This is a genomic window from Bradyrhizobium sp. BR13661 (assembly GCF_029892425.1).
Lineage (GTDB): Bacteria > Pseudomonadota > Alphaproteobacteria > Rhizobiales > Xanthobacteraceae > Bradyrhizobium.
Window position 1 is genome coordinate 1 of the sequence record NZ_JARXWB010000027.1, and the last position, 57,492, is coordinate 57,492.

Here is a 57,492-nt window from a genome sequence, read left to right on the forward strand (position 1 = left end):
CCATGCCGGCCTCCCATCCAGCCAGCACGGTGAATCAGAAACAGGCTGATTTGGGAATCCCAAATCGATTCAGACTAACCCCATCCCGCTTTAGCTGATCGGAGTCGCGAGCTAGCACGTCTTTTTTGTTCGCCTTCGCTATTCGTATAGAAGCTTAACCCCCGAAAATGCGGTCAGTGTTTGGTGAGCGCGCTGGGGCTCAAAACCAAGGACCGCCCGGGTGTGGAAAAGCTCCGTGGAGCGGCGGCCCCTACATGGAGGGACTACTGAGGGATCCGCAAGGCTGACGAGTGAGCACGTGCTCGCGCAAGTCTTCGAGCACGTTCCCGTTCCAGCATTGATGGTGCTTTTGGGAGTAGGCAAGCAACACCATGACGCCCAAAGCGACCACAGTGCATCCGGTTACAAAGTTCTGCATCATGCACTCCAGAGCAGACTCTGAGTGGCTACCCGGGGGGCATCTTACCGCAGGCAACAGAAACGCGAAATCCACCACGTGAAGGATTCACGTGTCCTGAGGCAGTGGGGCATATTTCGGCCGAGGCCGGTACCGGGGCCTCGCATTCGATACGCGGGAGCGTGTCCTCACGAGGCTCTTGATCCGAGCCCACACGGGCCGTTTTTGTTCAGCTGCTGATTTCGCTTAAGGCATTGATTTAGCTTGGTGAGCGCGCTGGGGCTCGAACCCAGGACCCCGTGATCAAAAGAAAGGTGCTCTTGCCATTTTCTCCAACGATTCCAGCGGGCAGAGTTTACAATCTCAACCGGTTTTAGAGCTCGAACAGGCGCCAAAGCGACGGGATTGCAAATCGCTGTTCGGCCTTCTTGGCGGCGCTCTGAATCTGCACGCGCCGCTCCGTCTGGCCGTCGTCGAGCAGCTTGATCGCGCCGCGCGCGAGGCGGAATTTCGAAACCTTTATGGCTGATCGACCATCTGCTCGGACATACCGACGATCGCGCTGACCATCTGCGTTGCGCAGCCGACCTCCAGCAGCATGCAGACGACAGAGTTTCTTCCGGAGACCGTGGAATATGCGATGTGGAATGATCGAGGCACAGCAGCCTTGCTTTCGCGCTGCAGCAAAGTCTCCGTCGGGCCCTTTGCTTCGATTGCATTGAAAATCGGGGGCCGTTGGGTTTCACTCAGCAGCAACCGAAGCCTCGAGCCCTTGGTCTGTCGGATGCAGGCGACGTCGAATTTTGGGGTGCAGGAGACGCACGGGATCCTGGACCGCTTCCAGGCCGAATTCCGTGGCTCGAGCGAAGGGCTCGGCTGGTCGTCGGCCTACGCTTCGGTGCAGCGTGAACGGCCGTTTGACGGGCACTTCCACGCACTGTCAGACAATCTGATGGTGTTGCATCGGGGTGGCCCGGTCGACATCACCTACGTGATGGAGGGCAAGTCGGTCGCCCGGCACATCCCGCGCGGCGGCGTGTTCTTCTTGCCCGCAGGCCATGCCTGCAACGTGGTGCTGCGCGAGGCACTGGAATCCACCCACATCTATCTGCGCTCCGACCTGTTCGCGGGCCGCGACGGAGGCTCGAGCTTCATCGGCGGGCTGGCGCCGATGCTCGGCGATCAGGATGCCGTGCTCGAGCATCTGGCCGCTGCGATCGGCGACACCATCACCGGCGGTCTACCGGCCTCGTCGCTGTTCGTCGATCCGATCGCGCAGGCGATCGCCAACCGCTTCGTCGCGATCAATTTCCACAAGCCGAGCGTGGAGGCCGGCAAGCATCCAAACCTGCTCAGCGTCAAGCAGATGGCGCGAATCCGCGAATTCGTCGATGCCAATCTCGATACCGATGTCCGGCTCGACCAGTTGGCGGAGCTGTCCGGTCGCAGCACCGAATACTTCGTGCGCCTGTTCAAGGCGACCAGCGGCGTCTCACCCTATCAATACGTGCTCAATTTGCGCATCGAACGCGCCAGGGTATTGCTTGCCGACGAGACGCAGAGCCTCGCCGACATCGCGCTGGCCTGCGGCTTCTCCCATCAGGAGCACTTTACGCGGATGTTCCGTCGCTTCACCGGGCTGACGCCGGGGCGATATCGGCGTAGCCACTAGTCCCGGCGGCAGGCGCGGGTGCGGCCCGGCTGCTACGCATTATTTTTCCGGTTTTGTGCAGATTTTCTCCGGTTTCGTGCAGGCCGCCACGGCCGCTCGCCGCTAGCTTTCTCCCAACAAGACGAGACTGCCGGTCCGCCGGCTTGGGAGAAATGCCATGAGTACGGCGATGCCGGATGCCGGAAGCGCATCCATCGCACGTGTAGCGGCGACCGGTGATGCCAGCCTGGGCACCTTTTTCTATTGCTCGCAGCGATATCGCGTGGTGTTCGGCGCCGGCACCTCGACGCGGCTCGGCGAGGAGAGCGAGCGCCTTGGCATCAAGCGGGCGCTGGTGCTCACCACCAATGCGCAACAGGATCTCGGACGCCGGCTCGGCGCGGGCCTCGGCGACCGGCTCGCGGGTCTCTATGCCGGCGCGCGCATGCATACGCCAGTCGAGGTGACTAACGAGGCGCTTGGCATTGTCGAATCCCGCGACGTCGACGGGCTGGTTGCGATCGGCGGCGGCTCGACGGTCGGGCTCGGAAAGGCGCTGTCGCTGCGCACCGGGCTGCCGCATATCGCTGTCCCGACCACCTATGCCGGATCGGAGATGACGCCGATCCTTGGCGAAACCGCCAACGGCATCAAGACCACGCAGCAGTCCCAGGATCTGGTGCCGGACACCGTCATCTACGACGTCGATCTCACCGTCAGCCTGCCGCCGCACATCTCCGCCGCCAGCGGCCTCAACGCGATCGCCCACGCCGTCGAGGCGCTTTATGCGCCCGACGCCAATCCTCTGACCTCGCTGATGGCGGAGGATGGCATCGCCGCGCTCGCCCGCGCGCTGCCGCGCATCGTGGTGGCGCCCGCCGATCCCAGCGCCCGTCGCGATGCGCTCTATGGCGCCTGGTTGTGCGGCGTCTGCCTCGGCGCGGTCGGCATGTCGCTGCACCACAAGCTCTGCCACGTGCTGGGCGGGATGTTCGATCTGCCGCATGCCGAAACCCACGCGATCGTTCTGCCGCATGCAGCCGCCTACAACGCTGCGGCTGCGCCCGACGCGATGACCCGAATTGCGCGGGCCTTGCGCGCGACGGATGCGCCGCAAGGGCTGTTCGACCTCGCGCGCCGCCTCGCACTGCCGCGCCGGCTGGCCGACATCGGCATGCCCGAGGGCGGCATTGCGCGCGCCGCCGAGATGGTCGTGCGCAGCCCCTATGCCAATCCAAGACCCGTGGAGCGTGTCGCGATCCAAGACCTGATCGCGGCGGCTTGGCGTGGCGACGCGCCTGCGCGGAACTGACATCCGAGCTCAAAGGACGACACGATGGCCAATTTCAACGAGCATGATCTCACCGACGAAGTGCTCCGCAGCTTCGCCAACACGCCGAACAAGCGGCTGAAGTTCCTCGTCGAGGAGACGGTCAAGTCGCTGCACGATCTGGTACGCCGCACCGATCTCACCTTCGCCGAATGGAATCAGGCGATCGAATTCCTGACCCGCACCGGCCAGACCTGCACGCTGCTGCGTCAGGAGTTCATCCTGCTCTCCGACGTGCTCGGCGTCTCGATGCTGGTCGACGCCGTCAATCACCGCGAGCGCGAGGGCGCGACCGAGACCACGGTGCTTGGCCCGTTCTATGTCGGCGAGCACCGCGTCATGCCGCACGGTGCCAATATCTCCGAGGGCATCGACGGTGAGGTGATGTTCGTGCAGAGCCGCGTCACCGACCTCGCCGGCAAGCCGCTCGCCGGTGCCGAGATCGACGTCTGGCATGCCGACGACGACGGCTTCTACGATTCGCAGAAGGCCGATTACGCGACCCACGGTCCGTCGCTGCGCGCGCGTTTCGTCACCGATGCCGACGGCCGCATTTCCTTCCGAACCATCCTGCCGTGCAGCTATCCGATCCCGACCGATGGCCCGGTCGGCGATCTCATCACGACGACGAAGCGCCATCCGATGCGGCCGGCGCACGTCCACTTCCTGGTCAAGGCCGAGGGCTACGAGCCACTGATCACCCACGTATTCCTCGATGGCGACCAATATCTGCGCAGCGACGTGGTGTTCGGCGTCAAGGACGAGCTCATCGCGCGCGTCGAGCCGCGCAACGAAGCAGCGCTGCCGAACGGCGAGCGGGTCTCCGGCCCGTGGCACCTGATGACCTACGACTTCCAGATGAAGTCCGGCGCCGGCCTGGTGCCGAAGCCGATGATGGCCGCGGAATAACGATCACAGCCAACAATACGACCAAGGAGAGGAACATGACCAGCAAACCTGTTGAGACCGACGTGCTTGTCGTCGGCAGCGGCCCGGCCGGCGCGACTGCGGCGGCGCTGCTCGGCATGTACGGCGTCAAGCACATCTTGGTGACGAAATATGGCTGGCTGGCTGACACGCCGCGCGCCCACATCACCAACCAGCGCGCGATGGAGGTGCTGCGCGATCTCGGCCTCGAGGACAAGGCGGTGGCGCAGGCGGTGCCGCAGCATCTGATGGCCAACAACGTGTTCTGCGAAAGCCTCGCCGGCGAGGAGTTCGGCCGGCTCTATTCCTGGGGCAATCATCCCTGGCGCAAGGCGGATTACGATCTCGCCAGCCCGACCCGGATTTGCGACCTGCCGCAGAATTTGCTCGAGCCGATCCTGATCGAGGCCGCCGGCCAGCGCGGCACTTCGCTCTGCTTCAACACCGAGTTCGTCGACCTGGTGCAGGATGCCGACGGCGTCACGGCAACGGTGAAGGATCGGCTATCCGGCGAGACCTACCAGATCCGCGCGAAGTATTTGATCGGCGCCGATGGCGGCCGCAGCCGGGTTGCCGAGGTGATCGGGCTGCCGATGGAGGGTCAGATGGGCCGCGCCGGCAGCATGAACATCATCGTGCAGGCGGACTTGAGCAAGTACGTCGCGCACCGGCCGAGCGTGCTGTACTGGGTGCTGCAACCCGGCGCGGAGATCGGCGGCATCGGTGCTGGCCTGATCCGCATGGTGCGGCCATGGAACGAATGGCTGATCATCTGGGGCTATGACATCGAGCAGGGCGAGCGCAAGCTCAGCAATGACGAGGCGATCTCGATCGTGCGCAATCTCGTCGGCGACGAGACGCTGGAGGTCAAGGTCCGCTCCACCTCGACCTGGACCGTGAACGAGATGTATGCCGGCCACTATTCGTCCGACCGTGTGTTCTGCGTCGGCGACGCCGTGCACCGCCATCCGCCGACCAACGGCCTCGGCTCCAACACCTCGATCCAGGATTCCTTCAACCTGTGCTGGAAGCTGAAGCTCGTGCTCGAGGGCCATGCCGCACCGTCGCTGCTCGAGAGCTATTCGGCGGAGCGCCAGCCGGTCGGCAAGCAGATCGTGACCCGCGCCAACAAGAGCATCGGCGACTTCCCGCCGATCTTCGAGGCGGTGGGGCTGGTCGCCTCGACCGATCCAGCCGAGGCCCGCAAGGCGATCGCCGCGCGCAAGGCGCCGACCGCCGAGGGCAAGGCGCGCCGCAAGAAGCTCTATGAGGCCATCGCCAACAAGAGCTACGAGTTCAACTGCCACGGCGTCGAGATGAACCAGCGCTATGGCTCGACCGCCGTGGTGTCCGACGGCACGCCGATGCCGGCCTTCAGCCGCGATCACGAACTTTATTATCAGGCCACCACCTGGCCCGGCGCGCATCTGCCGCATGTCTGGGTCGAGCATCATGGCCAGCGCAAATCGACGCTCGATCTTGTCGGCAAGGGCCGTTTCACGCTGCTCACCGGGATCGGGGGTGATGGCTGGAAGGCGGCGGCTGCCGCAATCGAGAAGGCCTACGGCCTGCCGGTCGATGTCGTCACCATCGGCCCGCAAGGCTGCGACGCACTCGACATCTACGCCGACTGGTATCGCCAGAGCGAGGTGGACGAGGACGGCTGCGTTTTGGTGCGCCCCGATATGTACGTCGCCTGGCGCGCCAAAGAGGCGGCGGCGAATGCCTCCGAGGTGCTGCTCGACGTATTCGGCCAGATCCTCGGCCGCAGCGCGCAAGCGAAGTCCGTCGCCGCCGCGTGATGCGGCGCGACGCCGGCAATTGTGTTCAGAACGAAATGAAACGGCAGCCGGCATGCAACCGGCCTGCCTCAAGGAGGGGAAAATGAGCAAGGATCAATTGAGCGTCATATCTTTCGATCGCCGCCGCGTGCTGCAGGGCATCGCCGGTGGCCTCGCCGCTGCCGGCAGTACGACGTTGTTCGCGCCTTCCGTGCGCGCGGCCAACAAGCCGATCAAGATCGGCTATGTCTCGCCGAAGAGCGGACCGCTCGCTGCCTTCGCCGAAGCCGACGATTTTGTGCTCGGTGAATTCCGAAAGTTCATCAAGGACGGCGTCAAGGTCGGATCGCAGACCTATCCGGTCGAGGTGGTGACAAAAGACAGCCAGTCGAATCCGAACCGCGCCGCCGAGGTCGCCAAGGAGCTAATCACCCGCGACAATGTCAGCCTGATCGTGGTCGGCGCCACGCCCGAGACCAACAACCCTGTGGCGACGCAGTGCGAGCTCGAGCAGGTGCCATGCATCTCCTCCGTCGCGCCTTGGCAGACCAACTTCATCGGCCGCCAGGCCAATCCCGGCGATCCCAAGAGTTGGAAGCCGTTCGACTATACTTTCCATTACTTCTGGGGGCTGGAAGACGTGATCGGCGTCTTCACCAGCATGTGGAGCCAGGTCGCGACCAACAAATCGGTCGGCGCACTGTTTCCGAACGATGCCGACGGCAACGCCTGGGGCGACACCACGATCGGCTTCCCGCCGGTGCTGGCCAAGCAGGGCTTCAAGCTCACCGACCCCGGCCGCTTCCAGAACCTGACCGACGATTTCAGCTCGCAGATCGCGGCATTTCGTGGCGCCGATGCCGAGATCATCACCGGCGTGATCATCCCGCCCGATTTCACCACGTTCTGGAACCAGTCGCGACAGAAAGGGCTCAAGCCGAAAGTCGTGTCGGTCGCCAAGGCGTTGCTGTTCCCCGCATCGGTGCAGGCGCTCGGCAAGGGCGGCAACAACATCTCGACGGAGGTGTGGTGGACGCCGACCCATCCTTACAAGTCGAGCCTCAGCGGCGTCAGCGCCGCCGATCTCGCCAAGCGATATGAGCAGGCTTCCGGCAAGCAATGGACCCAGCCGATCGGCTTCGTGCATTCGCTGTTCGAGGTCGCGATCGACGCCATCAAGCGCTCCGGCGATCCAGCGGATGGCGCGGCGCTGGCGAAGGCGATCGGCGCCACCAAGCTCGATACGATCGTGGGCCAGATCGAGTTCGGCTCTAGCGCCGTGCCGCCGTTCGCCGCGAAGAACATCGCCAAGACGCCGCTGGTCGGCGGGCAATGGCGGCTCAACGGCGACAAATACGACATGGTGATCACCGACAACAAGCTGGCGCCGCAGATTCCGCTCGGCGGCGACATGCAGGCGCTGAGCTAGCGCGCCAGCTTCGGGCGTTGTTGATCGGAGATGCGCGGCACGTCCGCGCATCTCTTCAGACCATTTTGAGAGCGAACATGCTCGAACTCCATTCCGTCTCGAAAAGGTTCGGCGCCATCGTGGTCGCCGATGCCATCGAGCTGACGCTTGCGTCCGGCGAGGCGTTGGGCGTGATCGGGCCGAACGGCGCCGGCAAGTCGACGCTGTTCAATCTCGTCACCGGGCTGTTGCGGCCGGACGCCGGTCGCATCGCACTCGATGGCGTCGACATCACGGGCCTTTCTCCGGAAGCACGCTGCCGCGCCGGCATCGGGCGCTCATTTCAGATTCCGCAACCGTTCGACCACCTTTCTGTGTTCGAGAACCTCGCGGTCGCCGCCTTGTTCGGCGGCGGCCTCTCCGAGGCCGACGCCGTCCAGCATTGCGGCCGCATGCTTGCTCTCACCGGCCTCGAAGCCAAGGCCAACCGGCTTGCCGGCAGCCTGCCGCTGCTCGATCGCAAGCGGCTCGAGCTGGCCCGCGCACTCGCCACCAAGCCGCGCACGCTGCTGCTCGACGAGATCGCGGGCGGCCTCACCGATGCCGAGTGCCACGAACTGGTCGAGACCATCCGCACCATCCATGCCGAAGGCGTCGGCATCATCTGGATCGAGCACGTGGTGCATGCGCTGCTCGCGGTGGTGCAGCGGCTGGTCGTCTTGAACTTTGGCAAGATCGTCGCCCAGGGCGCGCCAGTCGACGTGATGCGCTCGCGCGAGGTCGAGACGATTTATATGGGCGTGCCGGCATGACCGCGCTGCTCAATGTCACGGCGCTCGATGCGTTCTACGGCGACTTCCAGGCGCTGTTCGGCATCGACTTCGAGCTGAACGAGGGCGAGGCGGTCGCAGTGATCGGCGCCAACGGCGCCGGCAAGTCCACCATGCTGAAGTCGCTGGCCGGTCTCGTCCGCAATCGCCCCGATGCGATCCGCCTGCGCGGGCGGGCGATCGGCGATATATCCGCCGCCAGCATCGTCCGGCTCGGCCTCGCGCTGGTGCCGGAGGGTCGCCAGCTGTTTCCCTCGCTCAGCGTCGAGGAGAACCTCTTGATTGGCGCATATGGCGGCAAACGCAGCGCGCCTTGGGATCTCGCCGCGGTCTACCGCATGTTCCCGGTGCTGAAGGAGCGGCGGCGCGGCGCCGTCACCGCGCTGTCGGGCGGGCAGCAGCAGATGGTGGCGATCGGCCGCGCGCTGATGTCCAACCCCTCGGTGCTGCTGTGCGACGAGATCAGCCTCGGCCTCGCGCCGATCGTGGTGGAGGACATCTATCGCATGCTGCCGCAGATCCGCTCTGGCGGTACCGCCGTCGTGCTGGTCGAGCAGGACATCGCCCGCGCATTGCGCGCTTCGGATCGCTTCTACTGTTTGCAGGAGGGACGAGTGACGCTGAGCGGACGGCCAAGGGATGTCGATCAGGACACCATCCGCGCGGCCTATTTCGGAGCATGAGGGAGCGATGAGCGGGTTCGATACCATCATCGAAGGCGTGCTGCTCGGCGGCGTCTATGCGCTGTTCGCGCTTGGCCTGTCGCTGATCTTCGGCATCATGCGCCTGGTCAATCTGGCGCATGGCGATCTGATCCTGCTTGCCGCCTATCTGGTGCTCAACGCCACCGCCGCGTTCGGTCTGTCGCTTGCGGCCGCATCCCTGCTGGTCGTCATCACGATGTTCGTGCTCGGCTTCGTGCTGCAACGGCTGGTGCTAGAGCGGGTGCTCGGCGACGACATCCTGCCGCCGCTGCTCGTCACCTTCGGCCTGTCGATCGTGATCCAGAACGGACTGCTGCTCGGCTACGGCGCCGACAGCCGCCGTCTGCAGGCAGGCGCGTTCGAATCCTCGTCGGTGGCGCTCGCCCCCGGCCTGAGCGTCGGGCTGGCGCCGCTGACCGCGCTGGTAACGGCGGTTGCCGCCGTCACGCTGCTCCAGCTCATCTTCTATCGCACCTCGCTCGGCCGCGCCTTCCGCGCCACTGCGGATAATCCCGCGATCGCGCAGTTGATGGGCATCAACGAGCGCAATGTCTACGCCATCGCGGTCGGACTGTCGCTCGCAGTGTCGGTGATCGCCGCTGTTGTGCTCGGTATCCGCGCCAGCTTCGATCCGTCGATTGGACCGGCGCGGCTACTCTATGCGTTCGAAGCCGTGATCATCGGCGGGCTCGGCAGCCTGTGGGGGACGCTGGCGGGCGGCATCGTGCTCGGGTTGGCGCAGGCGATCGGAGGGCGGATCAATCCGGAATGGCAGATCCTGGCCGGCCATCTCGCCTTCCTTGTTGTGCTGATGGTGCGGCCGCGCGGCCTGTTCCCGGCGAGGCGGGCATGAGCGTTGAAAGCATCCATATCCCGGCAAGCCGCGAGCAGCGCCCGGCGGACGCGCCGGTGTGGCAGGTTCGGGTCGGCACGCGGCTGTCGCGCGTTGCGGCCGTGGCCGGCATCGCGTTGATCGTGGCGCTGGCCGCGCTGCCCGCGATCGCCTCGCGCAACCTGATCCAGGATCTGATCTTCGTCTTCACCATGCTGACCTTGGCACAGCTCTGGAACGTGCTGGCCGGGTGGGGCGGGCTGATATCGGTCGGGCAGCAGGCGTTTGTCGGGCTCGGCGCCTATGCGCTGTTTGCCGGCATCGTGATGGCCGGGCTCGATCCGGTCGCGGCGATCCCGCTGGCCGGACTGTTCGCGGCGGTGGTCGCGGCGGTGCTCGGGCCGCTGCTCTTCCGGCTGGACGGGCCATATTTCGCGATCGGCAGCTGGGTCGCCGCCGAAGCGCTGCGGCTGATCTGCGCCCAGTTCAAGTCGCTCGGCGGCGGCACCGGGATGTCGATCTCGCCGAGCGAACTGTCGCAGATGGTCGGGCTGAAGGCGGTGCAGGCGCTGCTTGGCCTGCGCCCGGCGGCCGCGCGTGACGTGCTGGTTTACTGGCTGGCGCTGTTGCTCGCCGTGCTGGTCACGCTCGGCATCTACGGCTTCATGCGCTCGCACCACGGTCTTGCGCTGGCCGCAAGCCGTGACAACGCAGCGGCCGCGCGCAGCGTCGGCGTCCGCACCGCGCGGACTCGCTACGTGCTGTGGATCGTGGTCGCGTTCGCCACCGGCATGGTCGGCGCCGTGGTTTATTTGCAGAAGGCGCGTATTTCGCCTGATGCGGCCTTCAGCGTCACCGACTGGACCGCCTATGTCATCTTCATCGTCGTGATCGGCGGGGTGCGTACCATCGAAGGCCCGATGGTCGGCGTGCTGCTGCTGTGGGGGCTCGTCACCTATCTCGCCCAGTATGGCAGTCTCTATCTGGTCGTGCTCGGTACGCTCGCCATCCTGATTATGTTGTTCATGCCGGGGGGCATGTGGGGTGCGGCAGCCCGGCGCTGGCAATTACAGCTGTTCCCGACACAACGCCGGCTCGGCCGCAGCTGCTAGGCCAGTCCAATGCCGTTACGACTAACCTCGTGCTGGGCATCCTCCTCCGGATTGCGATTGCAGGAGTCGTCGGCTGGCAGGCCTCTAGCTTATCCCAATGGAAAGATGGGCTTTAATTTCAAGAGCTTCGTGGTGAGCGCGCTGGGGCTCGAACCCAGGACCCTGTCCAACCAAACTGCGTGCGCATATTCGTAGCCGTGAAGGAAAGGTGAGTCCGCCGGAACTTCTTGAAAGCCTCTCAAAGATTCTCGCAAGTAAGCCAGTATTTCTTCCACTTTGTTCTCCTGCATGGGACCGCCAATTTGCGTCCTTCACGAGCGTCCTGTGCGGCGGGTGATTGAGCCATTCTGATCTATTGATGAGAATTAAATCGAGATAGCGAATTTCTCGCGAACGATGGGTGCAAAAAAGCAACGACTTCAGTTGGAGCGGGGACATTCGACGGGGGACATCAAGGGGACAAAGGGGACATCGGGGACATTTCCGTGGGCGAGAACGCACCGACAAAAAACGGTTGGTCTGGGTTTCGCCTTCAAAAAATTCTGAACCCCACCCCCAACAGGAGTTCAGCCGCGCAAGCACAGTCGTTCCAATGATGGATTGGAGCGAGAGTTTAAGTTTTTCAATTGGTTAGGGAGCGGCGTGTGCACGACGTGTGCACCGGGAGATCAAGAAAAATCTCGCCTCAGCCAATGTGAGCAGGGCAGGCGAGATGGTTGGACAGACCGACACTGCCGAGAGCAACGACTTATTGCTCGCCGCAGAGGGACGCGAGTTGAAAATTCCATGGCGTCTGTTTGCGGTGGATGATGTCTATCGGTACGCCTCCGATGGCCATTTCGTGCCCTTATGCGCGTCAAGATATCAGCTCTGCCGGCAGCTACGTCTTGATGTCACCTGACGTGAGCCGAGGGAGTTCCAATAGCTGCAAGCAGATCAAGATCGGCATCGTGTTTGATTTCAACGTAATTGGCATTCCAGTAGACGAGGTTCGCATTGAGGGTTCCTCCCGGAATGTTCCGAATATGTCGAGCGGCTGTAACGACCTCTCGTCATGTTTTGCGCGCGGGGATGTGGCGACCAACGACAGCGAGCGCGAGGGTAAGACCGATCATGGCGACGCCTAGCATCAGGAGATAGCCGTCCTTTCCGCCGATCGTGATCACCGTTGCACCGGCAAAGGCACTGAGGATGGCTCCAAGCCGGCCAAAGGCGAGGGCGGAGGCCGTGCCCGTGGCCCGGACTGAGGTGGGATAGACGTAGGCGCACACGGCATACATGGTCGACTGCACGGCATTGGCGAAGAAGCCCTGCACACCGAACCCTGCTATCAGAATGCTCGCCTCCAGTGCGATGTTCACGCGGGTCAGGTAAAGCGCGGTGGCGGCGCCGAGGAAGCTGCACAGCAGGAGCGGCCAGCGGGAGCCGTACCGGGTGATGGCCATGGCGCAGGTCAAAGCGCCGAGCACGCCTCCGAAGTTGTAGGCCGTCAAACCGGACCCTGCGATCGCGACGTCCAGCCCCTCGGACGTCAGCATCGTCGGCAACCATGTGAAGGCGCTATAGACGGCAAGCAGGTTTAGAAAGAAGGCGCACCAGAGCGCGATCGTGTCGCGGGCCCGGCCCTTCTCGAACAATGCAGGAAAACCCTCGCGCTTCTCAATTCTTTGCTCGCCTAAATCTGTGAAGACGATGTCGGCTGCGACCGGACGCGAGATTCGTCCGACGAGCCGGCGCAGCTCGGCCCAACGGGCGGGCCGGCGCGTCAGAAAACGGGGCGTCTCCGGAAGTATGAACAACAGAATGAATCCGAGGAGCACGGCCAGAGCTCCGCCAAGAAAGAATAGGGCCCTCCAACCGAGAGTCGGCAGGACCAGGCCGGCGAACAGACCGGCGAGCATGCCTCCAAGCGGGACGCAGACGATGGTCGCGGTAATGGCGAGCGTCCGCCGACGCTCGGGTGTGAATTCCGCCGCAACGGTGGTGGAGCTCGGCAAGGCTCCGCCAATGCCGAGTCCCGCAATAAATCGCAGTGTGCCAATCTGCCAGAGGTTGGCTGCAAAGCCGATGCAGAAGGTTGCCAGCCCGAAAACCATCACGCTGACGATCACGGCGCCACGTCGTCCGAACCGGTCAGCGAGGAGGCCCGCGAAGGCGCTTCCTATTCCCATTCCGACCAGCCCGGCCGCAAGTGCGGGAGCAAAGTCGCCACGGGTAACGCCCCACTCCTTGATCAGAACGGGCACGGCGAAGCCAATCAGCTGTCCATCGAACCCGTCCATGATGATCGACAGGGCGGCGATGAAGACGACCATTTTCTGCAGGACGGTCCAGGGACCATTATCAAGGAGCTGCCCGATGTCCAGGGAAGGATATGCGCTGCCGCGGCTGCTCACCTCACCGGGAAGGCGAGTTGGATTGGAGCCGGTTGCCGCGATATGCGGAGCGGACAAGGGGCCCATGGGGTACGACTCTGTCACAACTTCCCTCCTTTTTGTTTTGCATAGATGTGTCGGATCAGGGTGACGTCCGATCGGCTTTCCAGGACGAGCTTCGCCGTGCCTCCCCTGTAATGCTGAGGGGGCGACGTCACTTCATTGGAGATTGAGATCGGGCTCGCGCCTGATCAGAACGGGTAATGTCGTTCGCTTGTCTGAATGGTCATCCAGCGGGTGTCTGTGAACTCGGCGATTCCAGACTTGCCGCCAAATCGTCCGTACCCGCTGTCCTTGACCCCTCCGAACGGCATCTGAGCCTCGTCATGCACGGTGGGGCCATTGATGTGGCAGATCCCGGATTGAATGCGTGAGGCGACGCGCATGCCTCTCGACGTATCCCTGGTGAACACGGCGGACGACAAGCCGTAGGCATTGTCGTTTGCGCAGGCGATCGCAGCGTCCTCGCCCTTGACCCGAACGATCGGCTTGATCGGTCCGAAGGACTCCTCGCTGTAGATCCGCATATCGGATGTGACACCGTCGATCAGCGTGGCCGGCATCAGCGTGGAATCGGACCTTCCGCCGCAAAGCAGCTTTGCGCCTTTCGCGAGTGCGTCATCGATGAGTTCGTTGCAGCGCTTGACAGTGGTCATGTCGACGACGGAGCCGAGAACGACAGGTCCCTTTCTCGGATCGCCGAGCGGCAGCTTGGACGCCTTGTCGGCAAGGCGACGCACGAATTCGTCGGCGATGGCCTCGTCAACAATGATTCGTTCGGTCGACATGCAGATCTGCCCCGAATTCGCAAAGGCACCAAATGCCGCTGCGTTCACGGCGGCGTCGATGTCGGCATCATCAAGAACGACGAGTGGCGCCTTGCCTCCGAGTTCGAGGACTGCCGGCTTGAGATACTTCGCGCATGTGGCGGCGATGATCTTTCCGACGCGCGTCGATCCCGTGAAATTGACCCGGCGGACCGCGGGATGCGCGATCATTGCTTCGACAACAGGTCCTGCGTCCAACGGAGCGTTGGTCACGTAATTGACGACGCCCTTGGGGAAGCCGGCTTCCTTGAACGCCTCGACGATCAGCCCGTGTGTCGCGGGGCACAGCTCGGACCCCTTCAGAACGACGGTGTTTCCGCAAGCCAGGGGCAGCGCGATCGCTCGCACGCCAAGGATCACAGGCGCATTCCAGGGCGCCATGCCCAGAACCACCCCTGCGGGTTGCCGCACCGCCATCGCGAAGCTGCCGGGCACATCGGAGGGAATGATCTCGCCGCTGATCTGCGTCGTCATCGCCGCGGCTTCAAGCAGCATGCCGGCCGCGAGATGGACGTTGAACCCGGCCCAGATCCCCGAGCCGCCCGTCTCTGCAGCGATGGACGCGGCGAATGCAGGGGCCTTGGCTTCCAGCGCGTGCGCAGCCTTGGTCAGAAGGGCACGGCGCACCGAGGGACCTGTGGCAGACCAGCTCGGGAAGGCCCCTGCGGCTGCTTCCACGGCTGCAATCGCATCGTGCGCTGTGGCTGCCGGTGCTCGCGTTGCAATCTGGCCATCGAGCGGATTGAGGCGCTCGAACGTGGCGTTACCGGTGGCTGCTCGTTGCTCGCCGCCGATCAACATCGAAATCGTGTTCATATCTACTCCCTCGGTTCTGTTTTATTTATGCAGGTCTCTGTCCTCGACCTCGACTTCGATAAGTGTTGGTCGCTCGGACGAAAATGCCTTGGCCAAAGCGTCGTGGAGGCTCTTGGCACCCCCGACATGGACTGCAGAGCAGCCCAGGCCCCTCGCAATCGAGACGAAATCGAGCCCGGGAAGGTCGGTGCCCTGGACGTGCTCTTGCGAACTGAAGCCGAACACGGGCGCGAAGTCCTGGAGCGCGGCGTAGCGTCCGTTCTTGAGGATGACGAAGGTGACGGGCAGACGAAGTTGTGCGGCGCTCCAGATGGCCTGGATCGAGTAGAGGCTTGAGCCATCGCCCATCAGGGCAATCACACGGCGGCCGGGTTTTCCGAGGGCCACGCCGACAGCCGCCGGCATGCCGTAACCGAGGCCGCCGCTGTCCATCGTGTAGAAGGCTTCGCTCTGCGTGATGGGCAAGTGCGCCTGCATCACAGGCCTGGCGCCCGGCGCTTCCTCGACGATGATCCCAGCGGTGGGCTTCATGTCCGCAATGGTTTGCATCACGAAGGCCGTTGAGAGCGGCGCCGTCGGCTCCACTCGCCGCGCGATGGTGCGGGCAGGAGGAGTAGCGCGTGTCGGTGGCGTCGCACGCGCAAGAAGATCCAGGAGGCCGAGCCGCAAGCTGCCGATCGCAGCCATTCCCTCCGGCGTCCATGCGGCAGTCTGGGGATCGTCGGTCAACTGGAAGAGCTCGGCTCCATCTGGCAGATGCGGACCGAACCCCTCAACATGATACGAGAACGCCGGCGCGCCGATCGCGAAGACAAGATCGTGTCCGTCGAGCAGGCGCACGATCTTCTCGCGGATCGCCGGCAGGAACCCGGCGAACAATCGGTGGTCCTCGGGGAAGCTGCAGCGGCCGGACATCGGCGCAGTGAAGACTCGCGCATTATGCGCTTCGGCGAGCTGCCGGACCTCGTTGAAGGCCCCGTCGCGATCAGCGGCCGCTCCGACGACGAAGGCCGGCCGCTTCGAACGATCGAGCGCGCTGCCGATCTGGTCGAGAATGGCTGGATCGGGGCGGACCTGCTGGCTGACCACGCGTGTTGGCAGATACTCGGCCGGACGATCCCAATCGTCCACCGGCACCGAGACCAGGACGGGCCCGCACGGTTGCGTCATCGCGATGTAGTAGGCGCGCGCGATGGCATGCGGCACATCCTCGGCACGTGCCGGTTCGATGCTCCATTTCACATAGGGCTTCGGAAGCTCGGTGGCCTCGCGGGAGGCAAGAAACGGATCAAAAGGCAGGATGGAGCGGGCCTGCTGACCAGCCGTAATGACGAGGGGCGTCCGGTTCTTGAACGCGGTGAAGATGTTTCCCATCGCGTTGCCGACGCCGGCCGCCGAATGCAGGTTGACGAAGGCCGCGTTGCGCGTTGCCTGCGCAAAGCCGTCGGCCATGCCGACCACCACGGCCTCCTGGAGTCCGAGGACGTAGCGGAAATCGTCGGGGAAGTGCCGGAATAACGGCAATTCCGTCGATCCTGGGTTGGCGAAGACGGACGTCATCTTGAGACGACGCAGCAGATTGACGACGGCATCGCGCACGGTCGGCGCGGTCACGCGTCGTTGCTCGAACGTATCCGTCCCAGTGGCCATATCGTTCCCATCCCGGTTTTTTGTCGTTCGGACACTAGGGGAGGGACGCCGTTGCAAAGAATTGAAAAAAAGCGGAAAAGCCATTACACTTGGTTATGGCCCTGAGCATCGAACAGCTGACGACCTTCACCACGATCGTCAAGGCGGGGAGCCTTGGTCGGGCGGCTGCCGTGTTGAACATGACACAGCCCGCGCTGAGCCGGGCAATCAAACGGCTGGAGCAGCAACTCGGCGCGGAGCTCTTCGAGCGCCATTCCAAGGGCATGCAACTGACAGATATTGGAAGGGCCTTCTTACCCCACGCGACTTCGCTGCATGTCGAGGCGACGCAGGCGCTCGAGGAAATTCAGGCGCTACGCGGCGCGGCGAAGGGGACCGTTCGAGTCGGGGCGGTGGCGAGCATCGCGAGTTCGATCCTGCCGCCCGCGATCGAGCGTACCTTGACCAAATGGCCCGGGCTTCATTTCGAAGTCTTTGAAGGCGTCTGGGACTTATTGGCAGCGAGTTTGTCGAAGCACGAGATCGATCTCGCCTTGGGCGCGGATGCGCCGGACACGGACGAAATCGTTGCCATTCGAGATTGCTGCTGGGAGGACACGAGCCACGTGATCGTATCGTCCGGGCACCCTCTCAGGCGACGCCGGAAGTTGATGCTCGCCGATACGCTTCACGAGAAGTGGACGATCCCGCCGCCCGCCACCGGTCCGCATCAGCACGTCGAACGTGTGTTCGCCGAACAAGGCCTCGGCATGCCCGACGTGATCGTCAGAACGCGCTCGATCACAGTGCTCAAGAGTCTCGTCGTCGATTCCGGGTTTCTGAGCTGGATGGCTGAGCCGATGTTCGAGCCCGAGCGGCGTGCCGGCCTCATTGCTCCGCTTTCGATCGCCGGGGTCGATGGGAGACGGAGGCTGGTGGCGTTTCGCCGCCGGCGGGGTCTGCTGGCCGTTCCGGCAGTGAAGCTGCTGGACGAGTTGAGGCGGCTGACGTCGGCAGGAAGCCGCAAACGCTGACTGCACATCCGGCGATGTTGGCCGGACCCGTTCTAGGAATGCGTTGCCTGCCCATTCCGATAGTCGCGCGGCGCCACGCCGAACTTGATCCGGAAGGCCTTGCTGAAATGGCTGAGATCGTTGAACCCGTTGTCCATCGCGATCTGTGACACGCCGCGCGCGCGCAAAGCAGGATCCTTCAGCTGTTCGGCGCAACGATCGAGCCGCCTCGACCATATGTAGCGCGACAACGAGGTGCCTTCGGCTTCGAGCAACTGGTTGATATATCGTGCCGACAGCTTGAGCTCGGTTGCGATCGTCGCCGGTGTCAGGTCGGGATCGTGAACGTTGCGCTCGACCGTCTCCTTGACCCTCATCAGGGCCAGGCTCCGGTACTCCGTCAGTGTAGGGGGAAGGGATTCGGCCAATTCCGCCAGCATGGCAAGGAGAAGATCCTTGAAGTTCTGCGATATCTTGAGACCTGCAGCAGGGCTGGTCAGGTTTGGCGCGCGCTCGACGAGATGGGAGAGATAGCCGAAGACCATCGGCGCCAGCTCTCCTCGTTCGCTGAAGTTGCACGCGGACAGGCGATGCAAGTGCGGAATTCTTCCAAGGCACTGCTCGCGTGGCAGGCGAACGGAGGCGAGCTCGAATGCTTCGTTTGATTGAAGCTTATAGGGTCTCGTAGCGTCACACAGTGCTCCATCGCCGACCTTGAGGTAGGCCAAGCGCCCATCCTGCTCGGCAATCAACGAGCCCGACGCGACGAAGTTGAAGACCAGCATCGAGTGGTCTGCGCGGGAGATGCCTTCGGCGCTTCGCTGAGCCACATGGGGAGAAGCCTTGATGCGGCACAGATCGAGACCATTGATCGGTGTCGAGTGGAAGCTCGCATCGAACTGACCGTCGCCGACCAGCCGGTAATCAAGGTCGACGAGATTGCGGCTCACCACGTCGTGCCAATAGTCGAAGCGCTCTCGCGGTGGAAGGCTCGCCGTCGAGGCGAAGCACGGCCGCATCGAAGCAGCCTTTGTGGCTTCCAGAAGCATCTCTTGATTCCCCTCGGTCCGTTACGATGGGGGTCTTGGGCGCCCCTTCGGCGGTCGATCACTGACAGGATGATCCGCCAGTATGAAGTTTATTGCTCAATTTCGGAGCCGATCAAGCACGAAATATGCCAATTCCCCGGGGTGGCCCGGATTGCTTTGCGGTGGTGCGGGGACTCGTCCAGCCGTCTCAGACAAGTTTCTGTTCCGTCCGAACCAAGCCGCCTTCGACAGAGCTGACCAATGTGGGCCCGTCAATTCGGTCAGCATCTTTGCATCGGAGAGCATTCATGGTTTCGAAGATTAACCCCAGTCTTGTCCCCGAGACCGGTATTGCCGACCCCGCGCGACGCGATTTTCTCAAGGCCGCAGCGGCGTTGACGGCGGGGGCGACGCTCGGCTCGACCGGTCGCGCGTGGGCTGCCGCCGACAAGAAAATCCGCATCGGGTACATCAGTCCGAAGACCGGGCCATTCGCGCCGTTTGCCGAGGCGGACGATTTCATTCTCGATCAGGTCAGAAAGTCGCTCGCCGGCGGATTGACGGTGGGAGGCTCGAAATATGAGGTCGAGATCATCGCGCGCGACGATCAGAGCAGCCCGGACCGTCAGTCCAATCTCGCCGCCGAGCTCATCAACAAGGAGAACATCGACCTGATGCTTGCACAGGTCTCGATTGGTCCGGCCGTATCGCAGCAATGCGAACTCAACGGCGTTCCCTGCATTTCGACGATGGGTCCGTGGCAGGCGTGGATGTTCCCGATGAAGGGCGATCCGGCCAAGGGATTCAAGAACGTGTTTCATTTCTTCTGGGGGATCGAGGACATCGCCGCCGTCTACCTCGACGTCTGGAAGGACGCGGGCACGAACAAGGTGGTCGGCTCCGTCTTTTCGAACGACGTTCCCGGCAACGCCATGGGCGACGCGAAGCTCGGCATGCCCGGCGCTTTCGCCAAGGCCGGCTACAAGATCATCGATGTCGGGCGCTTCCCGATCGGAGCGGACGACTTCTCGACCCACATCCAGGCCTTCAAGAAGGAAGGCGTGGAGATCGTCACCGGTCTGTTCAATCCGCCGGAATGGGCAACCTTCCTGAATCAATCTGCCCAAATGGGGTTCAAGCCGAAGGTTTGCACCATCGCGAAGGCGTTGCTCTTCCCGGGCGGTGTGGCGGCTCTCGGACCGCGCGCGGAGGGCATGTCGACGGAAATCTGGTGGTTGCCGAGCTATCCGTTCCGCTCGAGCCTGACCGGGCAAACTGCAGCCGAGCTTGCAGCCTCCTACCAGGAAACGACGAAGCGGGGATGGACGCAACCGATCGGCGTCGCGCACGCCTTGTTCGAGGCCGGCGTTCAAGCCTTGAAGGCAAGCGGCGATCCGAAATCTCCGGGCAAGGTCGTCGAGAGCCTGCGCAAGCTAAAGACCGATACGGTCATCGGAGGTCTCGACTTCGGTGGCAGCGGAATCGCCAACGTCTCGAAGATCCGGGTGGTCGGAGGACAGTGGCATGTCGAGGACGGCGGCAAGCCGCACCTCTACATCACGAGCAACAGCATGGCGCCCGAAATCAAGGCCGAGCGCAAGCTCGAGCTTCTGAAGAGCTGACGGCCATGACTGCATTGCTCGAACTGCGGGACGTCAGCAAGCGCTATCGCGACATGGTCGTGATTCCCGGCCTGACGCTTCAAGTCCGGGCAGGCGAATTCGTCGGCGTCATTGGGCCGAACGGAGCGGGTAAGACCACTCTGTTCGGTCTGATCTCCGGCAACCTGCGCTGCGATTTCGGAGCGGTTTATCTCGATGGCGAAGACGTCACCGCGCTTGGCGCCGATGCGCGCTGCCGCGCCGGTGTTGGCAGGACATTCCAGATCCCCCAACCGTTCCAGGGCATGACCGTGTTTGAGAACGCGCTCGTGGCGGCCACCTTCGGCGCCGCTCTGCACGGCAAACCAGCTGAGCAGAAAGCACGCGAAGCACTCGTTCGTTGCGGCCTCGAGCGTCTCGGCGACACGGCAGCCGGCCGCCTGACCTTGCTCCAGCGCAAGCGGCTAGAACTGTCCCGGGCGCTGGCCACCGAACCCCGGTTGCTGTTGCTCGACGAAGTCGCGGGTGGGTTGACGGATGCCGAAGTCGGCGAGCTCCTCGAGCTCGTCACCGCGATCCATAGTGCCGGCGTGACCGTGATTTGGATCGAGCATCTGGTCCATGCGCTGGTCTCATCCGCCGATCGCCTGCTTGTGCTGTCGGAAGGAAGATTGCTCGGCGACGGGGCGCCCGGCGCAGTCATGAGCAGTCGCGAAGTTCGCGACGTATATCTCGGATCCGATCTCGATGAGCAGGCGTCCCATGCTGCGCACTGAGCACCTGGATGCCAACTACGGCATGTTTCAGGCCCTGTTCGGCATCAATTTCGCGATCGAACGCGGCGAGGTCGTTTCGCTGATTGGCGCGAACGGCGCCGGAAAATCGACGCTGCTTCGCGCCATCGTCGGCTCTGTCCCGGTTAACGCTCCGAGCGTGCTGCTCGACGGAAAGCCGGTCGGCGGCTCCGCCGAGATCAATCAGCTGAGTCGTGGAATCGCGCTGGTGCCGGAAGGTCGCCGGCTGTTTCCGAGCTTGACCGTCGAGGAGAATCTGCTCCTCGCCGCGAAAAATGGACGTCGAGGCCCATGGACGCCAGATCGTCTCTATAGGGAATTGCCGGCTCTCCAGCAATTGCGTGCTCGTCCCGCCACGGCGCTTTCCGGCGGTCAGCAGCAACTGGCGGCGGTCGGCCGGGCGCTCGTCACGAATCCCGACTTCCTGCTCTGCGACGAGATATCGCTCGGCCTTTCGCCTGTGGCGGTCGAGACGGTCTACGAACTGCTCGGCACCGTCATCGGGGAGGGCATGGCCGTGGTTCTTGTCGAGCAGAACGTGCGCCGCGCGCTCTCCAAATCGTCCAGGTACTACTGCATGCTGAAGGGAAAATTCGTGCTCGAAGGCATCTCGAAGACGGCCGATTACGCGCGCGTGTCGGCTGCGTATTTCGGAGATTGATGATGCAGATCGCCGCGGAAACGTTGTTGAACGGGTTGATGCTGGGGGCGCTCTATGCGCTGTTCGGACTTGGCCTCAGTCTGAGCGTCGGGGTCATGCGCATGATCAACATCGCCCATGGCGATCTGATCGTCGTCGGCGCCTATCTGACCAGTGTCGTCATGAGCGGAGCGGGCGTCGGTGCCTTTACTGCGTTGCTCGTGGTCATTCCGGTGATGTTCGCGCTCGGTTGGATCCTTCAGATCATCCTGCTCAACCGTGTCGTCGGAAAAGATGCCCTGGCTCCGCTTCTTCTGACGTTCGGCCTCTCCATCGTCCTGCAGAACGTCCTTCAGGAGATCTTCACCGCGGATACGCGTAGCCTGCAGGCCGGGGATATCGCGGGTCTCGGATTCAACGTGCTCGGCGTTTCCATCGGAGTTCTTCCCCTTGTCTCTGCGCTCGCGAGCATCGCACTGCTCGGTGCAGCGCATTGGCTGGTCGGTCACACCCATTTCGGGCGTCAGGCGCGGGCCGTATCGGATGACCCCGGCACCGCACGGCTGGTGGGTGTGAATGATCGCCGTCTCTTCGGGATCGTGACCGGGGTCATCTTTTCAATGATCGGCGTGGCAGCCGTGCTCTACGCCCTCAGGACACCCTTCTCCCCAACGGCGGGGCCCGAACGGCTACTCTATTCGTTCGAAGCGGTGGTGCTTGGTGGGCTCGGCAATATCTGGGGCACGTTGTTCGGCGGACTGGTGATCGGCGTCGCACAGCTTTTCGGTGCGAAGATCGCCTCTGGTCTCGGTCCCTTCTTCGGTCACCTTGCGTTCCTCGTGGCGTTGCTCGCTCGTCCCCAGGGCTTGTTTGGAAAGGCGTCGTCATGACCACCGTCACCATGTCGCGCGCGAATTCCAGGACGGCGTTGGCGCGGATCTCCGTCAGCGCGGGGCTCCTCATTGTTGCTGGAATTGCAGTTTCGATTCCCTGGGTGTCGACGTTCGCCGTCCAGCGGCTGCTCGTTGAAGTCTTCACGCTCTTTGCGGTCGCACTCGCCTGGAATCTGCTGGCAGGCTACGGCGGCTTGGTCGCCATCGGCTTGCACGTCTTTGTCGGCGTAGGCTCCTATTCACTCTTCGCGCTCTCGAACCAGCTGCACCTCAACCCGTTTTTGCTGCTGCCTGCCGCAGCCGTCTTCGCGGCCGTCTTCGCGGCCCTTTCTGCCTGGCCAATGTTCCGTCTGAGCGGCGCTTACTTCGCGGTTGGCACGTGGGTCCTTGCCGAGATGATGCGGATACTGACCTTGAATTCGCCATGGCTGGGCGCCGGAGGCGGCATGCCGCTGGAAGCGATGAGCGACATCGATCGGTGGACGCGCAATGCGGGAGTCTACTGGGCGGCGCTGTTCGTCGGTGTCGGATCGCTGGTCGCAAGCAGACAAGTGCTGCGCGGCTCGCTGGGGCTTGCGTTGATGAGCGTGCGTGACTCCGAACCCGCCGCCTTGGCGAGTGGGGTTCCGGTGGCCCGCGCCAAGATCGCGCTCTGGGTGCTGTGCGCCGTCATCTCAGGGCTCGCCGGCGCTGTTTCGTATATGAATACGCTTCAAGTCACACCGGATGCGTCGTTCTCACTGAACTGGACCGCGGCGGCAATCTTCATCGCCGTTCTCGGGGGCATCGGAACGCTGGAGGGCCCGATCGTCGGCACGATCGTCTATTTCGTGCTCCGCGAGACCTTTGCTGGCTATGGCGCCTGGTACTTCATCGGGGTCGGGCTGCTTGCAATCTTGACCATGGTGGCAGCTCCGGGCGGCGCGGTTTCCCTCATTCCGGAAAAGTGGCGCCTTGATCCGTTCCGGATACGCCGGCGCATGGCGGAGCGTGATCCAGACCTATTCGCGTCAATCCTTACAACCTGAAACTTGGCTCGGAGATATCGCATGCAGGACACGAAGTTTAAAGTCGCAGTCGTTCAGGCCGCGCCGGTATTCATGGATGCGCGAGCCTCGGTGGCCAAGGCGATTGGTTTCATCAAAGAGGCTGGTGCAGCAGGGGCGAAGCTGCTGGCGTTCCCGGAGGTCTGGATTCCCGGCTATCCTTGGTGGCTTTGGCTCGGGACGCCGGCTTGGGGAATGCAGTTTGTGCCCCGCTATCACGCCAATTCGCTGCGCGCTGATGGACCTGAAATCCTCGATCTCTGTGCTGCCGCCGCCGAAGCGAAAATCAATGTTGTGATGGGCTTCTCCGAAATCGACGGCGGAACGCTCTACCTAAGTCAGGTTTTCATCAGCGATGCGGGAAAGATCATCTTCAAGCGTCGAAAGCTCAAGCCGACCCACGTCGAACGTACGCTATTTGGTGAAGGAGATGGGTCTGATTTCCGCGTCGTTGAAAGCAGCGTCGGACGCCTCGGAGCCCTGTGCTGTGCCGAGCACATTCAGCCGTTGTCGAAATACGCCATGTACTCGATGAACGAGCAAATTCACGTGGCGTCGTGGCCATCTTTCACGCTGTATCGCGGCAAAGCCTACGCGCTGGGGCATGAGGTGAATCTTGCCGCCAGCCAGATCTACGCGCTGGAGGGAGGTTGCTTCGTCCTGCATGCCACGGCAATTACCGGTCAGGATATGTTCGACATGCTTTGCGATACTCCGGAAAAGGCCGATTTGCTGAACGCGGAGGGCGCAAAACCAGGCGGTGGCTATTCGATGATTTTCGGTCCCGATGGTCAGCCGATGTGCGAGCATCTGCCGCAGGACAAGGAAGGCATACTCTATGCCGACGTAGACCTGTCAATGATTGCGATTGCCAAAACGGCCTTCGACCCCGCGGGGCACTACGCTCGTGGTGACGTCGTCCGACTCATGGTCAACCGCAGCCCGCGTCGCACGAGCGTCAGCTTCAGCGAAGACGAGAACGCGGCGGTCACTTTCACCGAGACTTGAACGGTCTACTGATACTGATACAGATCTCGAAGGCAGTCATAGTTGGCGAGCGAATTCGACGAGCTGACTTCGACGGCCTGGTCGGATGTGCTTGCTGAGAACCGTGTGGGGTTGCCTTGATGATAAGAACGGTATGGCTTGAGGGCTTGCGGTGACCGCGGTTAGCGTAGACGACTATCGAAGCCAGGCTCGGCGTCGGCTTCCACGAATGGTGTTCGACTATCTTGATGGGGGAGCCGAAAGCGAACGTGGTTTGCACCGAAATCTCAAAGCTTTTGCGTCGATCAATTTTGCTCCTCGGCGGCTTGTCGATGTCAGTCAGCGCAGTTCGTCCGTATCTCTATTCGGACGGACGCTTCCAGCGCCCTTTGTGGTCGCACCGACGGGCCTGAACGGCGCTCTGTGGCCTGATGGCGATGTAGCGTTAGCCCGGGCTGCCCGCAGCGCAGGGATCCCGTTTGTACTTTCGACCGCATCAAACGCGACAATTGAGGATGTCGCGGAGCGGGCGGGCGGTGATCTTTGGTTTCAGCTTACGTCGTGCAGCGAGATCTGGCGCAGCAGCTTGTCGGCAGAGCCAAAGAAGCGGGTTACCGTGTGCTGGTCCTCACCGTTGATGTTGCGGTGAATGGCAAAAGGGAACGTGATCTGCGAAATGGCTTTGCGATTCCGTTCCGCCAGACTCCCCGATCGGTTCTGGACGCCGTGACTCATCCAAGGTGGGCGCTCAGCCAGATCCGCCATGGGCTGCCCCAGCTCGCAAATTTTGCCAGCCCCAACGCAACCGACGTGAACGCACAAGCCGCCTTGATGCGTCGGCAGATGGATGCCAGCTTCTGCTGGGAGGATCTTCAAGCGCTCCGCGACGCCTGGCCGGGTATCCTCATCGTAAAGGGCATCGTGACTCCGGCCGACGCAAGTCGATGCCGCGAACTTGGCATTGATGCCGTCGTTCTGTCCAATCATGGCGGAAGGCAGATCGAGGACGTTCCTGCACCCATAGACTTATTAGCGGAAATCTCGAACCAGAACGCCATGCCGCCGCTCCTCGTCGATGGCGGCATACGCCGCGGAGCAGATGCGGCAAAGGCGTTGGCGCTCGGTGCCAAAGCGGTGTTGTTGGGACGTGCCATCCTCTATGGGCTCGCCGCTGCGGGCGAGGAAGGGGCCAGTCACGTGCTTGAAATACTCGCGGCCGAGGTCGACACGACGCTGGCACTTATTGGCTGTCCGGAGGCCGCACGTCTTGATCGCCAATTCATTCAATCGTGAGGAGCCAGACACCGTTGCGCTCCGTCAAAGGAGGCGCGCCGCTGGCCGAGCGCCCCGAGCAACGCGGTCGACCCCGGCGGGTCAGGGATGGGCGGCGGCGGCAAACTTTGGAGCTTCGTTGCACGGTGAACAAGCGCAGCAGATTCGTCCAATGCGAGCAGGCCGTTCACCTACTGTTGATGTGTTGGATGATCTAGGCTTAGGCAGTACGACGCCGCTCTCGCTTGCAGTATTAGTGATCGAGGATGCTCACACTTGCTGGCTTTGATCATCGAACCGATTGCTCCGGAAGCTCATCCTTGTAGATGATGTGACGAAGCGCTAGGAGTTACGGCCAACGGGTCCAGCAGGAGGCCGTCTTTGCACGGCTAATTATTTGAAATTTCAGAACTATCGCTTTTCCGTCGCCCCCATGATGGATTGGAGCGAAAGTTCAAGTTTTTGAACTGGTTAGAAGGCGGCGTGTGCACGACGTGTGCACCGGGAGATCAAGAAAAATCTTCCGAAAGCCAAAGTAAGCAAGCCCTTTGAAGTAGGACGGGAACGCGCAGGTCCGCTGGCATAGGTCGATTACGCGCGCATTTTTGTCGCCTTTGGTCGTTCAATTCGACCCGCTAGCGTCATGCGGGCGCAGCAGATTGTCTGTCCAAACCTCGGCAATGTGGGGCAGCGAGAGAGCTGGCTTTTGGTCGAGGAGGAGCTCAAGCACTCGCGGCGGAGTTAGTGGAAGCTCCTGGATCGGCTTGCCGGTTGCGTTGGCGACGGCACAAGCGACGGCGGCTGCGACATTCAGGATCGGAACTTCGCCGGCCCCCTTCGTCCCGAGCGGACCGACCGACGGCGCACCTTCGTACAGATTGATCTCGACCGGCACGACATCAAGCGCAAGCGGCACGCGGTAGGTTTCGAAGCCATTTTGGCGGACGCGGCCATTGCTGCCGATCGTTACTTCCTCGTGCAGCGCATAGCCCAATCCTTGCACAACGCCGCCCTGGATCTGGCCATAGATCGCACGCGGGTTCAGGGCGCGGCCAACGTCCTGGACGACGCGATAGCACAACACCTCGACGTGTCCTGTCTCAGTGTCGACGGCCACCTCGCAATCATGGACGGCGAAGACGGGGATGTCGATCGCGTCGATGAAATGGCCGGCGACGCAGCCGGGCATCGCAGGCACACCGGCTCCTGTGAAGGCGCCGGTGCCGGAGATCGGGCCGATCTGCGCCTGCGCGCGGGCCGCAACCTCGGAGATCAGCCGGCCGGAGCCGGGCGCTCCGGCAATTTCAATTCGCCCGGAGCGCATGACCAGATCCTCGGGCGCGGCCTCGATCATCACGGAGGCGACCTTCAGCAGCTTCGTGCGCACCTCATGCGCCGCTGACAGGCTGGCTGCACCGAGCGAGACAGTGGTTCGCCCGCCTCCGACGCCGACATCGTAGCCGGCGGCATCCGTGTCGGCTGCGCGGACGATCACGTCGTCAGGCTTGATGCCGAGCGTGCCGGCCACGATCTGAGGCAGGGCTTGCATCATGGAGCCTGATCCGATCTCGACGCCCGATGTCACCAGCGTTGCCGTGCCGTCGGCGTTCATGTTCACGGTCGCGGCTGAAGGCCCGACAAAGACGAACCATGTGCCGACAACGGTCGCACGCCCATGAAGTCGGCCGTCGGCACGCGCCGCTGGCCTTGCGGCGGCATCGCGCATCGTATCCATCCGGTCGAGCATCGGGCCAAGCACGTCGCCTTGGAACACCTGGCCGGTGGCGCCGAGGTCGCCGTCGCCGAGCACGTTGCGGCGGCGGAAGGCGAGGGGATCCATGCCGATCCTGCAGGCGATTTCATCGGTGTGCCGCTCGAGCGCAAAGGTGTTGTAGACGCCGTTGCATGCGCGGAAAGCGCCGTTCGGGGCGGTATTGGTGTAAACCGCGCGCGAGACCAGCCGCACCGCGCCAAGGGAATAGTTTCCGCCGAGCGTGTGAGCGGTCATCGTGGTGAGAAAAATCTGTTCGCCACCATACGCGCCGCAATCCATCAGGACGACGGCTTCCCGTCCGATGATCTCGCCATCGCGCGTCACCGCCGACCGCATGCGGATTTCGGCGTTTTCGCGAAAGAGGCAGGTGAGCATCTCTTCCTCGCGCGAATTGATCAACCGAACCGGCCGTCCACTCGCCCGCGCGAGCAAGGCGGCAAAGGGCTCGATCGCGAGATCGAATTTGAGGCCGAAACCGCCGCCGACGGGTGGCACGGTGACGCGAACCTGGGAGGCCGGCACGCCCAGCAGGCGCGCGGTTGCATTTCGGATGGTCCAGGGCACTTGGGTGGATGTCTCGATGTGGAAGCGCCCGTCTTCATAACTTGCGACCACTGCGCGCGGTTCGAAGGCGACATGGTTCTGGCGACCGACCCGGAAGCTGCTTTCGATGATCTCGACATCGGGCCGGGCAAAAGCCGCATCGACGTCGCCGCGCACGACGGTCGCCTCCCAGGCGACGTTGCCTCCGCGCGCACCGCCTTCGAGCAGAACCTCGTAGTTGCGCCAGTCGGGATGCACGAGCGGAGCGCCCGGGGCAAGCGCATCTGCCATGGTGAGAACCACGGGCAGCGGTTCAATCTCGACGTCAACTGCCGCAAGCGCGGCCTGAGCCTGCATCAGCGTGTCCGCCGCGATCGCGGCGATCGGCTCGCCGTCGTAGCGGATCACGTCGCGGGCAAAGAGCGGGTGGTCGGCGATGCCGATTCCGATCATGCCGGGTGCATCGGCAGCGGTCACGACGGCGCGCACACCCGGCATGCGGGCAGCCTTGGCGGTGTCGACGCGCAAGATCCGGCCTGACGGCACGCCGGCGCGCAAAATCGCCGCATGCAGCATGCCGGGCAGGTAGCGATCGATGGTGTAGCGTGTGCGGCCGCGCAGCTTGTCCGCCGCGTCGCGTCGTCCAAAATTCATGGTTGCGGAAGCGTCAGACACTCGGCCTCTCCCGTGATGTCGTCGCAAGCGCCAGCAGTGCGGCCTCGATGATGCGCTCATATCCGGTGCAACGACAAATGTTGCCCGTGAGAGCGGCGCGAATATCGTCGCGCGTGGCGTCGGGGCGGGTGGTCAGGAGATGCGTCAGGCTCACCACCATGCCGGGAAAGCACATGCCGCATTGAACCGCGTCGCAGGCCTCGAGTGCGGCCTGGATCGGGTTCAATCCACCATGAACGGCAAGGCCCTCGACGGTACGGATGTCGCAGCCCTCGACGAGCGCGGCCGGCATCAGGCACGACGGGGCGGGATCGCCGTCGATCAACACCATGCAGGCGCCGCAAAAGCCCTCGCGACACACCGGCTTTGCGCCTGTCAGATGAAATTCCTCACGCAGCACGTCGACGAGAGGCGAGACCGGATCGGCGGTGGAGGTGAGGTGGTCGCCGTTGACGCTCAGGTTAAGGCCCATGTTCATTCCCGACGGTTCAAGAGCCAAGCGCGGCGACAGCACGGCGGACGAGGCCAGGCAGGACGCGCACCCGGTACCAGGCAGGCACGTCGGCACTGTCGCGACCCGTAAATTCGTCGGCCAGTCCGGCCGCCGCGTCCGCAGCCTTCGCCGCATTGAGCGGATGTCCGACAAGAGCGTCCTCAAGGCGCTCCCATCGGCGCGCCACCGGCTCGACTGAACCGACGGCGACACGCGCCCTCCGAACGTGACCGGCTTCGTCGAGGCTCACGGCCAGACTGACGATGGCGCTCGGATAATCGCCGGCCTGTCGCAGCGGCAGGCGGGCGTGAACCGTCCTGCGACCGCGCCGGGGCACGATGATCCGGTGAAGCAATCGCCCCGGCGCCAGTGTCGATCTCATCATCAGGAACCGCTCCAGGCTGATTCGCTCCGGGCCGGCTCGGCTCGCGATTTCGACTTCGGCATCGAGGCAGAGCAGCGCGGGCACGCAATCAGCCGCTGCAAATGCCGTCGTTGCGAGGTTGCCGCCGATGGTTGCGATGCCGCGGATAGCCGGATTGGCGGAGCGGCTGGCCGCCGCCGTCAGCACATCGAATTCCGAAAACTCCGTCAGCGCCGCGGCCAGCGCGGCGTGCGTCACCGCCGCACCGATCTCGACTCCATCGGCATCGACCTTGATCGCGTGGAGCTCCGCAATTCTTCCAATTGCGACGTAACGCGACTTGAGGGGTTCGTGCCGGATGGGGGCGCGCATGATCCAGGTGCCGCCGGCGAAGGGCGCAGCTGCGGCGCCGCTTTCATCGAGCGCGTCGAGCGCCGCCGCCAACGAGGGGGCGACATAGATCGATCTCGAGGTGGGCGTGTCCATGGCGTCGAAACTCCAGCTTCGATCAATCAGTCTGTGCTCCATTTCGCCACTGAGCGTCGCTCGAACACCTCGCGGAACTGGCTCGTGGATTTTGGAAGCAGGGCGCCGGTGCCCCAGTCGAGGATCACGGCATGCTGGCGGATCACGTCGAGGGCGTTGATCGCACCGCTGCGATAGTTTTTTGCCACAATCTCGGGATCGAGCCGCACGTTGGCGACACGCTCGGCCCTGATTTTTGTACGAAGCGCCGAGGTCGCGGCCGTGTCGACCTCGTATTCGCACAGCTCCGCGTCAACCGTGCGCACGACAACGCCGTAATCCTTCGCGGCGCGCTCGACCGAGACATAGTCGTCCTTGATGTCTTCAACGACGAGCTTCGGGTCGCGCTCGAGCGGATCGCCGAACCCCCCGCCGCCGGCTGTCGGGCGCGAGAAGATATCGCCTTCGCCGATCGGGACATCCGAGAAGATCGAGCCGAGCCGCTCTTCGGCCTGGCCGCCGGCACGCGTCAATGTCAGGCCGTGCGGCATGGATGGTAACCCGCCTTCGATGCCCCACACTACGGCGCGCTCGCGGTCGCAGATGTAGGAAATCACGGTTTTCTCCGCCTGGAGCATGCGCGAGGTCTTCACGACCCCGGCGCCGCCGCGCCATTTGCCGGGACCAGGCGAGTCCTTGAGGATTTCGCATTCCGTGGTCAGGATCGGATTGGCGCGCTCCTGACCTTCGACCGGTTGCGACATCAGGCCGGTGCCGAAGCAAGCCGTCGTGACATTGCTGCCGTCCTTGCCGTTACGTCCGCCCCAGCCGCCGGGGAGCCAGTCGTAGAACATGAAGATGGGCTTGTCCGGGCTGCGGGCGTCGAGCCCGCCGGTGAGCAGATATTCGAGATTGAAGGCGCAGGCGAGCGCGCGCTCCGGCATTAGCTTCGACCACATCTCGTAGATCGAGTTCATGATCTTCTCGAACGGCATCAGGAAGCCGGTGACTGCGATCGGCCATTTAGCGTCGATGATCGAGCCTTCCGGCGCGATGATTTCAAAGCAGCGGTAGAATCCGGAATTGAGCGGGAGATCCGGGAAGAAAGTTTTCATACCGGCTGCGACGGCTGAGAAGGTCGTGCCGAAGGCCGAATTGTAGATCGAGCCGATGGTCGGATGGCTGCCGGTGAAGTCGTAGATGGCGCGGTCGCCCTTGATCGTCAGCTTGATACGGATCGGGATCATGCCTTCGCCGCCGGCGGGATCGCGGTCGATGAAGTCGACCGTCTCCCATTCGCCATCGGGCAGCGCCGCGATGCGCTGCCGCACCGAGCGTTCGACATAGTCCTGCACGGCAGCAAGGCCGGTCTCGACGGTGTCGCGACCATATTTGTTGACGAGACGCAGGATCTCGCGCTCGCAGACCTGGGTGGCCTGGGACTGCGCCTGGATATCGCCGATGATCGACGTTGGATCGCGGGTGTTGGAGGCGACCAGATGCGCAACGTCCTTGCAGAAGCGCCCTCTGTCGAACAGGCGGATCGGCGTGATGCGCAGGCCCTCGCGGAACATTTCGCGTGCGGCGACGTCGAACGATCCTGGCACGCTGCCGCCAACATCCGACCAATGCCCGTTCGACTGGCTGAAGGCGATCATCTTGCCGTCTGCGAAGATCGGCCGGATCAGGCGCACATCCGGGAAGTGTGTGCCGCCGGCATAAGGGTCGTTGATGGCGAAGACGTCACCCTCATGCATATCGTCGCCGAAAAAGTGCATGACGTCCTTGCAGGTGAAATGCAGCGTGCCGACATGGACGGCAATGTCCTGATTACCCTGCGCGGCGCATTCGCCGTGGGCGTCATGCAGGGCACTTGAGAAATCGCGATTGTAGATGACGAAGGAGTAACAGGTCCGAAGCACCTGCTCGCCCATCTGGTCGACACTGGTGATGAAGGAGTTCTTGAGAACCTCGAAGGTCACGGGGTCGAGCGGGAGATCTCCGGCCATGGGTTCATTCCTTCACGCGGATGATGATGTTGAGATATTTGTCGACCTCGGCACTGGCGCCCGGCGGCACGACGGTGGTCGCGTCGACCTGCTCGATGATCGCAGGGCCTTGAAAGGAGAAGCCGCTGGGCAGGTCGTCGCGCTCGTAGACAGGCGTGTCCAACCCGTTGCCTTCGAACCATACCCTGCGGCGGCCAACCGGCTCAGGGATCGCACCGGTCGGTTCGTGGATGGCGAACTCCGCCTTGGGAACGACGCCCACCGCCTTGAGATTGAGACGGAAGAAACTGACCGGGGCGCTGTCGCGGCGGAAATTGTACTCACGCTGGTGCTCGGAATGGAAGCTCTGGACGAGGTCGGCGATCGCGCCGATGGGGCTCGGCGCATGGACCGCGAGCGAGCGCCATTGGCCGCGATACATCATGTCGATCGATCGCTGAAGCACGATGTCCTGTGGCGCGACGCCTTCGCGGGTAAGCCGGGTGAGTGCGTCCTCCTCAAGCGCCGCGAACTGCGCCTCGATGTCGGCGGCATCGGCCTCGTCGGCGCCGACCATGCAGCTCTGTGAAAAATCGTGCTGCATGTCGACCAGGAGACAGCCAAGTGCCGAGGTCACGCCGGGATTGGGCGGCACGATCACGACCGGGATCGCCAGCTCGCGTGCGACATCGACCCCGTGCAGTGCACCGGCTCCGCCAAAGGCCACCAGGGCGAAGTCGCGCGGATCGTAACCACGGCTGATCGAGATCAGTCGCACTGCGTCCGACATGTTGGCGTTGGCGACCTTGACGATCGCGTCGGCAGCCTCGTGCAATCCGAGGCCGAACGGCTTTGCAACGCCGTCCTCGACGGCCTGACGTGCCAGCGCGGGGTCAAGCTTCACTTTGCCGCCGGCAAGATTGGTGCCGAGTCGGCCCAGCGTGACGTTGGCGTCCGTATTTGTCGGCTGCGTGTTGCCATTGCTGTAGCAGGCGGGGCCCGGAAAGGCCCCGGCCGATTGTGGGCCGTTGCGCAGCGAGCCGGCCGAGTCGGTCCAAGCCAGCGATCCACCGCCAGCACCGATGGTGAGCACCTCGATGGACGCAAAGCGGATTGGATAGCCGAACTCGATGTGCCAGTCCTTGGTGATGCGCGACTGCCCTTCATAGGCCAGCGAGACGTCGGTCGAGGTGCCCCCCATGTCGAGGCCGATCGAGTTGGGAAAGCCGCAGAGGCCGGCGATGTAGCGGCTGGCGATGGCACCGGCGGCGATTCCGGAACCAGCCAGACGCGCGGCAAAATCCTTGACGCTGGCCGGCGTCATGACGCCGCCGCCGGTGTGCAGCAGCAGAAGATCGCGGGTATAGCCCTCATCGGCAAGCCGTTCGCCGAGCCGACTCGTGTAACTGACCACGACGGGGCTGACGACGGCATTCGCGACCGTGGTCGAGAACCGTTCGTGCTCGAAGATTTCGGGGAGTACCTGCGAGGAAATCGAGACGGGGATGTCGGGCATTTCCTCGACGAGGATGTCGCGCATGGCGCGCTCGTTCGCTCCGTTGAGATAGGCGTTCATGAAGCAGACCGCTATCGCGGCAACGCCGCGGCGCTTGAGAATGCGCGCGACGTCGCGTGCGGCCTCGACATCGAGCGGCTCGATCACGACACCGCCGGCGTCGACGCGTTCCGGGACGGTCAGGCGGTCACGTCGCGGGACGTAAGGTTTGACGACATCCTTGTACGTATCCCAGAGGTCTTCCTTATTGGCGCGCCGAATCTCGATGACGTCGCGAAATCCCTTGGTTGTGACCACGGCCGTGCGCGGCAGGCGGCGCGTGATCAGCGCGTTGGTCGCAACGGTGGTGCCGTGGGAGAACAGCGCCACATCGGCAAGATCGACGCCAGCCTTGGACACACCGCCCATGATCCCGTCGATGGGATCTGGGGTCGAGGCCGTCTTCTCGATGCGGATGCGGCCGGTTGTTTCGTCCATGATGCAGACGTCGGTAAAGGTGCCGCCGACGTCGACGGCTACACGAAGGTTCTGCACCATGCGACTTCCTCATCGAATTGCGACCGCCAATCATATGCAGATCGGAGGCAACAATTCTTGACGCTAAGCGCAGGAAGATTTGTGCGAGAGAGCACCGACGACCACCGCACCGGCGCGCCGGAGCTTTCAGGGAAGGGCGGTGCGCGCCGCAGCGCGAGCCTCGCTCGGGGTGCAGCCGAATCGGCTGCGGTAATTCCGGCTGAACTGCGCCTGGTCACCGAAGCCCCATTGATAGGCGATTTCCGAGATGCTCTTGCGGCATGCGGGATCACGCAACATGGCGTCGGACATCGAAAGGCGTTGGTTCCGGATATAGGCGCAAACGGTGATGCCTTCCCCCTCAAAAACCTGATGCAGATATCTGAGCGAGATGCCACAGCCGTCTGCGACCATTTGCGGCGTAAGCCGCATATCGTCGAGGCGGGTGCGAATGAACTGCTCGCAGCGATGAAGGTGGCCGTTGCGAACGGACGAGGAATGGCCCAACAGCACGCGGTCGTCCGACTCGATCACCATCGCCAGGAGCTCGATGAGGTGCTTGCCCATCAAGGTACGAGCCGCGTCGTCCATGTCCGCGATGCGTTCGCCGGCAAGCCGCAGCGTGTCGACGAAAAGTGCCCCTCCGCTGCGGCTGGCGTCGAATTGCAACGTCGCAAGACGTTCGGGCCGGGATATCCGGGCGCGCAGGACGGCGCTCGGGATCTTCAGCACCCAGAGCGCCGTCGGATCGTCGTGGCTGAATTCATAGGGCAGATGGCTTCTCTCGATCACGAATGCGCCGGGCCGGCACCGGACATCCTTGCCGTCCTGCTCGAAACGGATTTCGGCGAGCTCCGGGACCGTGATGAGGAAACATTCTTCACGCTCGTTGACGAGGTGCCGTTCGCGGCGCCTGTAGAGCAAGCCATTCGAGACATTGCGGGATACTGAGAGCGGACCCATCGACCAGGCGCCAAGGCTCGCGTGGAAATCGCGACCGCCGGGAAAGACGAGATCGAGCGGGAAGTAGGTCTTCGAGACAACGTCCTGCCAGAAGTGCCGCCGACTTTGCGAGGGAACATCGCTGGTCGCATAAGTGGCCTGCATGCCGCACTCCGTCCCTGCCTTCGCCTGTTCGGGCCTTGCGCTCGTTCATCGTGCCGGCCGCCGTGATCGACCGAAGCTTGGCGAGGAGGACCTGACGGCGTCAAATCGAAATAAGCGGGCGTCGATATCTCAGATTTCGATGGCCTCGTCCGATCGTTGTCGGTGGTCGGTGCCGACAGGAGGACGTGCCGGACCGACGCCTGCCACGGCAAAGCGCATGAAGTCGCGATACGCCTTCACAGCCTCGGAAAATTCAGTGTCACGGCGCCAGGCCAGTCCGACGTCCATGCTGGGCACTTCGTTCTCGATGACGCGAGTCTCGATCCGCTGGCCCTCGAGCGACCAGGGCCGGTAGACGAGATCGGACAGGATGGTGATGCCCATTCCGCCCGCGACCATGGATCGGACCGCTTCGACGGAGGAGGTGCGGAAGATCGTTCGCGGTTCGAGCGACAAGGCGTTCCAGTAGCGCATCGACGTGTGCTTGGCTTCGTCGACGGTGAGCATGACGTAAGGGTAGGTCGCGATCTCAGCGAGATGGACGCGCTCGGCACGTGTCAGTGGATGATCGGGAGAAAGCCACAACCGGCGTGGCGACCGCAACAACGTCTCGCTCGCAAGCATGGCGTTGTTGTGCAGGTTCGAGACCAGCATGACGGCAAGATCGAGCGCACCGTCAACGACCGCGCGTTCGAGCACGTCGCGCGGCATCTCGAACAGCTCGACCGTGATCCCGGGAAAGCTCGCCTGGAAACGCATCTGATGCCGCGGCAGAAAATAGCCGGAAACGGTATAGGTGACGCCGATGCGCACCGTTCCGAACAGCGGACCGGCGGACATATGCGTCCCGTGGACGGCTTCGGCGACTGACGCAAGGATCTGGCGTCCTTGCGACAGGAACCGGTTGCCCTCCATGGTGACGGTCACGCCGGTCGGGGTGCGCTCCAGCAGGCGGGCACAGACGATGGCTTCGAGTTGCTGGATCGCGGCGGTGACCGCGGATTGCGAGACATTCAGGTCGATGGCTGCCTGGCTGATACGCCCAGTCTCAGCGGCGGCGACGAAATAGCGGATTTGTTTCAAAGAAACGGACATCACGGTCGATCCGATATTTTGATTTTACCTAACTCACGATCGGTTGAGCGCTGCTTTTGGGCGTAAGGGATTTCAATGCAACTCCCGTGCCTAGTCTGCGCGCGGGTACCTGGAGGAACACAATAGTGGAGCAGCGGACGGTCAGAGCGACCAAGCGCCGTATCGGAGCTTGGTCGCCCGGGGGCGGCCGGATACTGTACGGCCCTTCAGCGCCTACGCCAATAAAGCACTGCGAAGCTTGCCCAGCAACCCGGCCCGGCTCTTGCGCGCCGCAAGGGCCTCTTCCATTCCGACCTTGACGAACTTCACCGGAGTGTTGGGCTGGAGCTGGCCGATCAAATCCATGTCCGCCGCGATGACCGTGCCGACCATGAAATAGCCGCCGCCCGAGACGGCGTCACGATGCAGCACGATCGGCTCGGTGCCCCCGGGAACCTGGATCGATCCGTAGGGGTAGCAGGCATCGGTGATGTTGGACGGATCCGAACCTGCTCCGAAGGGGGGCTCGCGCGGCACGAATTCGAGCGGCTTGCCACCCTTGAAGCGGTAACCGATCCGATCAGCTTCCGGTGCGACCTTCCAGGTGTCGCCGAAAAAGCCAACGCCGGCCGTCTCGGTGATGCGATGCCAGTAGAGCCCGGGCATCACGCGCAATTCCGTCGGCATCCCCGCCGGCAGGCCGCGCAGATCCTTCGCGATTGTGCGGCCATCCTTGAAGGATGCGCTGGCCCCGCCGATGGGAAGTTCGTCACCGGCCTCGAGCTTTCGGCCCTTGAAGCCGCCCAGCGCGCCGAGCGCGTAGGTGGAACGCGAGCCAAGGACAAGCGGCACGTCGATGCCGCCAGCGATCGCAATATAGCCGCGCGCGCCCTGCTTGAGGAAATCGAAGGAGAGCTTCTGGCCGCGCTTCACCTTGAAGCTCGTCCAGGTTTCGCGCGGTTCGCCATCGAGCCTCGGCGGCAGCTCGGCGCCAGTGATCGCGACCAGGGCGTCATCGGTGAACTCGAGCTCCGGCCCCATGAACACGGCCTCGAGGACTGCAGCGCCTTCCTCGTTGCCCACGAGCAGGTTTGCAGCGGCAAGGGCGTGACGATCCATGCCGCCGGAGAGCGGGATGCCGATGTGATAGTAGCCGGGACGCCCCAAGTCCTGCACGGTTGTGGCAAGGCCGGGCTTCAAGACTTTAATTGCCATGGAGAACCCCCTCGAGCTTGCGATTATAGGCGTCGATGTCGTGGTTGAACTCGGTCAGCGAAAACGAGACGTCGCGGATGATTGGCGCGAAACGGCCGGCATCGACATCGGCCACGGCAGCGTCATAGGCCGCTCGGTCGATCGGCTTCCACTTCACGATGTCGCCCGGCTTGAACAGGCACATGAAGTCGCGCAGATAGCTGATCTTCTGGTTGGGGTCGTAGATCGGCATCGGCGTGATGCCGAACATCTGGTAGCCGCCGGCGCCGCGTACCGAATAGATGCAGCTGAAGCATCCGCCGTGCCCGACGGTGAGTTTTGGCGTGTCCGTGCGCGGGCGCAGATATTTCGGCGCCTGGATCTGCCGCTGGCGTTCCACCATCTGGTAGAGGAACGGCAGGCCCGCGACGAAACCGACCATCGAGACGAACCATGGCGCGCTTGAGTGGGCTTTGATGAAGGCGTCGACACCATCTAGTCCGTTGATGCGCGCGGCATATTCGAGATCGGTGCCGTTCGGGTCCTGATGGCGCTCTCGGAAGCGCATCAAGGTCTCGTGCGTCCAGGGGTCATTGTAGAGCACGGGGATTTCGATGATCCGCGTCTTGATGACGGGAGCGGATTTCTCGGATGCGGAATCCAGCTTTTTCAGCTCTGCAAGCAGGTCGTCGGGCTTGATCTGATCCGGATCGAACTTGACCTGATAGGACGCGTTGGCCGGGCAGATCTCGGTCACGCCGTTGATCTTGGCCTCGCGCACCGCATTGGTGATGAAGAGGCCTTTGAAGAACGCCTCAAGTGACATGGCCTCAGCGACCTCGGCGAAGATGTGCTCATCGCCGCCGTAGGAAAATCGAGTTTGCATGACTAGCGGCCTCCTGTTGCTGACGGGGCGGGTTCTCTCGCGGTCATTGCGCGACCTTGGCGGTCGGTGACGGCGCTGTGGTGCCGAGCGACGCCGCATGGGTTTCCAGCCATGGTTCGAGCCAGGCTGTATGAAAGCGCGCGGCCTGAACGTCGGGATCGCGCGCGAGCGCCTGATGCAGCGGCTTGGTCGTCGCCAGGCCCTCGACGCTGAGCTCCGCAAGCGCACGCTCGAGCCGCCGGATCGCACTCGGTCTGTCCTTGTCGTGCACGATCAGCTTGCCGAGCAGGCTGTCGTAGAACGGCGGTACGGTGTAGCCCTGATAGAGCATGCTATCGAAGCGCACGCCGTCTCCTTCGGGTACGCTGAGGCCGCTGATTGTGCCGGGGCTTGGGAGAAAGCCTTTCGCGGGATCCTCGGCGTTGATGCGGACTTCGATCGAATGACCGTGGACGCGAACCTGATCTTGGCGGAAGCGCAGCGGCTCGCCGCCGGCAATCCGGATCATCTCGCCCACGAGGTCGATGCCAGTGACCATCTCCGTCACGGGGTGTTCGACCTGGATTCGCGTGTTCATCTCCAGGAAGTAGAACTCGTGGCTGCGGTCGTCATAGAGATATTCCAGCGTTCCGGCGCCGCGATAGTCGACGGCCTTGGCCAGCGCAACGGCCGACGAACACAGTCTGTCGCGAACGGCCGGCGTCAGCGAAGGCGAGGGGGCTTCTTCCCAGACCTTCTGACGGCGCCGTTGCAGCGAGCACTCGCGCTCGAAACAATGGATGATGTCGCGCCCATCGCCGAGGATCTGCACCTCGATGTGCCGCGCACCTTCAATCAGCTTCTCGACATAGAGCCCGCCATCGCCGAAGGCCGCGAGCGCCTCCGCCTGTGCCTGTGGCATCAGATGATGGAATTCCTCGGCGGAACGTGCGATGCGGATGCCGCGTCCGCCACCACCGGCCGCGGCCTTGATCATCACGGGAAAGCCGGTCTTCTCGACCAGCGCGAACGCTGCGTCGGCAGATTCCAGGCGTCCGGCGCTGCCGGGAACGGTCGGCACGCCGGCCGCGGCCGCAGCCTCCCGGGCCGCGACCTTGTCGCCCATCAGCCGGATCGATTGCGCCGTCGGACCGACAAAGATCAGTCCCGTCGCCTCGACGGCGGCCGCGAACTCGGCGTTCTCGGCCAGGAAGCCGTAACCGGGATGGATGGCGTCGGCGCCGGTCGTCTTGGCGGCGGCGAGGATCGTCGCCTGGTTGAGATAGGACTTGGAGGCTTGCGGCGGACCGATCTCGATCGACTCGTCCGCGAGCTTCACGGCAAGCGAATCCTTGTCGGCCTTGCTGTAGACCTGCACGGTCGCGATGCCGAGTTCGCACGCCGCACGAATGATACGGACGGCGATCTCGCCCCGATTGGCGATGAGGAGCTTTTGGATCGTCATGGCTGGTCTGGCGGTCTCAAACATCAATCTCGGCAATTGGTTGTCCCGCCATTATGGCTTCCTCATTCTCGGCCAGGAAGCGCAAGATCTTTCCCGACGCGCCGGCCTTCACCTCGTTGAATGATTTCATCACCTCGATGAGACCGATCGTGTCGTTCTCCGTGATCGTGTCGCCGTCCGACTTGTAGTCCGGCTTGTCGGGTGCGGGCTTGCGATAGAATATGCCGGGTAGGGGCGAGAATATCTGCTGTGTTGCCATGAGGTCCTCCTGGTTGTACGTTTCTTCGGCAGTTCTCATCGCGCGGTGAGATAGGGGCGGACGGCCTCGCGAACCGCGTGTGCGATCGCGACGGCATTGGGCGTGTCGGAGTGGATGCAGATCGAGTCGGCTCCGACCAGGACGTCGTTTCCTGCCACCGAGCGGGTCTTGCCTTCGTTCACCGCGCGCGTGCACCGCGACGCCGCATCGGCCGGATCCTTGGCTTCATGCTCGCGTGTGATGATGAGGCTGCCGTCGGCATTGTAGTCGAGGTCGGCGTAGTATTCGGCGACGAAGGTGTGGCCGCGCCGCTCGTAGACCATCTGATGCAGCGTGCCCTTCATGCCGAGCAGTGGCACCTTGTAGACATCGGCGGCATCGGCGACGGCCTCCGCGATGTTCTCGCTGCGCGCGGCCATGCCGTAGAGGGCACCGTGCGGCTTGATGTGATTGAGCGGTAGGCCTTCGGCATCCAGGAATGCCTTGAGCGCACCGATCTGATAAAGCAGGCAGTTCGTCAATTCCTCGCGGTCGATCTTCATCTCCCGCCGTCCGAAGCCCTGCAAGTCCGGCAGTGACGGATGGGCGCCCACCTTGACGCCGAATTGCTTGGCGAGCTGCACCGTTTTCCGCATGTGATTGAAGTCGGATGCATGGAAGCCGCAAGCCACGTTGGCGACATCGATGTGAGGCATCAGGGCCTTGTCGTCACCCATCTTGTAGAGGCCATAGGCCTCGCCCATGTCGCAATTGATCACGACCATTCTCCTGTTTCCTCTCAATGGCTTGCGTTCAGTCCAGGGGGAAGGCCGCCCGCAGGTGCGACACGCACCGCGGGCGGCGCATTGCCAGCTTACTTCGACACCAGATAGTCGACCGGGATCTTCTCCGAGATGGTCCACTGATCGACCATCTTCGGCTTGCCGCCCTCGGTGTCGATAATCAGGTAACGGCCCTGGTTCTGATGGTGGATGTCCTTGTTGAAGGTACGCGGCCCGAACAGCGTGGCCTCGTTGTTCATCTTTTCCAGCTCGGCGACCACAGCCGGGGCGTCGGTGGTCTTGGCACGTTCGACCGCCTTGGCCCAAACGTCGATCAGGACATAGCCGGGATAGACGTACTGGCTGGACGGATCGCCGCCCGTGACTTCCTTGTACTTCTTGTTGAACTCGCCGACCTTCGGATTGGGATCGTCGCCGTAGATCGAGCCCTGCACTGGAACGTAAAAGTTCGACAGATCCGGAACGGCGTTCAGCCAGTAGCTGCCGTCCATGCCCGAGCCGTTAAGGATCATCGACTTGATGCCGGCAGCCCGGATCTGCTTGATGGCCGAGACCGCACCCGGCATCATCGTGCAAACCATGATGGCGTCGGGCTCCTTCGGCAGGCTCTTGATGCGCGTGATCTGGGACGCGATCGAGGCGTCGTCATTCTTGAACGTATCGCTTCCGGCCAGCGTCGCGTCCTTGAGCTTCGGCATCATCCAGTCGAAGCCATCGCAGATGCCCTTGTTGTAGACGGTCCAGCTGTCGAGAAGCCGGTAAAAGCTGCGGGCATTCTTCTTGTTGTAGGCCCATTCCGCCATGGTCGCGCCCTGCACGGCGGCCAGAACCGACGCGGAGAACGAGTAGGGGCCGACGCCGGGGATGCCGGCCTTGATCGATTCGGCGCAGAGGAAGAACGAGACTTTGCCCGCCGCTTGCGCCTGGAGCGCCGCCGGCGCGCCGAAATCGTAATCGCAGGACACGACCACGAGATCTGCGCCCTGATCGAGCACCGCGAGACCTGCCTTCGCGCCTTCGGCCTGGTCGGTCTTGGTGTCGGCAAAGACGGCCTTGATCTTCTTGCCGAGCAAGCCTCCCGCCTTGTTGATCTCGTCGATGCGGATCATTGCCGCATCTTGTGCCGGCTTGTCATAGGCTTGCATGAAACCCGAAGCCGCGGTCGCAAATCCGACGACGATCTCGTCGGCCGCTTTGGCAGGTGTGAACCAGAGTGCGGACACTCCAGTCAGGACGCTCAGTATTCTCGCAAGACGCATAACCATTCCTCCAGCTGTGCAGTTAAATTCAGTTCAGTTCCTTCATCGCGGTCCGCACCGGGCGTGACCATCGTCGCAGCATCGGCCATCCGCGCCAGGAGAACTCCTGGTTGCGGGTGAGGCCGGTCGGCAGGTACATCAGGATGACGATGGTGATGATGCCGATCGCGATCTCCTGGACGCCGTTCGGCAGCGCAACCTTGAGTGCGCCAAGGCTGATGCCCTTCTCGAGGTTGCGGAACAATTCGATCAGCACCGAGATCGTGACGACGCCGGTGACGGCGCCGCTGAGGCTGTACATTCCGCCGACGACCAGCATCGACAGGGTGATGAAGGTCGTCCGCAGATAAAAGGCACCGGGGTTGACGATGCTCAGGAAGTGCGCGTAGAGCGCACCGGCTATGCCGATGATGAAGGCGCTGACCACGAATGCGATCAGCCGCTCGCGGACAATGTCGATGCCCGAGGCGCTGGCGGCGACCGACTCATCGCGTGTGGCGCGAAGCGCGAGCCCGGAGCGGGAAATCGCGTAGAGATAGGCGATCAGGATCGCAACAGCCGCACCGAGCCAGCCGATCCATACGTTCATGGTCGGCGGTATGCCGACGATCGAACCCTGTCCGCCCGTGACCGAATCCCAGTTCGAATAGACGTTGTTGACGACGCCGAGAAGTCCGAAGGTCGCGATTGAGGCGGCAATCCCCGACAGGCGCATGATGACGCGACCAACGACGAGCGCGAACAGGGCGGCGAACACGCCCGAAATGGGTGTGGCGACCCACATCGGCAGTTGCGTGTGCAGCAGCCACGCGGGCAGTCCCTTGAGTGTGATCGACTTCATCACGGGCGGGATCGCGAGCCATGCGGTCATGTAGGCGCCGAGGCACATGAAGCTGATGTGCCCGAACGAGAGCAGGCCCGAATTTCCGACAAACACGTAGAGGCCGACGACCACCATGATGTTGATGAACATCTCGACGGCCGTCCGGTTGAACGCTCGGGTGCCGAACTGATAGCTCAGCGCCGCCATGACGAGCAGCACGACGATCAGCATGATCGGTGTCAGCATCGTTTGCCGGATGACAGACGGCCGCTTCGACATCGATCAGACCCTCTGCTTGGCGGATTTTGGTGCAAACAGGCCTTGCGGCCGCACCAGCAGGACGACGATCACCGCGCCATAGACGAAGGCATCGCGAAAGACGCGTGCGTCGTGCGGCAATGTTGCCTGGAAGACGACGCTGGCGGCGCCAATGATGAAGCCGCCGGCGACGGCGCCGGGTACACTGCCGAGGCCGCCGATCACGGTGGCGATGAAGGCGATCAGCATGACGTTGGCACCCATGTTGATGTCGGCGGTGCCGGAGATGGTGGCCAGGATCAATCCGATCGCCGCAGCCAGCATGCCGCTGATGGCAAAGGCCAGCAGGATGACGCCGTTGGCGCGGACGCCGAGCATGCGCGCCATGGTGAAGTTTTCGGCCGCGGCACGCATTTCGAGGCCATAGCGTGTGCGCTTGAGGAACAGCACGAGCACGGCGAGCGCTGCCAGCGTAATGACGATGGTCACGACCTGCAGCATCGGGATGTGGGCGCCGAGAAAGTCGACCGGGAGGCCGAGACTTGGCCACAGCGTGATCGACTTCGGACGGCTCGAATAGAACATCAGCAGGATGTGGCGGATGACGAAGCCGAGGGCGAAGGACGCGATCATCATCGTTGCCGGATTGGTGTTGCGGAAACGGCGGAATACGATGATCTCCGACAGGATCGAAAGAGCCGCGCCGATCATCAGCAACAGCGGAATTAGGAGATAAAACGGCAGCATGCCGGCGAAAACGACCGCGGTTGCATCGATCGATGGCCACAGCATTGCGAACACGCAGAAGGCGATGAAGTCGCCATGGGCGAAGTTGACGAGCCGCATGACGCCGAAGATCAGCGCGATGCCCAGCGCGCCCAGAGCATAGAGACTGCCGAGGCTCAGTGCGTCGAAGATGATCTGCAGAACCGCCGTCATGCTCAGTGGTCTCCGAAGCCGAAATAGGCCTGCTTCAGCCGCTCGTCCTTGATCATGTCGGCGGCGGCGCCCTCGAGGACGATGCGTCCGCCGCGAATCAGGATCATGCGTCCACCGGTCATCATGGCGCGCGTCGAGCTTTGCTCGACGATCAGCAGCGTCAGCTTGCGCTGCGCCCGTAGCCGCACCAGGATCTCGTAGACCTGATCGATGATCTTGGGCGCGAGTCCGAGCGATGGCTCGTCGATGGCCATGATGCGCGGAGCCGTCATCAACGCGCGACCGATGACAAGCATCTGCTGCTGGCCGCCGGAGAGCATGCCCGCCGCAGTGTGACGACGATCGGCCAGCATCGGGAATTCGGCGTAGACGGATTCGAGGTCGCCGGCGATCTTGTGCCTGTCGCGCCGCATACCTGTGCCGACCTTCAGATTTTCCTCGATGCTCAGTGCGCCGAAGACGTTGCGTCCTTCCGGCACCAGCGAAAATCCCCGCCGGGCGATGTCCTCCGGCGAGGCGCCCGTCACTTTCGCGCCGTCCATGGTGATGGCGCCCGAGCCCGTCGGCACGACGCCGGCGATCGCGTTCAGCAGCGTCGATTTGCCTGCGCCATTGGGGCCTGTTACGAACAGCACCTCACCCTCGGCGATCTCTAGCGTGACGCCGCGCAACGCCGTCAGGCGTCCGTAGCTGACAGTGATGTCGTCGACGGCGAGCAGCGTCATGATGCGGCCCCCATCTCGGTCACGAGCGCCGGAATCACTTCGTCACGCTGCGTGCCCATATAGGCGTGCCGGACCGCGTCGCTGTTGCGGATCTGCGCAGGCGCGCCGACTTCGATGATCTCGCCGGAATCGAGCACGAAGATGCGCTCGCAAAGTTCGAGCACGAGGCCGATGTTGTGCTCGATCAGCAGCACGCCGACGCCGAGTTCGCCGGCGATCCGCCGGATGATGACGGCCAGATCGTGGCTTTCATGCTCGGACATGCCGGCGGCGGGTTCGTCGAGCAGCAAATAGCGCGGCGTGCACATGATGGCGCGGCCGATGGCGACGCGGCGCTCGTCGGTGTAGGGCAGGGCGCCCGCGATCGTGCTGCCGAGATGCGATATGCCAACCCAGGCCATCACGCGCTCGGCCTCCGCGATCGCCTCGCGCCGCGTCTGGCCCAGACCCACGCCCGTGACCTCGAGATTGTCCACGACCGGGAGGTCGCGGAAAAGTCGGCCGGACTGAAACGTGCGCGCGACGCCCTTGCGTCGAAGCTTGTGGGCCGGGATGCCGTTGAGCATCTCGCCTTCCAGGTCGACGGTCCCTGTGCCGACCGGCTGAAATCCCGTCAGCACGTTGATAAGTGTCGTCTTCCCAGCGCCGTTGGGGCCGATCAGTCCGGTGATGCGTCCCCGCGGAACCGTGAGCGCGACTTTGGACAGCGCTTTCAAGCCTTCGAATTGGACGCTGACGTCGCGAGCGCTCAACTCCAAGCCACCGGAAGTCATCTCAACGCCTTCTCACTCGCCGCCAATCACAGACGGAGTTTTGCGTTGCGGGAGACGCTTGTAAAATTCGAAATATCGTTCGCGGATATCGGAAATTATGATGACGGCGACATTCCGGGAACGCATCGTCGCGGCGAAGCGCCGCGCCGTGGCGCTCCGGAGTTGCAGAGCCACAAGACTCCATCACGAAAATGGACAGCATGACTTCATCTTCGTGCGAAACCGGCGCGATGTCGCGATACCCGTCGAGCCATGATGCCTGGAGCTCAGCCACCACGGGGTCGTGCTCCATGAAGCTGACGGCGGCCGCAAAGTCGTAGAAGAACCAGGAGAGGCCGCAATCGTCGAAGTCGATCACACCGAGACGCGCGCCGTCGATGAGAAGATTGGCCAGCCGCAGAAACGATGTGGCACATGGTCACTGCGCAAGAGTGACGCCCGAACGGGCCAGCGCTTGAACCACCTTGCACAGTTTTGCTACAGTGCGGCACGAATTGCGGCAATTTCCGCCGCAACAACGCGCTTGACATAGTATCCGATCTCAACGACCGTATCGTGCAAGCGTAGGGCAAGACGGCCCATCAACGCGGTGAGTTCAACCATTTCCAACGCCACGCTTTCATCGCGTGTTCGGTTGGCGGCGAGGGCGCCCTCGGCTTCACAGCCGACGGGCGCTTTTTTGTTTTGGATCGAGTGATGGCGCAGAAGCGATATCGAATTGGCGTGATGTTCTCGACGACGGGCTCCTATAGCGTCGTCGCGCGCTCGATCCTCAATGGCGCATTGTTGGCCTTCCAGGAGGTCAATGCGGGCGGTGGCGACATCGTGTTGGAGCCGGTCGTGGTCAATCCTTCGGGCGACCTCGCTCGTTATCGTTCGCTGAGTCTCGAACTCCTGGGGTCCGGCATTCGCCACGTGGTTGGCTGCTACACCTCGTCGAGCCGAAAAGAGGTGATCCCGTGCTTCGAGAAGTTCGATGGACTGCTATGGTATCCGTCTCACTACGAGGGTTTCGAGAGTTCCGATAACGTCATCTATACCGGCGCTGCACCGAACCAGCACGTGCTGCCGTTGGTTGATTACCTGGCATCCCGGGTCGGCTCTCGCGCCTTCTGTGTGGGCTCCAACTACATCTGGGCCTGGGAGAACAACCGCATCTTTCGCGAGGCATTGACCGCCCGCGGCGGCACCGTGCGCGCCGAGCGCTATCTCTCGGTCGGCGATACCGAGGTCGACCAGGTCATCGCGGCCATCATCGATCAGCGACCCGACTTCGTGTTCAACAATCTGATCGGCACCAGTGCCTATGCCTTCTTTCGAGCGTTCCGTGCCGCCTGCCGCGCCCGCGGCATCGACCAGGCCGCCGAAATTCCGGTCGCGAGCTGCACGCTGTCGGAACCGGAATTGCCTGAAATCGGCCTGGACGCGGTCGACGGGCACCTGTCCTCGAGTGTCTATTTCTCCTCGTTAAACTCTCCGGAAAATGCTGCGTTCATTCGCGCCTATACGACGTCCTTTCCGAAAGGACCGGTCTCGTCGGCAGACGCTGAATCCTCCTACATCGCCGTCAAGCTGCTCGCGGCGGCGCTGGTGCAGGCCGGGACCGACGATGCCCGCACCGTGCGTGCCGCCGTCGCCGACCAGCGGCTACGCGCCCCGCAAGGCGAGGTCCGCATCGACCGACAGACCTTTCACGCCTGGCTCACGCCACGGATCGGCCGTTCGACCGCCGGCGGGCAGTTCGAAGTGCTGCTGGAATCGCGCGAGCCGATCGCTCCGGATCCCTATCTCGTCCAGTCGTCGCCGCGCTTCGCCAGCGCGATGCGCTCCCCGCTGTTGAAGGTGGTGCAATCATGAGCTCCCGACTGCTGCAAAACTTCAAGGGCGGCCGCGCCATCGTCGTGGTCAGGCGGGGCGGATGGGAGAGTGCGCTCGAAACGACGCTCGCCAAGCTCGGCGTCTCCACCGAATATCCTGAGATCGTCGACGGCCGGGCCCAGATCGAGATTGCGAGCCTTCAGGCCGACCGCGACATCCTGTTCGTGGACGGTGATCTCGAAGGCGCGGTAGCGATCGAGGTCAACCCGGCCTCGCGGCTGCCTCCGGCGCCGGTGATCGGCCTCGTTGGCGTCGAGGCGCCGAGCCGGCTAAAGGCGCTCGTCAATCTCGGTGCGACCTCGTTCCTGCGCAAGCCGGTGCATGGCGGCGCGGTCTATACATCCCTGTTCATGGGCATCAACCAGTTCCTGCTGCGCGCCGAAATGAGCGAGCGCCTCCAGGATCTCGAGGAGCGCCGTCGCGGTCGTCGTGCGGTGATCCGGGCCGTCATCCTGCTGATGCAGCAGGACAGCCTCGATGAGGATGGTGCCTATTCCCAGCTCCGTCGCGAAAGCATGCGCGCGCGGCAGAACATGGAACTCTATTGCGAAGAGTTTCTAAGCAAGCGGGCGAAGCCGCCCGACACGACCGGCCGCACGACCGGCATCATGCTGCAAGGCGGCAACAAGCAAGCCATCTAGGAGAAGCGAAATGAGCAAGTCTGTATTGCGGGGGCTGCGTGCCGCAGCCCTCACGGGGACGCTTGTCCTCGGATCCACCCTGGTACAAGCGGCCGAGAACCCGATCAAACTCGGCGTGCTGGAGGATCAGTCCGGCGACTTCGCCGCGGCCACCATCGGCAAGGTCCACGCCATCGAGCTCGCCGCCGAGGAAATCAACAAGGCCGGCGGCATCATGGGCCGGCCGCTTGAGCTCGTTCCTTACGACACCCAATCTGACAACACCCGCTACCAGGAGTTCATGCGGCGCGTGCTCCAGCGCGACAAGGTCGACGTTGTGTTCGCGGGCTTCTCCTCGGCCTCGCGCGAGGCCTATCGGCCGATCGTCGACCAGTTCAACGGCTTCGCCTTCTACAACAACCAGTATGAAGGCGGCGTCTGCGACGGCCATATGGTCGTCACCGGCGCGGTGCCCGAGCAGCAGTTCTCCACGCTGATCCCCTATATGATGGAGAAGTACGGCAAGAACGTCTACACGCTAGCGGCCGACTACAATTTCGGCCAGATCTCGGCGGAGTGGGTGCGCAAGATCGTCAAGGAGAACGGCGGCAAGATGGCCGGCGAGGAATTCATCCCGCTCGGCGTATCGCAATTCTCGCAGAGCATCCAGAACATCCAGAAGGCCAAGCCCGACTTCGTGGTCACGCTGCTGGTCGGCACCGCACAGGCCTCTTATTACGAGCAGGCGGCTTCCGCCAACGTCAACCTGCCGATGGCGTCCTCCGTCAACGTCGGGCAGGGCTACGAGCACAAGCGCTTCAAGCCGCCGAGCCTGAAGGACATGTACGTCACCACCAACTACATCGAGGAGATCGACTCGCCCAAGAGCAAGGCGTTCTACGCCAAGTTCAAGGCGAAGTTCCCGAGCGAGCCGTATGTGAACCAGGAGGCGGAAAACTCCTATCTCGCCGTCTATCTCTACAAGCAGATGGTGGAACGGGCGAAATCGACCAAGCGTGAGGACATCCGAAAAGTGATCGCGATGGGAGATGTCTGCATGGATGCGCCGGAGGGCAAGGTCTGCATCGACCCCAAGAGCCAGCATATGTCGCACACGATCTATCTGGCCAAGGTGGGTGCCGATCATTCGATCTCCTTCCCGAAGACCTGGGAGGACATCAAGCCATACTGGTTGGGTGAGGCCGGCTGCGATCTCACAAAGAAAGATCCGATGGCCCAATACACGCCGTCGAATCCGCCGCCGAAACCCTGACCCGGCGGCTGATCGCTCCGGCCCTCCGGGCACGCCCTGGCGTTGCCGGCGGGCCGGGGCGATCACGGACATCTGCGGCGGTAACGCCGCGTCTTCCTCCAGACTGGTTGGTTCATGGATATCGCGACCCACGTGTTTTCGGCGCTCTATCAATTCGGCGACGCCTTTGCGTTTCTGGTGCTGTCGGCCTGCGGGCTCGCGGTGATCTTCGGCATGATGGGCGTGATCAATCTCGCCCATGGCGAGTTCATCATGTGCGGTGCGTATGTGACGGCTGCGACCGTGCATGCGGGCTTGCCGCTGCCGCTGGGCATCCTGGCAGGCACGGTCGTATCTGCGCTTGTCGGCGTCCTCGTCGAACTCGCGGTCATCCGCCATCTCTACGACCGACCGCTCGACACCATCGTCGCGACCTGGGGCCTCAGCCTGATCGCCACGCAGGGCACGTTGATCATGGTCGGATCGACCATGGCCGGCGTTGGTACGCCGTTCGGCAGCTTTCAAGTTGGTGACTATTCCTATTCGATCTATCGCATCGTGCTGTTCTGCGCCGCGCTCGGCGTGCTGGCCGGGCTCTACGCGCTGTTCAACTGGACGCGCTTCGGCGTGCTGGCGCGCGCCACCATTCAGGTCCCGCATATGGCCGCCGCGCTCGGAGTCGACACCCGCTTGATCTACAGCCTCACCTTCGCCTGCGGGGCGGGGCTCGCCGGCCTCGCCGGTGGTCTCTATGCGCCGACCATGACGCTGGTGCCCACCATGGGCGCCACCTTCATCATGGAGGCATTCGTCACCGTGGTAATCGGCGGCGCCGACGTGTTCCTCGGCACGGCGCCGGCCGGCGGCCTGCTCGCGATCGTGAAGTCGGGGATGACGTCCTGGCAAGGGCAGCTATTCGGTCAGATCGGTCTCTTGGTCGCCGTCATCATTGTGGTCCGGGTGCTGCCGAAGGGCATCTCCGGCTTCGTGCTGCGCGAACGCACCTGACGGAGTGATGGCGTCGTGAGCGGTTTCCTCTCTTTCTTCTGTCGTCTCGAAGGCCCACAGACCGTCGGTCGTGGTCCGGCCTTCTGGAGCCTATTTGCCGTCGTGATGATGATCGCGGTCGCCTATCCGCTGTTCAGCGACGGCTACACGGTCGGCAACACCGTCTACTTCTTCGTCTGGGTGTTCATCGCTCTCAGCCTCTGCCTGATCTGGGGCTATGGCGGCTCGCTCTCCTTCGGTCAGACCGCGTTCTTCGGCATCGCGGGATATGGTTACGGCGTCCTGACCCTCAATTTCGGTTCGGCCTATGGATTCACATTGGTGGCGCTGGTGGCGGCGGTCGCGATTGCGGCGCTCTTTGCGGCCTTGCTCGGCTATTTCATGTTCTTCGGCCGCATCGCCGGCGTATTCCTCGGTATCGTCACGCTCGCCGTGACCCTGATGCTGGAGCGCTTCATGGCGCAGACCGCGGGACCGGAGTGGCACATTGGTAGTGCGCGGCTCAACGGCTTCAACGGCATGAGCGCGATGCCGCCTCTAACCATCCCGTGGCCGGGGGAGCCGATCGTGCTATTCGCCGATGTCGGGCTATATTATTTCGTGCTTGGCCTTTTGGTCTTCGTCTATCTGGCCTTGCGCATCCTGATGAACTCGTCATTCGGCAATGTGATCGTCGCGATTCGCGAGAACCCGGAACGGGCCGAGATGCTCGGCTACGATGTTCGCAAGTATCAGCTCATTACTTTCGTCATTGGCGCCGTGCTAGCGGGGATATCGGGCGTGCTCTACACGGCGTGGGGACAATATATCACGCCTTCGAGCATGGGCATGACGGCAGCGGCGTTGCCGCTGATCTGGGTTGCCGTCGGTGGCCGCAGTGACCTGACCTCGACCGTAGTCGGCACGCTGGTCGTGCTGGCGGCATTCCAGGCGCTCACGATCTACGGCAGCCAGTATGCGCTCGTCTTCATGGGTGTGCTGCTGGTGCTGACCGTCCTCATCGCCCCGAACGGTCTCGTGCTCGGGACGATGAACTGGTTCGGGCGACTGGCCGCGCGCATCACCCAAAGGGCCGGCTGATGTCATTGCTCGAGCTTCGTAAACTGAACAAGCATTTTGGTGGCCTGCACGTCACCAATGCCGTTGACCTCACGTTGGAGGCGGGTGAGATCCACTGCCTGATTGGCCCGAACGGCGCCGGAAAGAGTACGTTGTTCCGCCTGATCCTCGGCGAGCACCATCCCGGCAGCGGCGATGTCCTCTTCGCGGGAGAAAACATCACGTCGCTGAAGTCCTTTGCGCGGATTCGCCGCGGACTGTCGGTCAAGTTCCAGGTGCCTGGTGTCTTCAAGGGGTTATCCGTCCGCCAGAACCTTGAGATCGCCTTGCAGAGCCGACATCGCGGTAGGGAGCTCGAAGCGGAGATCGACAGACTGCTCGCCTTCCTCGGACTTGCGAGCGAGCAGGCGCAGACCGCCGGCAATCTGAGCCACGGCCAGAAGCAGTGGCTCGAGATCGGCATGGCGATCAGCTTGAAACCGAGCCTTCTGTTGCTCGACGAGCCGACCGCCGGCATGTCTCCGGAGGAAACCCACATGACGGGTGAGATGGTGCAGCGGCTGAATGCCGATGGCATGACTGTGCTGGCGATCGAGCACGACATGGCCTTCGTGCGCCAGGTTGCGCAGCGCGTGACCGTGTTGCATCTCGGTCAGGTCTTTGCGCAGGGCTCGATCGACGAGATCGTGGCCGACGAACGTGTAGCGGCGATCTATCTGGGGCAGGCCCATGCTTGATATGCCGCGTAAGGAAGTGATCCTCTCGACGCTGGCTCTGCGCGCCGGCTATGGCGGCAAGCCCGTCCTGCAGGGCCTCGAGATCGAGGTGCGGGAAGGCGAGATCGTCGCTGTCATCGGACGCAACGGTGTCGGAAAGTCCACGCTGATGAAGAGCCTGATCGGGCTGGTGCCAGCGATGAGCGGCTCGATCGTCTATCGCGGCAAGGCGGTGGAATCTCTCCCGGCACACAAGCGGGCTCGCCTCGGCATGGGTTTTGTGCCGCAGGGGCGCGACGTGTTCCCGCGGCTGACTGTCGGCGAGAACGTTGCGGTCGGCGCCGCGATCAAGGGCAGCGGCATCCCCGAGGAAGGGCGGCGCAAGATCGTCGAGGCGTTTCCGATTCTCGCCGAGCGCTGGACCCAGCGTGCCGGCACGATGTCCGGCGGCCAGCAGCAGCAACTCGCGATCGGGCGGGTCTTGATTGCCGATCCCAATCTCATCCTGCTCGACGAGCCGTCGGAGGGCATCCAGCCCAACATCGTTCAGGATATCGCGCGCAACATGGTCGAGCTCAACCGTAGGACTGGCGTGACCATCATCCTGGTCGAGCAGAATCTCGACATGATCCGTGCCATGGCGCAGCGCTGCTACGTCATGGACAAAGGCCGCATCGTCGCAAGCCTCGACCGCTCGGCGCTCGACGATGAGGCTGAGATGCGCCGCCACCTCGCGGTTTGAGAGCGACGCCTATAACCAAGGAGAACAGCAATGGCCTGGCAAAACGACTCGATTATGGCCCGCAAGGGTGTCGCCAAGGGCGAGCGCGGCAAGGAATACACGATCACCGAAACCGAGCAAGGCAAGTACCACTATGTCTACGGCCCCTATGTGAAGCCGGTGCTGACGGTCGATCCGGGCGCCGTCGTCTCCGCCGAGACGCATGACGCGTTCGAAGGCGCAATCAAGCACGAGACCGACAGCCCGTCCAAGATTCTCAACTTTCCGTTCCTCAATCCGCAGAACGGACCGATCCACGTCAATGGCGCCGAGAAAGGCGACGTGCTGGCCGTTTACATCGAAAGCATCGTGCCACGGGGACCGCAGCCGTGCGGCACCACCGTGGTCATGCCGGACTTCGGAGGGCTGGTCAGCACTGCCCAGACCGCGCTGCTCAATCCCGCGCTCCCTGAGCGCGTTAAAAAGCTCGAGATCGATGCCAAGACCGGAACGAAGTGGAACGACAAGATCACGCTGCCCTACGAGCCCTTCATAGGCACCATCGGTACCTCGCCGGAGATTGAGGCGATCTCGTCGCTGGTTCCGGACTATTACGGTGGTAACATGGACCTTCCCGACGTCGGTGTCGGTGCCGTCATTTACCTGCCGGTCAACACCAAGGGTGCGCTGCTTTATCTCGGCGACTGCCATGCCGCACAAGGCGATGGCGAGCTCTGTGGGGTCGCCATCGAACATCCGACCGTGACAACGGTTCAGATCGACTTGATCAAGGGCTGGACCATTGCGTGGCCGCGGCTCGAGACGAAGGAGTTCATTATGACCATTGGCTCGGCGCGACCGATGGAGGACGCCGCCCGCATCGCCTATCGCGAGCTCTGCCGCTGGATGGCGGCCGACTACGGCTTCGACGAGATCGACGCCTACATGCTGCTAACTCAGGCCGGACGCATGCGTGTCGGCAACATGGTCGATCCCAAATATACGCTCGGCGCCTCCATCAAGAAGTCCTATCTCGTTTGAGGACCGGCAAGGCCATGTCGCGCATACACAAAGTCGCCGCCGTCCAGTTCGAGCCGACGATGTTCGAGAAGGAGCGCAACATTGCGCGCCTGCTCGATCTCTGCGAGCAGGCGGCGGCTGCCGGTGCCAAGCTGATCGTCACGCCGGAAATGGGGACGACCGGTTATTGCTGGTTCGACCGTGCCGAGGTTGCGCCTTTTGTCGAGACGATCCCGGGGCCAACCACGAACCGTTTCGCGGCGCTGGCGTGCAAGCACGCCTGTTACATCGTGGTCGGCATGCCGGAGGTCGATGAAGACGGCATCTACTTCAACACGGCCGTCCTGATCGGCCCCGACGGCGTTGTCGGTCGTCACCGCAAGACGCATCCCTACATCTCGGAGCCGAAATGGGCGGCGGCGGGCGATCTGCACAACCAGGTGTTCAAGACGCCGATCGGGCGGATCGCGCTGCTGATCTGTATGGACATCCATTTCGTGGAAACGGCGCGCCTGATGGCGCTCGGGGGCGCGGACGTCATCTGCCATATTTCCAACTGGCTGGCAGAGCGGACGCCCGCGCCTTACTGGATCAGTCGCGCCTTCGAGAACGGCTGCTACGTCATTGAGAGCAATCGATGGGGGCTCGAACGCGGCGTGCAATTCAGCGGCGGCAGCTGCGTGATTGCGCCGGACGGGCAGGTGACGGCTGTGCTTGATAGGGGCGATGGAGTCCTGCTGTCCGAGATCGATCTCGACGCTGCCCGCGTGCGCCGCGTGCTCGGCGAAACCGTGTTCGCGCAGCGACGGCCGGAGCTCTACCCAGAGCTGCTGACCGACACGTTCAGCTGGAACCCGCGCGATTTCTTCGGTCTTTATGGCCACGAGTCCTGGCCGCCCGGAAAGGCGTCGCGAATATGTGTCGCGCAGTTTTCACCTGGCGATGACGCCGGCCAAAATCTCGGGGAGATCGCAGCCCTCGCGCGCAAGGCCGCGGCCGATGGCGCCGAGCTGGTGGTCTTTCCGGAGTTGGCGTTGACGGGATTAGCGGATCCCGCAGCATCGGCCCAACCAGTGCCGGGGCCGGCGACTGAGGCTCTTGGCGAACTCGCTGAAGAACTCGACCTCTATCTGGTCTGCGGCTTCGCCGAACGCAGCGGCGATCTCGTCTACAACAGCGCCTGCCTGGTTTCGCCCGACGGAGAGGTCTCGGTCTATCGCAAGACGCATCTTACGGCCGACGAGCGCGGCTGGGCCACCGCGGGTGACGGCTGGACCGTCGTGGACACGCCGATTGGCCGCATCGGGTTGTTGATCGGGCATGACGCGTCGTTCCCGGAAGCAGGCCGGGTTCTGGCGCTGCGTGGTTGCGACCTCATCGCGTGTCCTGCTGCGATCAAGGGTCGCTTCAGTTCGTCGCATGCCGGCACCGAAGTCGGGCAGCCCGAGCCAATTCCGACGGGGCCGGATCCGCATCACTGGCACCACTTCCGCGTTCGCGCCGGTGAAAACAACCTGTTCTTCGCCTTTGCCAACGTCGTCGATCCCGAACGCTCCTATCCCGGGCTGAGCGGCGTTTTCGGCCCCGACACATTCGCGTTTCCGCGTCGGGAGGCGATCGCGACCGGCGGCGCGGGCGTTGCTACTGCGCGGGTCGACACCACCAATCTCGACAGCGTCTATCCGACCAACGTGGTGCGGCGGAAGGATCTGGTTTCGATGCGAATACCGCACAGCTATCGTGGATTGGTCAAGGCAACGGCGAACAACGACTGAAACAAGAAAAGGAAACAGGCCATGGATCTGGGACTTAAGGGCGCCAGGGTTCTCGTCACGGGAAGCACCAAGGGAATCGGCCGCGCGATTGCCGAGACATTTGCCGCCGAAGGCGCCAATGTCGGCGTGTGCTCACGTAACCTGGCCGAAGTCGAGAGCGCGGTTGCTGCTCTCAAGGCCAAGGGTGTTGCGGCCTTCGGCGGGGCGGTCGACGTCGCCGACGCGGCGGTGCTGAAAGCCTGGGTCGACGATATGGCGGCCAAGCTCGGCGGCATCGATGTCGTCGTCGCCAATGTCAGCGCGCTTGCCATTGGGCAGGACGACGAAAGCTGGGAGAAGGAGTTTTCGACCGACATGATGGGTACGGTTCGGCTCGTGAATGCGGCCATGCCCTATCTGGAGAAAAGCGCTGCCGGCGCGATCGTCACCATATCGAGCGTCTCCGGTCGCGAGGTCGATTTCGCCGCTGGTCCCTACGGCACCTTCAAGGCGGCGATCATCCACTATACGAAGGGGCTCGCCAATCAGCTCGCGGGGAAGGGCATTCGCGCCAACTCGGTCTCGCCGGGCAATACCTATTTCGACGGTGGCGTCTGGAATATGATCAAGGACAACAATCCCGAACTCTACAAGACTGCGCTGGCGCTCAATCCGACAGGGCGGATGGGCACGCCGCAGGAAATGGCCAACGCCGTGGTCTTCCTCGCCAGCCGCGCGGCCAGTTTCATCACGGGCACAAATCTTGTCGTCGACGGCGCACTCACGCGTGGAGTGCAGTTGTAGGAAAACGGATTGGCCTTTGCCTTGCATTGGATCTCGCCAGCTCAAACTGGCCCATGATGCATTGGCGTGAAGATCATCGCGTGCTCGCCGAGAGGCCTGTCGCGCTTGAGGCCTACGCTTTGGGCCGAATGGACGGGACGCGATAGGCTGAAGCCTTCGGTGCGACCGGGGGCTCTGCCAAGCAAAAAGGACCGGACGTTGCGCGCTCGAATGAGCCCCACGCTCAAGTAGCCGTCGGCATCGTCTTGCAGCCGAAGATTCGAAGGCGCGATTTTCGAGAAGACCCGTTGGAGCCCTATTTGCCGGAGCGAGCAAGCGGCCTTTCGTCGCGCTTGCATTGGGCGCCGAGGTGTCGAAATCCGGTTCGTTGCAAATCGACACTGCCCTTTGGACCGCCGTTCCACCATGATGACGTCAATGCGCAGCAAGTGATCCCTTGCAGAGGCGTCGCGTTTTCGTGGATGGATTAGGGATAGCGCGATGACTGGAGCGAGAACTCAAATCTTTCAACCGGTTAGAAGGCGGCGTGTGCGCGACGTGTGCACCGGGAGATCAAGAAAAAACTTGTGAAAGCCAATTTGAGCAGGACTCCCAAGCTGGCGCCGTCACTCCGCGAGCGCCCATACGCTCTGCCGGTCAGACGCGCCCCCAGGCGCACCCTTGAAAAAAGCCCCGGGCGAACCGGGGCTAAGAGTCTGGAGGTTTGCAGAGATAGTCGGGTAGAGACGTCAGTACTTGGCGACGACCGGGCCGTCCCAATGCAGCTTGTAGTTTACGCCCACGAGCACGGTTTGGACGCGCTGGCTCGAGTTGATGACCTCGCCTTGGGCGCCGCCTGCCAGCGTAAACT

At 63.0% G+C, this 57,492-nt stretch carries 52 protein-coding genes and 1 pseudogene (1 of these 53 only partly in view); 28 read left to right on the top strand and 25 right to left on the bottom strand.

Features of this window, described 5'->3' with window-relative positions; all coding sequences use genetic code 11:
* Positions 1-916: 916 nt before the first annotated feature.
* Complete coding sequence (locus M2427_RS32020) at positions 917-1,153, bottom strand: hypothetical protein (RefSeq protein WP_280710803.1); 237 nt, start codon at positions 1,151-1,153, stop codon at positions 917-919.
* 28 nt (positions 1,154-1,181) lie between these two features.
* Between M2427_RS32020 and M2427_RS32025 the strand changes: the two genes are divergently transcribed.
* From M2427_RS32025 to M2427_RS32065, 9 genes are all read left to right on the top strand, one after another.
* A complete protein-coding gene (locus M2427_RS32025; RefSeq protein ID WP_280710804.1) occupies positions 1,182-2,069 on the top strand; it encodes an AraC family transcriptional regulator in 888 nt (295 codons plus the stop codon).
* Between the two features lie 169 nt (positions 2,070-2,238).
* A complete protein-coding gene (locus M2427_RS32030) occupies positions 2,239-3,360 on the top strand; it encodes a maleylacetate reductase (protein ID WP_280710892.1) in 1,122 nt (373 codons plus the stop codon).
* 24 nt (positions 3,361-3,384) lie between these two features.
* Entirely contained in the window at positions 3,385-4,287 is a 903-nt protein-coding gene (locus M2427_RS32035) for an intradiol ring-cleavage dioxygenase (protein ID WP_280710805.1), read from the top strand.
* Positions 4,288-4,322: 35 nt separating this feature from the next.
* Positions 4,323-6,107 carry an FAD-dependent monooxygenase gene (locus tag M2427_RS32040; RefSeq protein WP_280710806.1) on the top strand — a complete coding sequence of 595 codons (1,785 nt, stop codon included), beginning with the start codon at positions 4,323-4,325 and terminating at the stop codon, positions 6,105-6,107.
* A gap of 82 nt (positions 6,108-6,189) precedes the next feature.
* Positions 6,190-7,515, top strand: a complete 1,326-nt coding sequence (locus tag M2427_RS32045) for an ABC transporter substrate-binding protein (RefSeq protein WP_280710807.1) — start codon at positions 6,190-6,192, stop codon at positions 7,513-7,515.
* Positions 7,516-7,592: 77 nt separating this feature from the next.
* Positions 7,593-8,306: an ABC transporter ATP-binding protein gene (locus M2427_RS32050; RefSeq protein ID WP_280710808.1), complete on the top strand. Its 714-nt coding sequence runs from the start codon at positions 7,593-7,595 to the stop codon at positions 8,304-8,306.
* On the top strand, positions 8,303-9,007 hold the full coding sequence (locus M2427_RS32055; RefSeq protein ID WP_280710809.1) for an ABC transporter ATP-binding protein: 705 nt from the start codon (positions 8,303-8,305) through the stop codon (positions 9,005-9,007). The genes M2427_RS32050 and M2427_RS32055 overlap by 4 nt, the downstream gene beginning before the upstream one ends.
* 7 nt (positions 9,008-9,014) lie before the next feature.
* Complete coding sequence (locus tag M2427_RS32060) at positions 9,015-9,881, top strand: branched-chain amino acid ABC transporter permease (protein ID WP_280710810.1); 867 nt, start codon at positions 9,015-9,017, stop codon at positions 9,879-9,881.
* Positions 9,878-10,972 (top strand): branched-chain amino acid ABC transporter permease, encoded by a 1,095-nt coding sequence (locus M2427_RS32065; RefSeq protein ID WP_280710811.1) that lies wholly within the window; start codon positions 9,878-9,880, stop codon positions 10,970-10,972. The genes M2427_RS32060 and M2427_RS32065 overlap by 4 nt, the downstream gene beginning before the upstream one ends.
* Before the next feature lie 1,052 nt (positions 10,973-12,024).
* Here the strand turns inward: M2427_RS32065 and M2427_RS32070 are convergent.
* The 3 genes from M2427_RS32070 to mdlC all read right to left on the bottom strand — a co-directional run bounded on the left by M2427_RS32070 (position 12,025) and on the right by mdlC (position 16,700).
* A complete protein-coding gene (locus tag M2427_RS32070) occupies positions 12,025-13,434 on the bottom strand; it encodes an MFS transporter (protein WP_280710812.1) in 1,410 nt (469 codons plus the stop codon).
* A gap of 164 nt (positions 13,435-13,598) precedes the next feature.
* Complete coding sequence (locus tag M2427_RS32075) at positions 13,599-15,050, bottom strand: aldehyde dehydrogenase (RefSeq protein ID WP_280710813.1); 1,452 nt, start codon at positions 15,048-15,050, stop codon at positions 13,599-13,601.
* 21 nt (positions 15,051-15,071) lie between these two features.
* Positions 15,072-16,700 carry a benzoylformate decarboxylase gene (gene mdlC / locus M2427_RS32080; protein WP_280710814.1) on the bottom strand — a complete coding sequence of 543 codons (1,629 nt, stop codon included), beginning with the start codon at positions 16,698-16,700 and terminating at the stop codon, positions 15,072-15,074.
* A gap of 95 nt (positions 16,701-16,795) precedes the next feature.
* Here mdlC and M2427_RS32085 point away from each other — a divergent pair, with 95 nt between their 5' ends.
* On the top strand, positions 16,796-17,713 hold the full coding sequence (locus M2427_RS32085) for a LysR family transcriptional regulator (RefSeq protein WP_280710815.1): 918 nt from the start codon (positions 16,796-16,798) through the stop codon (positions 17,711-17,713).
* 32 nt (positions 17,714-17,745) lie between these two features.
* Here the strand turns inward: M2427_RS32085 and M2427_RS32090 are convergent, their stop codons facing one another.
* On the bottom strand, positions 17,746-18,741 hold the full coding sequence (locus M2427_RS32090) for a helix-turn-helix domain-containing protein (RefSeq protein WP_280710816.1): 996 nt from the start codon (positions 18,739-18,741) through the stop codon (positions 17,746-17,748).
* 287 nt (positions 18,742-19,028) lie between these two features.
* On the opposite strand from M2427_RS32090, the gene M2427_RS32095 reads away from it, so the two are divergent.
* From M2427_RS32095 to M2427_RS32130, 8 genes are all read left to right on the top strand, one after another.
* A complete protein-coding gene (locus tag M2427_RS32095; RefSeq protein ID WP_280710817.1) occupies positions 19,029-20,342 on the top strand; it encodes an ABC transporter substrate-binding protein in 1,314 nt (437 codons plus the stop codon).
* A 5-nt stretch (positions 20,343-20,347) separates the two neighbouring features.
* Complete coding sequence (locus M2427_RS32100) at positions 20,348-21,097, top strand: ABC transporter ATP-binding protein (protein ID WP_280710818.1); 750 nt, start codon at positions 20,348-20,350, stop codon at positions 21,095-21,097.
* Positions 21,084-21,776, top strand: a complete 693-nt coding sequence (locus M2427_RS32105) for an ABC transporter ATP-binding protein (RefSeq protein WP_280710819.1) — start codon at positions 21,084-21,086, stop codon at positions 21,774-21,776. The genes M2427_RS32100 and M2427_RS32105 overlap by 14 nt, the downstream gene beginning before the upstream one ends.
* Positions 21,776-22,645 carry a branched-chain amino acid ABC transporter permease gene (locus M2427_RS32110; protein ID WP_280710820.1) on the top strand — a complete coding sequence of 290 codons (870 nt, stop codon included), beginning with the start codon at positions 21,776-21,778 and terminating at the stop codon, positions 22,643-22,645. Before M2427_RS32105 ends, M2427_RS32110 begins: the two co-directional genes overlap by 1 nt.
* Positions 22,642-23,676: a branched-chain amino acid ABC transporter permease gene (locus M2427_RS32115; RefSeq protein ID WP_280710821.1), complete on the top strand. Its 1,035-nt coding sequence runs from the start codon at positions 22,642-22,644 to the stop codon at positions 23,674-23,676. Before M2427_RS32110 ends, M2427_RS32115 begins: the two co-directional genes overlap by 4 nt.
* A 21-nt stretch (positions 23,677-23,697) precedes the next feature.
* On the top strand, positions 23,698-24,702 hold the full coding sequence (locus M2427_RS32120; RefSeq protein WP_280710822.1) for a nitrilase: 1,005 nt from the start codon (positions 23,698-23,700) through the stop codon (positions 24,700-24,702).
* Between the two features lie 208 nt (positions 24,703-24,910).
* The gene (locus M2427_RS32125) at positions 24,911-25,330 is read left to right on the top strand and encodes an alpha-hydroxy-acid oxidizing protein (protein WP_280710823.1); all 420 of its coding nucleotides are present in this window, start codon (positions 24,911-24,913) and stop codon (positions 25,328-25,330) included.
* Positions 25,225-25,974, top strand: coding sequence for an alpha-hydroxy-acid oxidizing protein (locus M2427_RS32130; protein WP_280710824.1), 750 nt, complete (start codon positions 25,225-25,227; stop codon positions 25,972-25,974). Before M2427_RS32125 ends, M2427_RS32130 begins: the two co-directional genes overlap by 106 nt.
* A gap of 601 nt (positions 25,975-26,575) precedes the next feature.
* Here M2427_RS32130 and M2427_RS32135 read toward each other — a convergent pair.
* The 19 genes and pseudogenes from M2427_RS32135 to M2427_RS32225 all read right to left on the bottom strand — a co-directional run bounded on the left by M2427_RS32135 (position 26,576) and on the right by M2427_RS32225 (position 46,413).
* Positions 26,576-28,945: a xanthine dehydrogenase family protein molybdopterin-binding subunit gene (locus M2427_RS32135; protein ID WP_280710825.1), complete on the bottom strand. Its 2,370-nt coding sequence runs from the start codon at positions 28,943-28,945 to the stop codon at positions 26,576-26,578.
* Positions 28,938-29,417: a 2Fe-2S iron-sulfur cluster-binding protein gene (locus tag M2427_RS32140; protein WP_280710826.1), complete on the bottom strand. Its 480-nt coding sequence runs from the start codon at positions 29,415-29,417 to the stop codon at positions 28,938-28,940. The genes M2427_RS32135 and M2427_RS32140 overlap by 8 nt, the downstream gene beginning before the upstream one ends.
* 16 nt (positions 29,418-29,433) lie before the next feature.
* Positions 29,434-30,288: an FAD binding domain-containing protein gene (locus M2427_RS32145; protein ID WP_280710827.1), complete on the bottom strand. Its 855-nt coding sequence runs from the start codon at positions 30,286-30,288 to the stop codon at positions 29,434-29,436.
* Between the two features lie 26 nt (positions 30,289-30,314).
* Positions 30,315-32,276, bottom strand: coding sequence for a hydantoinase B/oxoprolinase family protein (locus M2427_RS32150; protein ID WP_280710828.1), 1,962 nt, complete (start codon positions 32,274-32,276; stop codon positions 30,315-30,317).
* 4 nt (positions 32,277-32,280) lie between these two features.
* Entirely contained in the window at positions 32,281-34,305 is a 2,025-nt protein-coding gene (locus tag M2427_RS32155; protein ID WP_348521958.1) for a hydantoinase/oxoprolinase family protein, read from the bottom strand.
* A 129-nt stretch (positions 34,306-34,434) separates the two neighbouring features.
* A complete protein-coding gene (locus M2427_RS32160; protein WP_280710830.1) occupies positions 34,435-35,394 on the bottom strand; it encodes a helix-turn-helix domain-containing protein in 960 nt (319 codons plus the stop codon).
* A gap of 129 nt (positions 35,395-35,523) precedes the next feature.
* Positions 35,524-36,489, bottom strand: coding sequence for a LysR family transcriptional regulator (locus M2427_RS32165; protein WP_280710831.1), 966 nt, complete (start codon positions 36,487-36,489; stop codon positions 35,524-35,526).
* 213 nt (positions 36,490-36,702) lie between these two features.
* Positions 36,703-37,683, bottom strand: a complete 981-nt coding sequence (locus tag M2427_RS32170) for a biotin-dependent carboxyltransferase family protein (protein WP_280710832.1) — start codon at positions 37,681-37,683, stop codon at positions 36,703-36,705.
* Entirely contained in the window at positions 37,673-38,548 is an 876-nt protein-coding gene (locus M2427_RS32175) for an allophanate hydrolase subunit 1 (protein ID WP_280710833.1), read from the bottom strand. The genes M2427_RS32170 and M2427_RS32175 overlap by 11 nt, the downstream gene beginning before the upstream one ends.
* A 43-nt stretch (positions 38,549-38,591) precedes the next feature.
* Positions 38,592-39,992, bottom strand: coding sequence for an acetyl-CoA carboxylase biotin carboxylase subunit (locus M2427_RS32180; RefSeq protein WP_280710834.1), 1,401 nt, complete (start codon positions 39,990-39,992; stop codon positions 38,592-38,594).
* Between the two features lie 16 nt (positions 39,993-40,008).
* A complete protein-coding gene (locus tag M2427_RS32185; RefSeq protein WP_280710835.1) occupies positions 40,009-40,251 on the bottom strand; it encodes an acetyl-CoA carboxylase in 243 nt (80 codons plus the stop codon).
* A gap of 35 nt (positions 40,252-40,286) precedes the next feature.
* Positions 40,287-41,015, bottom strand: coding sequence for a LamB/YcsF family protein (locus tag M2427_RS32190; protein WP_148771639.1), 729 nt, complete (start codon positions 41,013-41,015; stop codon positions 40,287-40,289).
* An 89-nt stretch (positions 41,016-41,104) separates the two neighbouring features.
* Positions 41,105-42,292: an ABC transporter substrate-binding protein gene (locus M2427_RS32195; RefSeq protein WP_280710836.1), complete on the bottom strand. Its 1,188-nt coding sequence runs from the start codon at positions 42,290-42,292 to the stop codon at positions 41,105-41,107.
* A 28-nt stretch (positions 42,293-42,320) separates the two neighbouring features.
* On the bottom strand, positions 42,321-43,394 hold the full coding sequence (locus tag M2427_RS32200; RefSeq protein ID WP_280710837.1) for a branched-chain amino acid ABC transporter permease: 1,074 nt from the start codon (positions 43,392-43,394) through the stop codon (positions 42,321-42,323).
* 3 nt (positions 43,395-43,397) lie between these two features.
* Entirely contained in the window at positions 43,398-44,312 is a 915-nt protein-coding gene (locus M2427_RS32205) for a branched-chain amino acid ABC transporter permease (RefSeq protein ID WP_280710838.1), read from the bottom strand.
* Positions 44,313-44,314: 2 nt separating this feature from the next.
* Positions 44,315-45,037, bottom strand: a complete 723-nt coding sequence (locus M2427_RS32210) for an ABC transporter ATP-binding protein (RefSeq protein ID WP_280710839.1) — start codon at positions 45,035-45,037, stop codon at positions 44,315-44,317.
* Positions 45,034-45,789 (bottom strand): ATP-binding cassette domain-containing protein, encoded by a 756-nt coding sequence (locus M2427_RS32215; RefSeq protein ID WP_280710840.1) that lies wholly within the window; start codon positions 45,787-45,789, stop codon positions 45,034-45,036. Before M2427_RS32215 ends, M2427_RS32210 begins: the two co-directional genes overlap by 4 nt.
* A 202-nt stretch (positions 45,790-45,991) precedes the next feature.
* Positions 45,992-46,210, bottom strand: a pseudogene (locus M2427_RS32220) (phosphotransferase); the annotation flags it as partial.
* A gap of 77 nt (positions 46,211-46,287) precedes the next feature.
* On the bottom strand, positions 46,288-46,413 hold the full coding sequence (locus tag M2427_RS32225) for a hypothetical protein (RefSeq protein ID WP_280710841.1): 126 nt from the start codon (positions 46,411-46,413) through the stop codon (positions 46,288-46,290).
* Positions 46,414-46,506: 93 nt separating this feature from the next.
* Here M2427_RS32225 and M2427_RS32230 point away from each other — a divergent pair, with 93 nt between their 5' ends.
* The 10 genes from M2427_RS32230 (at position 46,507) to M2427_RS32275 (ending at position 56,642) form a co-directional block, all read left to right on the top strand.
* Complete coding sequence (locus M2427_RS32230; protein ID WP_280710842.1) at positions 46,507-47,667, top strand: transporter substrate-binding domain-containing protein; 1,161 nt, start codon at positions 46,507-46,509, stop codon at positions 47,665-47,667.
* On the top strand, positions 47,664-48,329 hold the full coding sequence (locus M2427_RS32235) for an ANTAR domain-containing protein (RefSeq protein ID WP_280710843.1): 666 nt from the start codon (positions 47,664-47,666) through the stop codon (positions 48,327-48,329). Before M2427_RS32230 ends, M2427_RS32235 begins: the two co-directional genes overlap by 4 nt.
* Before the next feature lie 10 nt (positions 48,330-48,339).
* Entirely contained in the window at positions 48,340-49,581 is a 1,242-nt protein-coding gene (locus M2427_RS32240) for an urea ABC transporter substrate-binding protein (RefSeq protein ID WP_280710844.1), read from the top strand.
* Between the two features lie 114 nt (positions 49,582-49,695).
* Positions 49,696-50,568 (top strand): branched-chain amino acid ABC transporter permease, encoded by an 873-nt coding sequence (locus M2427_RS32245; protein WP_280710845.1) that lies wholly within the window; start codon positions 49,696-49,698, stop codon positions 50,566-50,568.
* A gap of 15 nt (positions 50,569-50,583) precedes the next feature.
* Positions 50,584-51,648, top strand: a complete 1,065-nt coding sequence (locus tag M2427_RS32250) for a branched-chain amino acid ABC transporter permease (RefSeq protein ID WP_280710846.1) — start codon at positions 50,584-50,586, stop codon at positions 51,646-51,648.
* A complete protein-coding gene (locus M2427_RS32255; protein ID WP_280710847.1) occupies positions 51,648-52,364 on the top strand; it encodes an ABC transporter ATP-binding protein in 717 nt (238 codons plus the stop codon). The genes M2427_RS32250 and M2427_RS32255 overlap by 1 nt, the downstream gene beginning before the upstream one ends.
* Before the next feature lies 1 nt (position 52,365).
* A complete protein-coding gene (locus M2427_RS32260; RefSeq protein ID WP_280710893.1) occupies positions 52,366-53,085 on the top strand; it encodes an ABC transporter ATP-binding protein in 720 nt (239 codons plus the stop codon).
* Between the two features lie 30 nt (positions 53,086-53,115).
* Positions 53,116-54,105 (top strand): acetamidase/formamidase family protein, encoded by a 990-nt coding sequence (locus M2427_RS32265; RefSeq protein ID WP_280710848.1) that lies wholly within the window; start codon positions 53,116-53,118, stop codon positions 54,103-54,105.
* Positions 54,106-54,119: 14 nt separating this feature from the next.
* Positions 54,120-55,859, top strand: coding sequence for a nitrilase-related carbon-nitrogen hydrolase (locus tag M2427_RS32270; protein WP_280710849.1), 1,740 nt, complete (start codon positions 54,120-54,122; stop codon positions 55,857-55,859).
* A 21-nt stretch (positions 55,860-55,880) separates the two neighbouring features.
* On the top strand, positions 55,881-56,642 hold the full coding sequence (locus M2427_RS32275; protein ID WP_280710850.1) for an SDR family NAD(P)-dependent oxidoreductase: 762 nt from the start codon (positions 55,881-55,883) through the stop codon (positions 56,640-56,642).
* A 728-nt stretch (positions 56,643-57,370) separates the two neighbouring features.
* Here the strand turns inward: M2427_RS32275 and M2427_RS32280 are convergent.
* A protein-coding gene (locus tag M2427_RS32280) for an outer membrane beta-barrel protein (RefSeq protein WP_280710851.1) crosses the window boundary here: on the bottom strand, positions 57,371-57,492 show its 3' portion. The gene runs 541 nt beyond the window's last position; only the last 122 of its 663 coding nucleotides appear in the window; the start codon falls outside the window, past its right edge — the gene reads right to left on this strand; it ends in the stop codon at positions 57,371-57,373.

Bases quoted from the DNA above. Each gene is read 5' to 3' on its own strand.
- M2427_RS32045 (WP_280710807.1), top strand. From the start codon at position 6,190: ATGAGCAAGGATCAATTGAGCGTCATATCTTTCGATCGCCGCCGCGTG.
- M2427_RS32100 (WP_280710818.1), top strand. From the start codon at position 20,348: ATGACTGCATTGCTCGAACTGCGGGACGTCAGCAAGCGCTATCGCGAC.
- M2427_RS32175 (WP_280710833.1), bottom strand. From the start codon at position 38,548: ATGCAAACTCGATTTTCCTACGGCGGCGATGAGCACATCTTCGCCGAG.
- M2427_RS32230 (WP_280710842.1), top strand. From the start codon at position 46,507: ATGGCGCAGAAGCGATATCGAATTGGCGTGATGTTCTCGACGACGGGC.
- M2427_RS32125 (WP_280710823.1), top strand. From the start codon at position 24,911: ATGGTGTTCGACTATCTTGATGGGGGAGCCGAAAGCGAACGTGGTTTG.
- M2427_RS32160 (WP_280710830.1), bottom strand. From the start codon at position 35,394: ATGCAGGCCACTTATGCGACCAGCGATGTTCCCTCGCAAAGTCGGCGG.
- M2427_RS32095 (WP_280710817.1), top strand. From the start codon at position 19,029: ATGGTTTCGAAGATTAACCCCAGTCTTGTCCCCGAGACCGGTATTGCC.
- M2427_RS32265 (WP_280710848.1), top strand. From the start codon at position 53,116: ATGGCCTGGCAAAACGACTCGATTATGGCCCGCAAGGGTGTCGCCAAG.
- M2427_RS32090 (WP_280710816.1), bottom strand. From the start codon at position 18,741: ATGCTTCTGGAAGCCACAAAGGCTGCTTCGATGCGGCCGTGCTTCGCC.
- M2427_RS32040 (WP_280710806.1), top strand. From the start codon at position 4,323: ATGACCAGCAAACCTGTTGAGACCGACGTGCTTGTCGTCGGCAGCGGC.
- M2427_RS32060 (WP_280710810.1), top strand. From the start codon at position 9,015: ATGAGCGGGTTCGATACCATCATCGAAGGCGTGCTGCTCGGCGGCGTC.
- M2427_RS32140 (WP_280710826.1), bottom strand. From the start codon at position 29,417: ATGGGCCTTAACCTGAGCGTCAACGGCGACCACCTCACCTCCACCGCC.
- M2427_RS32025 (WP_280710804.1), top strand. From the start codon at position 1,182: ATGCAGGCGACGTCGAATTTTGGGGTGCAGGAGACGCACGGGATCCTG.
- M2427_RS32195 (WP_280710836.1), bottom strand. From the start codon at position 42,292: ATGCGTCTTGCGAGAATACTGAGCGTCCTGACTGGAGTGTCCGCACTC.
- M2427_RS32150 (WP_280710828.1), bottom strand. From the start codon at position 32,276: ATGGCCGGAGATCTCCCGCTCGACCCCGTGACCTTCGAGGTTCTCAAG.
- M2427_RS32030 (WP_280710892.1), top strand. From the start codon at position 2,239: ATGCCGGATGCCGGAAGCGCATCCATCGCACGTGTAGCGGCGACCGGT.
- M2427_RS32180 (WP_280710834.1), bottom strand. From the start codon at position 39,992: ATGACGATCCAAAAGCTCCTCATCGCCAATCGGGGCGAGATCGCCGTC.
- M2427_RS32260 (WP_280710893.1), top strand. From the start codon at position 52,366: ATGCCGCGTAAGGAAGTGATCCTCTCGACGCTGGCTCTGCGCGCCGGC.
- M2427_RS32035 (WP_280710805.1), top strand. From the start codon at position 3,385: ATGGCCAATTTCAACGAGCATGATCTCACCGACGAAGTGCTCCGCAGC.
- M2427_RS32270 (WP_280710849.1), top strand. From the start codon at position 54,120: ATGTCGCGCATACACAAAGTCGCCGCCGTCCAGTTCGAGCCGACGATG.
- M2427_RS32115 (WP_280710821.1), top strand. From the start codon at position 22,642: ATGACCACCGTCACCATGTCGCGCGCGAATTCCAGGACGGCGTTGGCG.
- M2427_RS32145 (WP_280710827.1), bottom strand. From the start codon at position 30,288: ATGGACACGCCCACCTCGAGATCGATCTATGTCGCCCCCTCGTTGGCG.
- M2427_RS32075 (WP_280710813.1), bottom strand. From the start codon at position 15,050: ATGAACACGATTTCGATGTTGATCGGCGGCGAGCAACGAGCAGCCACC.
- mdlC (WP_280710814.1), bottom strand. From the start codon at position 16,700: ATGGCCACTGGGACGGATACGTTCGAGCAACGACGCGTGACCGCGCCG.
- M2427_RS32210 (WP_280710839.1), bottom strand. From the start codon at position 45,037: ATGACGCTGCTCGCCGTCGACGACATCACTGTCAGCTACGGACGCCTG.
- M2427_RS32200 (WP_280710837.1), bottom strand. From the start codon at position 43,394: ATGTCGAAGCGGCCGTCTGTCATCCGGCAAACGATGCTGACACCGATC.
- M2427_RS32070 (WP_280710812.1), bottom strand. From the start codon at position 13,434: ATGGGCCCCTTGTCCGCTCCGCATATCGCGGCAACCGGCTCCAATCCA.
- M2427_RS32190 (WP_148771639.1), bottom strand. From the start codon at position 41,015: ATGGTCGTGATCAATTGCGACATGGGCGAGGCCTATGGCCTCTACAAG.
- M2427_RS32185 (WP_280710835.1), bottom strand. From the start codon at position 40,251: ATGGCAACACAGCAGATATTCTCGCCCCTACCCGGCATATTCTATCGC.
- M2427_RS32065 (WP_280710811.1), top strand. From the start codon at position 9,878: ATGAGCGTTGAAAGCATCCATATCCCGGCAAGCCGCGAGCAGCGCCCG.
- M2427_RS32245 (WP_280710845.1), top strand. From the start codon at position 49,696: ATGGATATCGCGACCCACGTGTTTTCGGCGCTCTATCAATTCGGCGAC.
- M2427_RS32275 (WP_280710850.1), top strand. From the start codon at position 55,881: ATGGATCTGGGACTTAAGGGCGCCAGGGTTCTCGTCACGGGAAGCACC.
- M2427_RS32105 (WP_280710819.1), top strand. From the start codon at position 21,084: ATGCTGCGCACTGAGCACCTGGATGCCAACTACGGCATGTTTCAGGCC.
- M2427_RS32120 (WP_280710822.1), top strand. From the start codon at position 23,698: ATGCAGGACACGAAGTTTAAAGTCGCAGTCGTTCAGGCCGCGCCGGTA.
- M2427_RS32235 (WP_280710843.1), top strand. From the start codon at position 47,664: ATGAGCTCCCGACTGCTGCAAAACTTCAAGGGCGGCCGCGCCATCGTC.
- M2427_RS32055 (WP_280710809.1), top strand. From the start codon at position 8,303: ATGACCGCGCTGCTCAATGTCACGGCGCTCGATGCGTTCTACGGCGAC.
- M2427_RS32165 (WP_280710831.1), bottom strand. From the start codon at position 36,489: ATGTCCGTTTCTTTGAAACAAATCCGCTATTTCGTCGCCGCCGCTGAG.
- M2427_RS32225 (WP_280710841.1), bottom strand. From the start codon at position 46,413: ATGGTTGAACTCACCGCGTTGATGGGCCGTCTTGCCCTACGCTTGCAC.
- M2427_RS32110 (WP_280710820.1), top strand. From the start codon at position 21,776: ATGATGCAGATCGCCGCGGAAACGTTGTTGAACGGGTTGATGCTGGGG.
- M2427_RS32170 (WP_280710832.1), bottom strand. From the start codon at position 37,683: ATGGCAATTAAAGTCTTGAAGCCCGGCCTTGCCACAACCGTGCAGGAC.
- M2427_RS32205 (WP_280710838.1), bottom strand. From the start codon at position 44,312: ATGACGGCGGTTCTGCAGATCATCTTCGACGCACTGAGCCTCGGCAGT.
- M2427_RS32255 (WP_280710847.1), top strand. From the start codon at position 51,648: ATGTCATTGCTCGAGCTTCGTAAACTGAACAAGCATTTTGGTGGCCTG.
- M2427_RS32050 (WP_280710808.1), top strand. From the start codon at position 7,593: ATGCTCGAACTCCATTCCGTCTCGAAAAGGTTCGGCGCCATCGTGGTC.
- M2427_RS32240 (WP_280710844.1), top strand. From the start codon at position 48,340: ATGAGCAAGTCTGTATTGCGGGGGCTGCGTGCCGCAGCCCTCACGGGG.
- M2427_RS32085 (WP_280710815.1), top strand. From the start codon at position 16,796: ATGGCCCTGAGCATCGAACAGCTGACGACCTTCACCACGATCGTCAAG.